This window comes from Mesorhizobium sp. M0152, assembly GCF_040322415.1.
Lineage (GTDB): Bacteria > Pseudomonadota > Alphaproteobacteria > Rhizobiales > Rhizobiaceae > Mesorhizobium.
Genome location: NZ_JAMYTH010000001.1, coordinates 1 through 57,671, shown reverse-complemented (window position 1 = coordinate 57,671; position 57,671 = coordinate 1). Strand labels below are relative to the sequence as shown.

General features: G+C 63.4%; 47 protein-coding genes (1 of these 47 running past the window's edge). 19 read left to right on the top strand and 28 right to left on the bottom strand.

Annotated features, from left to right (window positions below; all coding sequences use genetic code 11):
* Positions 1–4,100, top strand: the 3' portion of a protein-coding gene (locus NKJ26_RS00235) for an apolipoprotein A-IV repeat region-like domain-containing protein (RefSeq protein ID WP_352692849.1). The gene continues 2,014 nt to the left of window position 1, outside the view; only the last 4,100 of its 6,114 coding nucleotides appear in the window; its start codon lies beyond the left edge, outside the window; the stop codon is at positions 4,098–4,100.
* 394 nt (positions 4,101–4,494) lie between these two features.
* On the opposite strand, the gene NKJ26_RS00230 is transcribed toward NKJ26_RS00235, so the two are convergent.
* From NKJ26_RS00230 to NKJ26_RS00215, 4 genes are all read right to left on the bottom strand, one after another.
* Entirely contained in the window at positions 4,495–5,103 is a 609-nt protein-coding gene (locus NKJ26_RS00230; RefSeq protein ID WP_502899486.1) for an ABC-type transport auxiliary lipoprotein family protein, read from the bottom strand.
* A 79-nt stretch (positions 5,104–5,182) separates the two neighbouring features.
* The gene (locus tag NKJ26_RS00225) at positions 5,183–6,556 is read right to left on the bottom strand and encodes an MlaD family protein (RefSeq protein WP_352692847.1); all 1,374 of its coding nucleotides are present in this window, start codon (positions 6,554–6,556) and stop codon (positions 5,183–5,185) included.
* Between the two features lie 14 nt (positions 6,557–6,570).
* Positions 6,571–7,383: an ABC transporter ATP-binding protein gene (locus NKJ26_RS00220; protein ID WP_352692845.1), complete on the bottom strand. Its 813-nt coding sequence runs from the start codon at positions 7,381–7,383 to the stop codon at positions 6,571–6,573.
* Position 7,384: 1 nt separating this feature from the next.
* Positions 7,385–8,572: an ABC transporter permease gene (locus NKJ26_RS00215; RefSeq protein ID WP_352692842.1), complete on the bottom strand. Its 1,188-nt coding sequence runs from the start codon at positions 8,570–8,572 to the stop codon at positions 7,385–7,387.
* Between the two features lie 77 nt (positions 8,573–8,649).
* Between NKJ26_RS00215 and dgcA the strand changes: the two genes are divergently transcribed.
* Entirely contained in the window at positions 8,650–9,633 is a 984-nt protein-coding gene (dgcA, locus tag NKJ26_RS00210; protein ID WP_352692840.1) for an N-acetyl-D-Glu racemase DgcA, read from the top strand.
* Here the strand turns inward: dgcA and NKJ26_RS00205 are convergent.
* Complete coding sequence (locus tag NKJ26_RS00205; RefSeq protein ID WP_352692838.1) at positions 9,604–10,818, bottom strand: MFS transporter; 1,215 nt, start codon at positions 10,816–10,818, stop codon at positions 9,604–9,606. The two genes, dgcA and NKJ26_RS00205, sit on opposite strands and share 30 nt — an antisense overlap.
* Before the next feature lie 114 nt (positions 10,819–10,932).
* Entirely contained in the window at positions 10,933–11,715 is a 783-nt protein-coding gene (locus tag NKJ26_RS00200) for a UDP-2,3-diacylglucosamine diphosphatase (RefSeq protein ID WP_032919518.1), read from the bottom strand.
* 153 nt (positions 11,716–11,868) lie between these two features.
* Here NKJ26_RS00200 and NKJ26_RS00195 point away from each other — a divergent pair, with 153 nt between their 5' ends.
* The 3 genes from NKJ26_RS00195 (at position 11,869) to NKJ26_RS00185 (ending at position 16,433) form a co-directional block, all read left to right on the top strand.
* Complete coding sequence (locus NKJ26_RS00195; protein ID WP_027025214.1) at positions 11,869–12,648, top strand: SDR family oxidoreductase; 780 nt, start codon at positions 11,869–11,871, stop codon at positions 12,646–12,648.
* Between the two features lie 176 nt (positions 12,649–12,824).
* Complete coding sequence (locus NKJ26_RS00190) at positions 12,825–15,149, top strand: NADP-dependent malic enzyme (protein ID WP_352692835.1); 2,325 nt, start codon at positions 12,825–12,827, stop codon at positions 15,147–15,149.
* Between the two features lie 75 nt (positions 15,150–15,224).
* Positions 15,225–16,433, top strand: a complete 1,209-nt coding sequence (locus NKJ26_RS00185) for a DUF2865 domain-containing protein (protein WP_352692833.1) — start codon at positions 15,225–15,227, stop codon at positions 16,431–16,433.
* Here NKJ26_RS00185 and gltX read toward each other — a convergent pair.
* The 5 genes from gltX to NKJ26_RS00160 form a co-directional block, all read right to left on the bottom strand.
* Positions 16,351–17,724 (bottom strand): glutamate--tRNA ligase, encoded by a 1,374-nt coding sequence (gene gltX, locus NKJ26_RS00180; protein WP_352692831.1) that lies wholly within the window; start codon positions 17,722–17,724, stop codon positions 16,351–16,353. The two genes, NKJ26_RS00185 and gltX, sit on opposite strands and share 83 nt — an antisense overlap.
* Before the next feature lie 182 nt (positions 17,725–17,906).
* Positions 17,907–19,712 (bottom strand): ABC transporter ATP-binding protein, encoded by a 1,806-nt coding sequence (locus NKJ26_RS00175; RefSeq protein ID WP_352692829.1) that lies wholly within the window; start codon positions 19,710–19,712, stop codon positions 17,907–17,909.
* 385 nt (positions 19,713–20,097) lie between these two features.
* Positions 20,098–20,508, bottom strand: coding sequence for a GNAT family N-acetyltransferase (locus NKJ26_RS00170; protein WP_352692827.1), 411 nt, complete (start codon positions 20,506–20,508; stop codon positions 20,098–20,100).
* Between the two features lie 55 nt (positions 20,509–20,563).
* Positions 20,564–22,240, bottom strand: coding sequence for an NAD+ synthase (locus NKJ26_RS00165; protein WP_352692825.1), 1,677 nt, complete (start codon positions 22,238–22,240; stop codon positions 20,564–20,566).
* Positions 22,241–22,354: 114 nt separating this feature from the next.
* Positions 22,355–23,071, bottom strand: coding sequence for a DNA-3-methyladenine glycosylase I (locus tag NKJ26_RS00160; protein ID WP_352692823.1), 717 nt, complete (start codon positions 23,069–23,071; stop codon positions 22,355–22,357).
* A gap of 88 nt (positions 23,072–23,159) precedes the next feature.
* Here NKJ26_RS00160 and NKJ26_RS00155 point away from each other — a divergent pair, with 88 nt between their 5' ends.
* Together NKJ26_RS00155 and NKJ26_RS00150 are read left to right on the top strand one after the other, a co-directional pair.
* Complete coding sequence (locus NKJ26_RS00155) at positions 23,160–23,720, top strand: DUF1003 domain-containing protein (RefSeq protein WP_352692821.1); 561 nt, start codon at positions 23,160–23,162, stop codon at positions 23,718–23,720.
* Complete coding sequence (locus NKJ26_RS00150; RefSeq protein ID WP_352692819.1) at positions 23,720–24,304, top strand: DedA family protein; 585 nt, start codon at positions 23,720–23,722, stop codon at positions 24,302–24,304. The genes NKJ26_RS00155 and NKJ26_RS00150 overlap by 1 nt, the downstream gene beginning before the upstream one ends.
* 41 nt (positions 24,305–24,345) lie before the next feature.
* Here the strand turns inward: NKJ26_RS00150 and NKJ26_RS00145 are convergent, their stop codons facing one another.
* Together NKJ26_RS00145 and NKJ26_RS00140 are read right to left on the bottom strand one after the other, a co-directional pair.
* Positions 24,346–24,705 carry a diacylglycerol kinase gene (locus tag NKJ26_RS00145; protein ID WP_352599365.1) on the bottom strand — a complete coding sequence of 120 codons (360 nt, stop codon included), beginning with the start codon at positions 24,703–24,705 and terminating at the stop codon, positions 24,346–24,348.
* 78 nt (positions 24,706–24,783) lie between these two features.
* On the bottom strand, positions 24,784–25,203 hold the full coding sequence (locus tag NKJ26_RS00140) for a GFA family protein (protein WP_352692817.1): 420 nt from the start codon (positions 25,201–25,203) through the stop codon (positions 24,784–24,786).
* A gap of 388 nt (positions 25,204–25,591) precedes the next feature.
* Here NKJ26_RS00140 and NKJ26_RS00135 point away from each other — a divergent pair, with 388 nt between their 5' ends.
* The 3 genes from NKJ26_RS00135 to NKJ26_RS00125 all read left to right on the top strand — a co-directional run bounded on the left by NKJ26_RS00135 (position 25,592) and on the right by NKJ26_RS00125 (position 27,865).
* The gene (locus tag NKJ26_RS00135; protein WP_352599138.1) at positions 25,592–26,662 is read left to right on the top strand and encodes a GGDEF domain-containing protein; all 1,071 of its coding nucleotides are present in this window, start codon (positions 25,592–25,594) and stop codon (positions 26,660–26,662) included.
* Positions 26,663–26,763: 101 nt separating this feature from the next.
* A complete protein-coding gene (locus NKJ26_RS00130; RefSeq protein ID WP_352692815.1) occupies positions 26,764–27,138 on the top strand; it encodes an MbcA/ParS/Xre antitoxin family protein in 375 nt (124 codons plus the stop codon).
* Positions 27,098–27,865, top strand: a complete 768-nt coding sequence (locus tag NKJ26_RS00125; RefSeq protein ID WP_352692813.1) for an RES family NAD+ phosphorylase — start codon at positions 27,098–27,100, stop codon at positions 27,863–27,865. The genes NKJ26_RS00130 and NKJ26_RS00125 overlap by 41 nt, the downstream gene beginning before the upstream one ends.
* 71 nt (positions 27,866–27,936) lie before the next feature.
* Here NKJ26_RS00125 and NKJ26_RS00120 read toward each other — a convergent pair whose 3' ends face one another.
* From NKJ26_RS00120 to NKJ26_RS00110, 3 genes are all read right to left on the bottom strand, one after another.
* Positions 27,937–29,310: a class II 3-deoxy-7-phosphoheptulonate synthase gene (locus tag NKJ26_RS00120; RefSeq protein WP_352599131.1), complete on the bottom strand. Its 1,374-nt coding sequence runs from the start codon at positions 29,308–29,310 to the stop codon at positions 27,937–27,939.
* 236 nt (positions 29,311–29,546) lie between these two features.
* On the bottom strand, positions 29,547–33,038 hold the full coding sequence (mfd, locus tag NKJ26_RS00115) for a transcription-repair coupling factor (protein WP_352692811.1): 3,492 nt from the start codon (positions 33,036–33,038) through the stop codon (positions 29,547–29,549).
* Between the two features lie 74 nt (positions 33,039–33,112).
* On the bottom strand, positions 33,113–33,400 hold the full coding sequence (locus tag NKJ26_RS00110; RefSeq protein ID WP_352692809.1) for a succinate dehydrogenase assembly factor 2: 288 nt from the start codon (positions 33,398–33,400) through the stop codon (positions 33,113–33,115).
* 92 nt (positions 33,401–33,492) lie between these two features.
* On the opposite strand from NKJ26_RS00110, the gene recG reads away from it, so the two are divergent.
* Positions 33,493–35,601, top strand: coding sequence for an ATP-dependent DNA helicase RecG (gene recG / locus NKJ26_RS00105; protein ID WP_352692807.1), 2,109 nt, complete (start codon positions 33,493–33,495; stop codon positions 35,599–35,601).
* Here the strand turns inward: recG and NKJ26_RS00100 are convergent.
* The 6 genes from NKJ26_RS00100 to NKJ26_RS00075 all read right to left on the bottom strand — a co-directional run bounded on the left by NKJ26_RS00100 (position 35,553) and on the right by NKJ26_RS00075 (position 41,392).
* A complete protein-coding gene (locus tag NKJ26_RS00100; protein ID WP_352692806.1) occupies positions 35,553–36,305 on the bottom strand; it encodes a DUF502 domain-containing protein in 753 nt (250 codons plus the stop codon). The genes recG and NKJ26_RS00100 overlap by 49 nt on opposite strands.
* A 78-nt stretch (positions 36,306–36,383) precedes the next feature.
* Positions 36,384–36,683, bottom strand: a complete 300-nt coding sequence (locus tag NKJ26_RS00095; protein WP_352599121.1) for a HigA family addiction module antitoxin — start codon at positions 36,681–36,683, stop codon at positions 36,384–36,386.
* Between the two features lie 37 nt (positions 36,684–36,720).
* Positions 36,721–37,002 (bottom strand): type II toxin-antitoxin system RelE/ParE family toxin, encoded by a 282-nt coding sequence (locus NKJ26_RS00090; protein ID WP_352692804.1) that lies wholly within the window; start codon positions 37,000–37,002, stop codon positions 36,721–36,723.
* Positions 37,003–37,113: 111 nt separating this feature from the next.
* Entirely contained in the window at positions 37,114–38,937 is a 1,824-nt protein-coding gene (gene glmS / locus NKJ26_RS00085) for a glutamine--fructose-6-phosphate transaminase (isomerizing) (RefSeq protein ID WP_352692802.1), read from the bottom strand.
* A gap of 189 nt (positions 38,938–39,126) precedes the next feature.
* Positions 39,127–40,503 (bottom strand): bifunctional UDP-N-acetylglucosamine diphosphorylase/glucosamine-1-phosphate N-acetyltransferase GlmU, encoded by a 1,377-nt coding sequence (gene glmU, locus NKJ26_RS00080; RefSeq protein WP_352692800.1) that lies wholly within the window; start codon positions 40,501–40,503, stop codon positions 39,127–39,129.
* 142 nt (positions 40,504–40,645) lie between these two features.
* A complete protein-coding gene (locus tag NKJ26_RS00075) occupies positions 40,646–41,392 on the bottom strand; it encodes a cytochrome c biogenesis CcdA family protein (RefSeq protein WP_352692798.1) in 747 nt (248 codons plus the stop codon).
* Between the two features lie 169 nt (positions 41,393–41,561).
* On the opposite strand from NKJ26_RS00075, the gene NKJ26_RS00070 reads away from it, so the two are divergent.
* The 8 genes from NKJ26_RS00070 (at position 41,562) to rpmG (ending at position 50,836) form a co-directional block, all read left to right on the top strand.
* On the top strand, positions 41,562–41,939 hold the full coding sequence (locus tag NKJ26_RS00070) for a COG4315 family predicted lipoprotein (protein WP_352692796.1): 378 nt from the start codon (positions 41,562–41,564) through the stop codon (positions 41,937–41,939).
* Positions 41,940–42,293: 354 nt separating this feature from the next.
* The gene (gene topA, locus NKJ26_RS00065; RefSeq protein ID WP_352692794.1) at positions 42,294–44,915 is read left to right on the top strand and encodes a type I DNA topoisomerase; all 2,622 of its coding nucleotides are present in this window, start codon (positions 42,294–42,296) and stop codon (positions 44,913–44,915) included.
* A 5-nt stretch (positions 44,916–44,920) separates the two neighbouring features.
* Complete coding sequence (rnr, locus tag NKJ26_RS00060; protein ID WP_352692792.1) at positions 44,921–47,239, top strand: ribonuclease R; 2,319 nt, start codon at positions 44,921–44,923, stop codon at positions 47,237–47,239.
* The gene (locus tag NKJ26_RS00055) at positions 47,239–47,673 is read left to right on the top strand and encodes a DUF983 domain-containing protein (RefSeq protein WP_352599105.1); all 435 of its coding nucleotides are present in this window, start codon (positions 47,239–47,241) and stop codon (positions 47,671–47,673) included. The genes rnr and NKJ26_RS00055 overlap by 1 nt, the downstream gene beginning before the upstream one ends.
* Positions 47,674–47,746: 73 nt before the next feature.
* Positions 47,747–48,487, top strand: a complete 741-nt coding sequence (locus NKJ26_RS00050) for an NUDIX hydrolase (RefSeq protein WP_352692790.1) — start codon at positions 47,747–47,749, stop codon at positions 48,485–48,487.
* A gap of 23 nt (positions 48,488–48,510) precedes the next feature.
* Positions 48,511–49,689 (top strand): MFS transporter, encoded by a 1,179-nt coding sequence (locus NKJ26_RS00045; RefSeq protein WP_027025241.1) that lies wholly within the window; start codon positions 48,511–48,513, stop codon positions 49,687–49,689.
* An 89-nt stretch (positions 49,690–49,778) separates the two neighbouring features.
* Positions 49,779–50,231 (top strand): YqfO family protein, encoded by a 453-nt coding sequence (locus tag NKJ26_RS00040; RefSeq protein WP_352692788.1) that lies wholly within the window; start codon positions 49,779–49,781, stop codon positions 50,229–50,231.
* Positions 50,232–50,668: 437 nt separating this feature from the next.
* A complete protein-coding gene (rpmG, locus tag NKJ26_RS00035; RefSeq protein WP_006201775.1) occupies positions 50,669–50,836 on the top strand; it encodes a 50S ribosomal protein L33 in 168 nt (55 codons plus the stop codon).
* Between the two features lie 78 nt (positions 50,837–50,914).
* Here the strand turns inward: rpmG and NKJ26_RS00030 are convergent, their stop codons facing one another.
* The 6 genes from NKJ26_RS00030 to NKJ26_RS00005 all read right to left on the bottom strand — a co-directional run bounded on the left by NKJ26_RS00030 (position 50,915) and on the right by NKJ26_RS00005 (position 57,210).
* Positions 50,915–51,982 (bottom strand): ABC transporter ATP-binding protein, encoded by a 1,068-nt coding sequence (locus NKJ26_RS00030; protein WP_352692786.1) that lies wholly within the window; start codon positions 51,980–51,982, stop codon positions 50,915–50,917.
* A gap of 4 nt (positions 51,983–51,986) precedes the next feature.
* Positions 51,987–52,835 carry a carbohydrate ABC transporter permease gene (locus NKJ26_RS00025; protein WP_352692784.1) on the bottom strand — a complete coding sequence of 283 codons (849 nt, stop codon included), beginning with the start codon at positions 52,833–52,835 and terminating at the stop codon, positions 51,987–51,989.
* On the bottom strand, positions 52,835–53,758 hold the full coding sequence (locus NKJ26_RS00020; RefSeq protein ID WP_352692782.1) for a carbohydrate ABC transporter permease: 924 nt from the start codon (positions 53,756–53,758) through the stop codon (positions 52,835–52,837). The genes NKJ26_RS00025 and NKJ26_RS00020 overlap by 1 nt, the downstream gene beginning before the upstream one ends.
* Before the next feature lie 229 nt (positions 53,759–53,987).
* Positions 53,988–55,262, bottom strand: a complete 1,275-nt coding sequence (locus tag NKJ26_RS00015; RefSeq protein WP_352692780.1) for an ABC transporter substrate-binding protein — start codon at positions 55,260–55,262, stop codon at positions 53,988–53,990.
* Between the two features lie 29 nt (positions 55,263–55,291).
* Positions 55,292–56,479 (bottom strand): PLP-dependent transferase, encoded by a 1,188-nt coding sequence (locus NKJ26_RS00010; protein WP_352692778.1) that lies wholly within the window; start codon positions 56,477–56,479, stop codon positions 55,292–55,294.
* Positions 56,476–57,210 (bottom strand): FadR/GntR family transcriptional regulator, encoded by a 735-nt coding sequence (locus NKJ26_RS00005; protein ID WP_027025248.1) that lies wholly within the window; start codon positions 57,208–57,210, stop codon positions 56,476–56,478. The genes NKJ26_RS00010 and NKJ26_RS00005 overlap by 4 nt, the downstream gene beginning before the upstream one ends.
* Positions 57,211–57,671 lie beyond the last annotated feature (461 nt).

Below are 57,671 nucleotides of genomic sequence, written 5' to 3'. Positions count from 1 at the left end.
TTGCCGAGGGCCGCAACATCCTGTCGCGCGCGCTGGAAGCCGATCTCGGCAAGCTGTCCGACAGCCGTGCCAGCATCGACGGCCTCGTCGCCGACCAGGTCGAGAAGATCGCCGAGGGCCGCGCCGTGCTCGCCAAGGCGTTGGAAAACGACATTGTCGGCATCAAGAGCCTTATCGAGAGCCATTCCGCCACGCTGGCGAACGACCGGACGCAGCTGTCCAACTCGCTCGATCAAGACCTGTCCGGCATACGCGGCCTGATCGAGGGCCATGCAGGACGGCTGGCCGAGGACCGTAGCCTGCTGTCGCAGACGCTCGAGGCGGACCTTGCCAAGCTCGCCGAAAGCAGATCGAGCATCGACGGCCTGGTCGCCGGCCAGGTCGAGAAGCTGGCCGAGGGCCGCGATATCCTGAAGCGCGCGCTGGAATCCGACCTCAACACGATCAAGGGGGTCATATCGAGTCAGTCGGAAAAGCTGGCCGAGGATCGCGGACAGCTTTCGCGTGTGCTGGAAGCCGACCTGCAAAACGTGAATAGCGTGATCGCCGATCATATGAACAGGCTGGTTGAGGATCGTTCGACCCTGTCGAAGGCGCTGGAGGACGACCTCGCCAAACTGGCCGAGAGCCGTTCCAGCATCGACGGACTGGTCGCCGGCCAGGTCGAGAAGCTGGCCGAGGGCCGCGACATCCTGCGGCGTGCCCTGGAAGCCGATCTCAATGCGGTCAAGAGCACCGTTGCCGACCAGTCGCAGAAGCTGGTCGACGACCGGGCGGCGTTCGCCCGGTCTCTCGAAGCCGATCTCGAGAGCGTCAGGGGTCTCGTCAACAGCCATTCCGATCGCCTCGTCCAGGACCGCTCGACGCTGTCGCAAGCGCTCGAGGACGACCTTGCCAAGCTGGCCGAAAGCCGTTCCAGCATCGACGGGCTGGTCGCCGGCCAAGTCGAGAAACTGGCGGAAGGCCGCGATATCCTCAGGCGCGCGCTGGAAGCCGACCTGCAGAAGCTCTCCGCCAGCCGCGGCGATATGGACGAAATCATCGCCGGACATGTCGGCAAGCTGGCCGAAGGCCGCGATATGCTGAGCCGCGCGCTGGAAGACGATCTCGGCAAGCTTGTCGAGACCCGCAAGGACGTCGACCGCTCGCTGTCGGGTCATATCGACCAGATCGCGGCCAGGAGCACCGACATTTCCGCTGCGATCGCCGCCGATGTCGAGAAGATCGAGCAGGCGTTCAGCCGTCAGACCGGCATCATCGAGGAACGCGCCGGCACCATGGAGCGCGCGCTCTCGACTGGCGTCGACAACGTCCGCAACGTGCTCGAAAAGAGCGCCGTCTTCGTTGCCGGCGCCTTGCGCGAAAAGGTCCTGGAAGTCACCAGCGCGCTGCACGAACAGGCTGGTGCGGCGTTCAGCGACGCCGACCGCAAGATCGCCGAACGCGCCGAACAGACGTCGGCTGCCTTGCTGGCGAGGGCCGAAGACATCGCCCGTACCTTCGAGGAGGCCGATCGTCGCCTCCACGCCCGTGCGGAAGACACGTCGAGCGCCTTGCTTGCCCGCGCGGACGACACCTCCAACTCGCTTCTGGCCCGCGCCCATGAAACCGCCGACCAGCTGGCCGCTCGTGCGGGCCAGATCGCCGGCGCTTTCGATGCGGCGGATCAGAAGCTGGCCGCACGCGCCCAGGAGACGGCCGATCAATTGACCGCCCGCGCCCAGGATACCGCCGATCGCCTGGCCGCCCGAGCAAGCGAAATTGCCGGAACCTTCGACGCGGCCGACCAGAAGCTGGTTGCCCGGGCCGTGGAAACGGCACAGTCGCTGGCCGCCCGCGCCGGCGACATCCTGCGCAATTTCGAAAGCGCCGACCAGCGGCTCGGCGTGCGCATCGGCGAATCGGCCGAAGCGCTCGCCGCGCGCGCCTCGGACCTTGGCCGCATCTTCGATGCTGCCGATCAGCAGTTGGTCTCGCGCATCGCCGAGGGCTCGGAAGCACTCTCGTCGCGGGCTTCCGAAATCGGCCGCATCTTCGACGACGCCGATCAGCGTCTGGTCTCGCGCATCGCCAGCAGTTCCTCGGCCATCGGCGAGCACACGGAGACCATTGTCGGCGCCTTCGCCAGCACCGAGCAGAGGGTCGCCGACCGCGCGCGGCAGACCGGTCAGGAACTGGCCGTGCATGCCCGCGAGATCGAGCAGGCGCTTGCCGGCGCCGACGAGCGGCTTGCGTCGAGCGCGGCGGCCGCGGCCTCCCGTGTCGAGGAGCAGATCGCCGGCGTCGAGAACCGGCTCGCCTACACGGCCGAGACGATGGGCCAGAAGCTCAACGAGCAGGTGTCGAATGCCGAGGCACAGCTCGTCTCGCGCGCCAATGTGATCGCCGAAACCTTCACCGCGGTTGGCCAGCACATCGGCCAGAGCACCAACGACGCCGCCAAGACCATTGGCGCCAACACGCGCGAGCTCAACACCATGCTCGCGACGCGTTCGGCCGAACTGTCGAAGATACTGGACGAAACCGCCCGCCCCCTGGTCGAGCGCTTTGCCCAGGGCGGTTCGGACCTGCAAAAGAGCATGGAAGAGGTCACCGAACGCGCCACCGAGAAGCTGCGCAGCGAGAACGCGGCCCTTGTCGACGCGCTCGCCAGCCGTACGGCCGAGACCCTGTCGGCGGTCGAAGGCGCCCGCTCGTCTCTGTCCGACAGCGTCGCCGACCTTATCGGCCGCATGACCAAGTCCAGCGCGCAACTCGGTCAGTTGATCGAGCAGGCCGCCGTCAACCTCGGCGAGGTCGACGAACGCCTGACCGGCAGCACGCAGAGCTTCGCGGCCACCACCGAAAAGGCGGCGCAGACCTTTGCCAGCTCGGCGCGCCTGGTCGATTCGAACACGACAAGGCTGACCGACCTGTCGTCGTCGACATTGCGCGAAGTCGCTTCGATCGCCACCAAGTTCGACGAGCACAGCCGCCTGCTGGCCAGCGCCTCGGATCTCTTGAGCTCGGCCCAAAGCAACCTCGAGCACACGCTCGAAAGGCAGTCGTCGCTCGAGGACCTCGCCGTCGGCCTGGTCAAGAAGTCGGAAGATCTCGAACGGGTCATGCGCTCGTTCGAGAACCTCGTCGGCCAGACGCTGCAGAACGCCGAAGGCAAGACGATGGAATCGGCCGACAAGATCCGCAACGCCATCACCGATGTCGTCGATTCGGCAACCAAGCGCTTTGCCGACGCGACCGAGGAGATGCGGCGCACCGCGGGATCGATCAAGAGCGAACTCGACCTCACCCGCGCCGAGCTCAAGAAGGGCGTCATCGAGATGCCGGAAGAGGCAAAGGAATCGACCTCGGCCATCCGCCGCGCCGTTTCCGAGCAGATCAACGCCTTGAAAGAGCTCTCGGAAATCGTGGCCAAGTCTGGCCGCACCGGCGAAGGCTCCGAGCCCCGCAATCTGCGCCCGGCGCCGCAAGCGCCGGCCCCACGCGCAGCCGAGCCCCCACGCCGCGCTCCGGCGGCACCGCAGCCGGAGTTGCGCGCACCTCAGGCGCCGTTGGGCGGCACCGCGCTGCGCGGCGCGCTCGACATCGAGCGTCCGGCCGAATCGGCACCGCGCCCGCGTGCCGACACCAGCGCCCGCACGCCGCAGGGCGGCTGGGTACGCGATCTCCTGAGCGGGGCATCGCGTGAAGAGGACGCCAGGCCGGCAACGCCCGCGGAAGCCCCGCGCGCCGCACCTGCCCAGCGTTCGCCGCTGCATGTCGTGGAATCGCTGAACTCGCTCTCGGTCGATATAGCGCGCGCCATCGACCACGACGCCTCGATCGAGTTGTGGAACCGCTACCGGCGCGGCGAGCGTGACGTGTTCACGCGCCGGCTCTACACGCTGAAGGGCCAGCAGACGTTCGACGAGATCCGCCGCAAATATCAGGCCGAGGCCGAATTCCGCGCCGCCGTCGACCGCTACTGCGACGACTTCGAGAAACTGCTCAAGGATGTCTCGCGCAACGACCGCGACAACATCATGGCGCAGACCTACCTGACGTCGGACACCGGCAAGGTCTACACCATGCTCGCCCACGCCAGCGGCCGCCTGCAGTGATGAGGCGATAGGGCAAAGACAAAAAGGCGGGAAATTTTCCCGCCTTTTTCATTTGCCGGCCAGCAAGCTAGTGATGTGAGGCGCATCGGACATTATCAGTCGGCGCTGCCCCTCATCCGCCTGCCGGCACCTTCTCCCCGTACAGGACGGGGAGAAGACAGATGGCCGCGACGTCGGCGCCTGTTCCGCAGCGCCGGCAGTTGGCGAAACCATCTGCGACAGCCGTCTTTCTCCCCGTCACTATACGGGGAGAAATGCCCGGTCCACCCTCCGCAGCTGCTGCGTAGGACGGGCAGGGCAATGAGGGGCAGCGCCGGCGTCGACAGTTACTGCCGCCAGCCAAGATGACGACCCCATCCGCTTACCTTAACGCCGCAGCGTTAAGTGCTTCGGCTCAGATCGCCGAATCGGTCCAGCGCACGATCTGTTTGGCCGCATCGCCGAAGGCCGCGTCGAGCGCGCCGACATAGCCTTGATTGCCGCTGCCCGAGACGGGTGCGGTCGCCGTAAAGCTCTTGGAGGCCCGGACTTCGCCGTTGCGGTCGTTCAGGATCCGCACGAACAGGTCGACCTCGGCATGTTCGCCGCCCTCGACGCGCACCTCGAAGGAACGGATCTCGACGATTACCTGGTAGTCGATCGCCAAGCCCTCGCCCGGCTTGCCGACGCCGGCGAAGCTGCCCGAGCGCTGGAACGTCTCGGCCAGCCGCGCCTGCACGATCAGCGGCAGCCGGTCGGCCCATTGAGCGCCCTTGAGATACTGGATCGAGCGATCCGACGGCTTGATGACGATGTTCTGGCTGTCCAGCGCCTTGAGCGCGGAGGGCTGGGCGATCAGGATCTGACGGCGGCTGTGGCCATGCGCCTCGACCGAAGGCGCCGACAGTTCGAAGGTGTCGAGCGGAGCAGGCTTGCCGCCCAACACCGCGCAGCCGGCCAGCGTCAGGGCAAGCAGCGCCGCAGCCGATGTCAACCCGCCCGTTCTAACCCACACAGACTTCACGCGCGATCCCCGTTGTCCCCGGATCGTAAGATCAACCCGCTTTCGCGGCTCATGTTTCTGGGGCGCGCCGACGCCGAAGTCAACGCCGCGCCCTGCCGTCGAACTGCCGAACCTCGCCTTCGCCGCCCGAAAGGATGCGTTGCGGATTGCGGCTGAGATCGGTCACCGCCTCCTCGATGCGGCCGATCGAACGGCGGCTGTCCTGCACCAGTGCCTCGACATTCGAAAGACCTTGCCCGGAGAAGCGCGCGAAATTGTCGGTGATGGTGCCGAGGCGCGCGTTCAGCGTGTCGGCGACCTGCTTGAACGACTTCAGCGTCGCCCTGGCGTCGGCCATCACGCCGTCGGCCTGGCCTGACCCGAGCAACTTGTCGACCCTGGCCAGGATGCCGTCGACGCGCACGGAAGCGTCGTTGAGCCGCTGCGCGAGTTGCTTGGCATCCTTGATCGTCTGATCGATGTCGTCGGCCCGGTTGGCGAACTTCTTGGTCACCACCGCGATGTCGGCGGCGGCCTTGTCGGCGCTTTCGCTGGCCTTCTGGATGTTGGCGAGCGCCGAGCGCACCTGCGCCGGATCGATGCCGTCGAGCACGCCGTCGACCTTGGCCAGCGTGCCTTGCGTCTGCTTGGCGAAATCGTTGACCGATCCTACGGCCGTATCGACGTTCTTGATCACGCCGTCTAGCTGCTTCGAGGTCTCCTTGAGGTTCCCCGTCACCGTATTCACATTGGCGACGATGCTCTTGATCTGGTCCTTGTCGACCGCGTTGAGCAGACCTTCCGCCGCCTTCAGCGTACCGTCGAGCTTGCCGGAAACGCCCTGCAGCTCTTCGGCCAGCGCGCTGACGCTGGACAGGAACTTGTCGACCCCGTCGGAATTCTTGGCCAGTGCGTCGGAGAATGTCTGCACGTTCCGCACGGTCTGCGTCAGCGGACCGCGAACATCCTTGGTGAAGCCTTCGAGCTCGGTCAGCACCTTGTCGGCGCGGGTGAAGATGTTCTGCGCCGTCTGTAGAAGATTGGTCACGGCAGAAGGATTGGCCACGATCTCGGCGACCTTGCCTTCCTTTTCTGCCTGATCGAGCAGTTTTACTTCCTTGGGGTCGGCGCCCTTGAGTTCGATGTTGGCCTGCCCGGTCAGGCCGGCAAGGCCGATATCGGCCTGCGTCGACTTGGTGATCGGCGTCATCCGGTCGATCTCGGTGTCGGCGATGGCGACAGTCGGATTGTCGACGTCGATATAGACGCGCCTGACATCGCCGACCTTGACGCCATTGAACAGCACGAAGCTGCCGCGGCCAAGGCCGGAGGCCGAGCCTGGAATGCGCACGCGCAACAGCGTCGTCTCGCCCTTGTCGCCGATCGCCGCCGTCCAGTAGACGAAGCCGAACGCCGCCAGGATCGCAACCAGCGTGAAAATCCCGACAATGACGTAGTTGGCTCTGGTTTCCATTGCTTCACTTATGGCTATGCGCGCGCGGCAAGATCAAGTTGCCGGGCACGTTTTCCGCGGAAATAGGATTTTACCCACGGCTCCTCGCTCTTCAGCATGTCGTCGATAGTGCCCTCGACCAGCACTTTCTTGTTGCCGAGCACAGCCACCCGGTCGCAGGCCGTGAACAGGGTGTCGAGATCGTGCGTGACCATATAGACCGTCAAATCCATCGTATCGCGCAGCTTGACCACCAGTTCGTCGAATTCCGCCGCGCTGATCGGATCGAGGCCCGAGGTCGGCTCGTCGAGAAAGACGATATCGGGGTCGAGCGCCAGCGCACGGGCAAGTGCGGCGCGCTTGATCATGCCGCCCGAGAGCTCCGACGGGAATTTCTGCGCCGCATCCGGCGGCAGGCCGACCAGTTCGATCTTGAGCAAGGCCAACTCGTCCATCAGCTTCTTCGGCAGATCGAGATATTCGCGCATCGGCACCTGCACGTTTTCCTGCACCGTCAGGGCCGAAAACAGCGCGCCATGCTGGAACAGGACGCCAAGACGCATGTCGATGCGAAGGCGCTCGGCTTCGCTGGCCTTCTCGACATCGACGCCGAACAGTCTGATCGTTCCCGTCTGCTTGCGCAGCAGGCCAAGGATGGTGCGCAAAAGCACCGATTTACCGGCGCCGGAGGCTCCGACGAAGCCCAGGATCTCGCCGCGCGTGATGTCGAGCGACAACCTGTCGAGGATCACCTTGTCATCCAGGGCGACCGTGACGTCGCGCACGGACAGCACGGTCTCGCTCTCGTCCGTGTTGTCCTTGGCCCCGGTGTCGTTTCGCACGGCCATGTCAGAACTCGATCGCGGCGTAGAACATGGCAAAAAGTCCATCGAGGATGATGACGACGAAGATCGACTTCACCACCGAGGCGGTGACGTGCTGGCCCAGCGATTCGGCGCTGCCGCCAACCTTCATGCCTTCGACGGAGGCGATCGTGCCGATGATCATGGCCATGAACGGCGCCTTGATCAGCCCGGCAAAAATGGTGCTGAGGTCGATGGCGACGCGCAGCCGGTCGATGAAGGCGGCCGGTGCGATGTCGGAATAGAGCCAGGCCGCGGCGATGCCGCCGCCGAGTGCCGCAAAATTGGCGATGATCGTCAGGCACGGCAAGGCGATCACCAGCGCCACCAGGCGCGGGAAGACCAGCACGCCGATCGGATTGAGCCCGATGACCTTCAGCGCATCGACCTCCTCGCGCATCTTCATCGAACCGATCTCGGCGGTGATGGCGCTGCCGGAGCGGCCGGCGATCATGATCGCCGTCATCAACACGCCGAGTTCGCGCAGGATGAGTACGCCGACGAGGTCGACGACGAAGATATCGGCGCCGAAATAGCTGAGCTGATAGGCGCCTTGCTGGGCAACGATGGCGCCGACGATAGCCGACATCAGCACCACCACCGGAATGGCGCCGACGCCCATTCGATCGATCTGATTGAAGATCGCCGCCGGGTTGACGGCATGACCGCGGCCGAGCTTCATCTGCGCGCCGCGGATAGTTGCGCCCAGAATATTCATCGAGGCGAGAAAGTCGTCGCGCATCTCGTAGACGCGCCGGCCGACCGCCTCCAGGGCGCGAATGATGATATTGGGCGGCCGCGCCGGCCCTGATTCCGGTTCGCGCCGGACCGCCTCGCCGACCGCGTCGAGCAGTATCGAAGCGATCTCGCTTTGCCCCCGCAGCCTGACCTCGACCTGCTTCTTCTCGAAAGCGCTGACCAGCCGGTCGATCAGCCAGGCACCGGCGGTATCGATCTTCTCGATCTTGGAAAGATCGAGTGACAAGGTCTTGAAACCCTTTCGCTTCTCGATCTTGCGCATTTCGGCATCGACCAGCGCCACTGTCCGCGTCGTCCAGATTCCAGAGAAAACGCAGCCGAGAACGCCATCTTCCTCACCGACCGTCACGCGCGGTTGGTGGTCAGCCTCCGAGGCGGTGGTGCCGCTTGCGTCGCGCTTGCCGATGGTCAACATGGCGTCCTGTTTAGCCTGATGGGTCCGGCCTTGTCGATTTGCCGACAACCCTTCTCGCATAGCCGGAGCAGAAAAATATGGCGCGTGTCATTTCGGTCGAGGCGGAGCGTTTTCCGATCGCCGGCACCTTCACCATTTCGCGCGGCTCGAAGACCGAGGCCGAAGTGATCACATGCACGATCCGGCAGGGCAGCCACATCGGCCGTGGCGAGTGCGTTCCCTACAAGCGCTATGGCGAGAGCATGGACGGTGTGCGCGACGCGATAGAGGCGATGAGCGAGCGGATCGTCGGCGGCCTCGGCCGGACCGCCTTGCTCGACGCCATGCCGGCCGGAGCTGCCCGCAACGCCATCGACTGCGCCCTCTGGGATCTCGAGGCCAAGATCAGCGGAACACCGGTGGCCAAGGCGATTGGCGCTGTCCCGGCAAGGACACTCGAAACCGCCTACACGCTGTCGCTCGGCGAACCGGAGGCGATGGCGGCGCAAGCCCGGGCCAACGCCGCGCGTCCCCTGCTCAAGGTCAAGATCGGCGGAGACAACGACATCGCCCGAATCCAGGCGGTGAGACAGGCCGCGCCGCAAAGTCGCATCATCCTCGACGCCAATGAAGGCTGGACCGACGACAATATTGTCGCCAATCTCGCCTTCGCCGCCGAGCAAGGCATCGCCTTGATCGAACAGCCATTGCCGGCGGGCAGCGATGCAATCCTGCGCCATATCGCGCATCCGGTGCCGATCTGCGCCGACGAAAGCGTGCACGAGGCGAAGGACCTCGAAACGCTTGTCGGTCTCTATGATGCCGTCAACATCAAGCTCGACAAGTCGGGCGGGCTGACGGCGGCACTCACGCTACGCGATCGCGCCAGGGATCTGGGTTTCGGCGTGATGGTCGGCTGCATGGTCGGCACGTCGCTGGCGATGGCGCCGGCCGTCCTGCTCGCCCAGGACGCCGATTTCGTCGACCTCGATGGTCCGCTGCTGCTTGCCAGGGACCGCATTCCCGGCCTCGTCTACCAGGGGTCGCTGGTGTCACCGCCCGATACGGCGCTGTGGGGCTGAGCGCGCCGCAAGCCCGATCAATGCGAGGCCGATCAAGGCGATCGGGATCATGGCAAAGAAGCCGTCGACACCGAAACGGTCGTAGAGCGGACCCGACGCCAGTGTCGCCAGCGCCATGAAGAAGCCGTTGGAGAAATAGGCAATGCCTTGGGCGGCGCCGGTCCGCTCCTCGGAGACCGTTTCGCCGATCATCTTCTGCAAGCCGATCAGCACCAGCGCCACCGAGACCGAGTGCAGCGTCTGGACGCCGAAAAATCCGGCAACGCCGAGGCCGAGCGGCCAGACCAGCGGAAAGGCGATCCAGCGCACGATGGCGCCGATCCCCGCCATCACCATGATCGACACGACGGAAAACGAGCCGAAGAAGCGGGTGAACATCATGAACATGCAGACTTCCGACACCACGCCCCAAGCCCATAGCAGCCCCACCACCGAATCGCTGATGCCGATCGATTTCCAGTAGATGGAGACGAAGCCATAGAGGAATGCATGGCTGGCCGTGATGACGCCGACGCCGATGGAAAAATACAGGAAATAGGGGTTGAGGAGTTTTGGCGCCGAATGCTGGATGTCGGTGACCGACAGTGGCGAGGCGCGGCGCGGACGGCCAAGGCGCGGTGCCAGCAATCCCGCCGCGAGTGCCGCCGCCAGCGCCACGAAAATGATGACCGGAACCGCCCCGGGGCCGGTTGCCGAAAGGATGAAGCCGCCGGCGATATTGGCGAACAGGTATGAGATCGAACCCCATTTGCGCATGCTGGTGTAGTTGGAGCCGAAGCGGCGCACGCCCGAAAGCGCCAGCGAATCGGCGAGCGGCGAATGTGGTGTCCACACGATGGTCAGCAGCAGCGATACCGCAAGCACGACGAAATAGGTTGGAGTCAGGAAATAACCCGCCGACAACAGCAGTGACGCAGCCACCAGCGCGACATAGACATCGGCGCGATCCCTCGCCCTGTCGGCCAGCGCGGTCAGCAGCGGCGTCGTCACCACGCGCAGGAACATCGGCGCGGCCAGGATGACGGCGATCTGCTCGGCGCGAAACCCGTTGGCCTGCAGCCAGAGCGGGAAATAAGGCAGATGGGTGCCGAGCGACACGAACAGTGTCGCGAAGATCAGACCCATGCGCAGTTCGAAATGGCGCGGCTTGACGAGTTGTTCCGGCGAAAGCGGCGGCAGCGGCATGAATCGATCCAATTACGCCGCGCGCGACCATCCGGCGACGTAGATCGATGCCTTAACACGGCGGAAAAACCGGCGAAACCGGCTGGACTAACCGAAATCCGCGGCCGTTCGGAGTCAGGCCGCCTGGATCACCCTGTCCTCTATGAGCATCGGGATGAAGGGCTCGTCCGGCGCTTCGGGCAGGACATGGGCCCAGGTCAGGATTTCCATCCGCCCGTCGAAATGCTCGACCACGGCCGTGCAGCTTTCCACCCAGTCACCGGTATTGATGTACCGCACGTCCTCGAAATTCTCGATCGCGGCATGGTGGATGTGGCCGCAGATCACGCCGTCGACATGCGAACGGCGCGCTTCCTCGGTCAGCATGGTCTGGAACGAGCCGATGAAATTGACCGCCTTCTTGACGTTGACCTTGGCCCAGGACGAAAACGACCAGTATGGCAGGCCGAGCAGCTGGCGCAGCCGCGTCACCACGCGGTTGACCAGCATGGCGGCGTCATAGGCATGGTCGCCCAGATAAGCGAGCCAGCGCGCATTGTGGACGACGGTGTCGAACTGATCGCCATGGATGACGAGCAGGCGCTTGCCGTCGGCTGTCTCGTGGATGGCACGGTCGGCGACGACGATGCCGCCGAAATGCACGCCCTGAAACTGGCGGGCGAATTCGTCGTGATTGCCGGCGATATAGGTGATGCTGGCGCCCTTGCGTGCCTTGCGCAGCAATTTCTGGATGACGTCGTTGTGGCTTTGCGGCCAGTGCCAGCTGCGCCGCAACCGCCAGCCGTCGACGATGTCACCGACCAGATAGATGATATCGGCGTCGTGGTGACGCAGGAAATCGATCAGGAACTCGGCCTTCGCCGCTTTCGAGCCCAGATGGACGTCGGAAATGAACATACTGCGGAAAGTGCGGGGCTCTTGGCCTGACATCGCGATTTCACCATTGCCTTCGCCAGAGCCTATGCCCCGATTCATGCAACAACCGTATGACGGTTGCGATTGGGCCAGCCCAAGGGCTAGCTTGCCCGGCAAATCACAGGAGAAATCGTCATGGATCTCGGTATTCGCGGAAAGAAGGCGATCGTCTGCGCGTCGAGCAAGGGGCTTGGGCGCGGCTGCGCCATGGCGCTGGCCGAAGCCGGCTGCGACATCGTCGTCAACGGGCGCAACGCCGGACTGGTGGGCAAGACCGCCGCGGAGCTGCGCGAGCGCTATGGCGTGACGGTGACTGAAGTCGTCGGCGACGTGTCGAAGCCGGAAGTGCAGAAGGCGCTGCTCGCCGCCTGTCCCGAACCGGATATCCTCGTCAACAACAATGGCGGCCCGCCGCTTCGCGACTTCCGTGAACTCGATCGCACCAAGATCCTCGAAGGCGTCACCCAGAACATGGTAACGCCGATCGAACTGGTCCAGGCCGTCATCGACGGCATGGCGGCGCGCGGCTTCGGCCGCATCGTCAACATCACCTCGCTGTCGGTCTACGTCCCCATCCCCGGCCTCGACCTGTCGTCGGGCGCGCGCGCCGGCCTGACCTCGTTCCTTGCCGGCGTGGCGAGAACGGTGATCGACCGCAACGTGACCATCAACAGTCTCTTGCCGGGCAAACTCGACACCGACCGGCTGCGCGGCCCGCATGAGGCCGGCACACCGGAGGACCCCGCCGCTGCGGCGGCGCGCAAGACTCGCATCAGCGCCGACGTACCGGCCAAACGGCTCGGCACGCCGGAGGAATTCGGCCAGATATGCGCCTTCCTGTGCTCGGTCCATGCCGGCTATCTGACCGGCCAGAATATACCGGTCGACGGCGGGCTCTACGTCAGCGCCTTTTGATCGGCGCGCCGATGAAGCACCGGGATTTATTTGGCATCAGATAGCCGTAAGTATCTGACTGATAATGGTTTTCGATGCGCCGGCGCTTAAAGCTGCCGGCGCGTCATTTAGCGTCGCGAAAAATCTCGGCCGCATGCTAAAAGGACCGTCGTAGCAGGTTTCGAGGGAGCGGCCGCATGGAAGGCGAGAACAAAAAAACGGCGCGTTCGGACCTCGACGAGGCCGCCCTTTATTTCCACAAACACCCAAGGCCGGGAAAGCTCGAGATCCAGGCGACCAAGCCGCTCGGCAACCAGCGCGACCTGGCGCTCGCTTATTCACCTGGCGTCGCCGCCCCTTGCCTGGAGATCCGCGACAACCCGGCGACCGCCGCCGACTACACCGCACGCGCCAATCTGGTCGGTGTCGTCTCTAATGGCTCGGCGGTGCTCGGCCTCGGCAATATCGGGCCGCTGGCCTCCAAGCCGGTGATGGAAGGCAAGGCTGTCCTGTTCAAGAAGTTTGCCGGCATCGACGTTTTCGACATCGAGATCGACGCGCCGGAGATCGAGCGCATGGTCGAGACCGTCGCGGCGCTGGAGCCGACCTTTGGCGGCATCAACCTCGAGGACATCAAGGCGCCCGAGTGTTTTGAAGTCGAGGAACGGCTCAAGGCCCGCATGGGCATACCGGTGTTCCACGACGACCAGCATGGCACTGCCATCATCGTCGCCGCCGCCGTGCTCAACGGGCTGGAATTCGCCGGCAAGGCCATATCGGACATAAAGATCGTCACCTCGGGCGCCGGCGCCGCCGCGCTTGCCTGCCTCAATCTTTTGGTCTCGCTTGGCGCGCCGGTGGAAAACATCTGGGTCACCGACCGTTTCGGCGTCGCCTACAAGGGTCGTGTCGACGAGATGGACCGCTGGAAAGATCCTTATGTGAAGGACACCGAGGCGCGCACGCTGGCCGACGTCATATCAGGCGCCGACGTTTTCCTCGGCCTCTCGGCGGCAGGTGTGCTGAAACCTGAACTGCTCCAGCACATGGCGCCGAAACCGCTGATCCTGGCGCTGGCCAATCCCAATCCGGAGATCATGCCGGAAGTCGCGCGCGCGGCACGTCCCGATGCGATGATCTGCACGGGCCGCTCCGATTTTCCCAATCAGGTCAACAATGTCCTGTGCTTTCCCTACATCTTCCGCGGCGCGCTCGACTGCGGCGCCAGCGCCATCAACGAGGAGATGAAGATGGCCGCGGTGCGCGCCATCGCCGCCCTTGCCCGTGAAGAGCCTTCGGACGTCGCCGCACGCGCCTATTCCGGCGAGACGCCGGTCTTCGGGCCTGAGTTCCTGATCCCCTCGCCCTTCGATCCGCGCCTCATCCTGCGCATTGCGCCGGCCGTCGCCAAGGCTGCCTGCGAAACCGGTGTCGCGACAAGGCCGATCACCGACTTCGCCGCCTACATCGACAAGCTGAACCGCTTCGTCTTCCGCTCCGGCCTGGTGATGAAGCCGGTCTTCTCCTCCGCCAAGGCATCGAGTGCCAAGCGCGTCATCTATGCCGACGGCGAGGACGAACGCGTGTTGCGCGCCGCCCAGGTCGTGCTCGAGGAAGGCATTGCCGAGCCGATCCTGATCGGCCGTCCGCATGTCATCGAGGTCAGGCTCAAGCGCTACGGGCTGCGCATCAAGCCGGGCGTCGATTTCGGCCTCATAAATCCGGAGGACGATCCGCGCTACCGCCACTATGTCGACCTGCTGATCGAACTCGCCGGCCGGCGTGGCGTAACGACGGAAGCCGCGCGCACCATGGTGCGCACCGACAACACGGTGATCGCCGCGCTGGCGCTGAAGCGCGGCGATGCCGACGCCATGGTCTGCGGCCTCGAGGGACGCTTCGAGCGGCACCTGCGTAACGTGACGCTGATCATCGGGCCACGCGCCGGTATCAAGGACTACGATCTTTCGACGCTTTCCATGCTGATCTCGCAGCGCGGCATCATCTTTCTGACCGACACCCACGTCTCCGTCGATCCGACGGCCGAGGAGATCGCCGAGATGACGGTGCTGGCGGCCGAGGAGATCCAGCGCTTCGGCATCGAACCGAAAGCAGCGTTGCTGTCGCATTCGGATTTCGGCTCGCGCGATTCACCAAGCGCGCTGAAGATGCGGCATGCGGCGGCGATCCTGGCGCGGATCGCGCCGGACTTGCAGTGCGACGGGGAAATGCATGCCGATTCCGCCTTGTCGGAGCCTCTGCGCCAGCGCGTCTATCCGCATTCGCGACTGAAGGGCGAGGCCAATCTGCTGGTCTTCCCGAACCTCGACTCGGCCAACATCACGCTGACGGCTTTGCGCGCCATGATGGACGCGCTGCATGTCGGGCCGATCCTGCTCGGCACCGACAAGCCGGCGCACATCCTGACGCCTTCCGTGACCTCGCGAGGCGTCGTCAACATGACGGCCCTGGCGGTCGTGGAGGCCGCGCACAAGGCGCAGGCGGTCGTCAATCTGGGCTGAACGCGGATTGCGCGGTAAACTGCGGTTAACCGCGAACACGGTAGCCTCGCGGACGAACAGGCGGAGTTTGGGCGGATGGCAAGCGCGGGGTGGAAGCAGGCGTACGCTGCCGTACTGCTTGGGCTCCTGCTTTCCGGGACCGCGGTCAGCGAGCCACAGGCTGCCTCGCGGATCTGCCGCCAGTTGGAGGCCGATCTCGCCGCGGCCTCGCGCGGCGGCGGCGGTGGTCCGGCGATGGTCCGGAAATACGATGCGGCGATCGAAAGACAGCACGAACAGATTTCAAAGGCCCGAGGCCAGGCGAGCAGAGCCGGATGCGGTTTTTCGCTGTTTTCCCGCAACGTCAACGAATGCGCCGCGCTCAACGCCACCATCGACCGCATGAATGCCAATCTCGACGCCTTGCAAGCCAAACGCGAGCGACTGGCCGGGGGTGGCTCGCGCCGTGACCGCAAGCGCATCCTGGCGGCGCTCGACGCCAACGATTGCCGCGACGACACCATTGCGCCGCGACGCGAGCCTTTATTGGAGGCGAACCGCGAAGACGGCGACACCAATCTGTTCGACCAGCTTTTCGGCGGCAACAGCCGGCGGCCCGATACACTAGACGCGCTGGACCAACCTGACGATCCCGGCGAGGAGCGCAACGTCCGCCGGGTGCTCAACCGGCCCGGCGTGCCGGATTTTCCAAGCGTTGGCGGTGAATTCCACACGTCTTGCGTGCGCATCTGTGACGGTTATTTCTTCCCGATGTCGAACTCGGCTTCCATCGGCGATTTCGAACGCGACCAGAAGAATTGCGAATCGAGCTGCCCCGGCACCGAGATGCAGGTCTTCTATTCGCGCGGCATGGACGACGATTCGGCGTCGATGACCTCGTCGGTCACCGGCAGGCCCTACAGCGAATTGCCGACCGCCTATCTCTACAAGCAATCCGACATGTCGCGGCCGCCGGCTTGCGGCTGCAACGCCGCGCAGAATTTCCAGATCATCGCCGGCAACCCACCGAATCCGGAACAGCCGCAGCCTGAAACGAACGCGGCGCCGGTCATTCCGGTCCCGGTTTCCAAGCCCGATCCGGGCGCCGATCCGGAAACCCTGGCGAACGTCGAAGGTGGGCTCGACCGCGAAGCCATGAAGCGGCTTTCAGCCAAGCCGGTGACATCGCCCGTGTCGGCGGTGCCGCCGGACCAGCGCAAAGTCAGGGTCGTCGGGCCAACGTTCCTTCCCGACCCATCAGCGGCAATAGATCTGCAAGCTCCGGCCCCGAAGGCAACCCGGTAAGAGCAAGCCTGAGCGGCATGAACAGCGCCTTGCCCTTGCGCCCGGTCGCTTCCCTGATCTTGCCCGTCCAGTCCTTCCAGACCGTCCCGTTCCAGGGTTCCTCCGGCAGCTGATCGAACGCCTGGCCGAGGAAATCGCGGTCGTCATCGGAGAAATCCGGCGTCTCCTGCGGCCCCTCGCGCAGGATACGCCACCAGCCCACCGCATCGGCCAGCCTATCGAGATTGCCTCGCACCGCCAGCCAGAACGGCTCGGCCTGTTCGCCGGAGATGCCGAGCACGATCAGCCGGTCCCTCGCCTCGGCGAATGGCATGTGGTGCAGCAGCGTGCGGTTGAGCACGAACAGCTCGTCGGGATCGAATTTGGCCGCGGATTTCGAGGTCGCCGCCGGATCGAACCGCTCGGCAAGCTCGCTCATCGTCGCCACTGCCGCGACGTTTTCCGAAGTGCCGACCAGCACGGCGAGAGAAGCGACGGCCATCGGCTCGACGCCGTCCTCGCGAAGGCTTTCGATGGAAAGCGCACCGGTGCGCTTCGACAGCCCCTCGCCCGACGCGGTCGTCAAGAGATTATGGTGACCGAAGACTGGCGGTTCGGCACCCAGCGCTTTGAACAAGGCGATCTGCACGCCGGTATTGGTGACGTGGTCGTCGCCGCGGATGACATGGCTGACGCCCATCTCGATATCGTCGACTACCGAAGGCAGCGTATAGAGATAGGTGCCGTCCTCGCGCACCAGAACAGGGTCGGACAACGAGGCAAGGTCGACAGTCTCCCCGCCGCGTACCAGATCGTTCCAGTGGATCTCGGTGCGTTCCGGCTGCAGCGGATCGCCGGAGAAATTGGGCAAGAGGAAGCGCCAATGCGGCCGGCGGCCATCGGTCTGGTACTCGGCCACCTGCTCTTGCGTCAGCGCCAATGCCTCGCGGCCGTAGACCGGCGGCAAGCCGCGCGTACGGCGTACCTTTCGCCTGAGATCGAGCTCCTCCGGCGTTTCGTAGCAGGCATAGAGAACGCCCGCCGCCTTCAGCCGCTCGACCGCCGCGTCATAGATTTCGAAGCGCCGCGACTGGTATTCGGTGGCGTCCGGGAAAATGCCCAGCCAATGCAGATCGTAGAGGATGGCGTCGGAAAATTCCTGCTTCGAGCGGGCGATGTCGGTGTCGTCGAAGCGCTGGATGAAGCGTCCCCTGTTGTTCATGGCGAAGAGCCAGTTGAACAAAGCGGTGCGCGCATTGCCGATATGGATGCGGCCGGTCGGCGACGGGGCGAAACGAACGGTAACGGTCATGAGCGGGGCGTACCGGATGCTTTTGCGATTGACAAGACGCGCCCCCGCGCCGTGCGGAAGACATAGAACATGACGCGCGCGATGAAAAGACCGGGCAGCCCTGTGCCTGGGCAGCGCAACGAACCGTCTGTTCGGGAATGCAGGCCGCGCCCCGCCGGACGCGGCCCTGCAACACTCCCGGGTCAGGTCACCAAGCCCTTGGTCAGCTCCAACGCCTGGCGTTCGAACAGCCGGCGGTAGATGCCGCCCTTCAGCCGGATCAGCTCGTCATGCGAGCCTTCCTCGACGATCTTGCCGCGATCGAAGACCAGCAGCCTGTCGAGCGCCCGCACCGTCGAAAGCCGGTGCGCGATGACCAGCGTCGTGCGGCCGACCATCAGCCGCTCCATTGCCTGCTGGATCAGCACCTCCGATTCCGAATCGAGGCTCGAAGTCGCCTCGTCCAGGATCAGGATGCGCGCATCGGCCAGGAAAGCGCGTGCGATCGCCACGCGCTGCCGCTCGCCGCCCGACAGTTTCACGCCCCGCTCGCCGACCAGCGTGCCGTACCCTTTCGGCAGATTGGTGATGAAGTCGTGCGCGCTCGCCAGCCTTGCTGCATGCTCGATCTCATCCTGCGTCGCCGCCGGCCGGGCATAGGCGATGTTTTCGGCCAGCGACCGGTGGAACAGGATCGGCTCCTGCTGGACGATGGCAATCTGCCCGCGCAGCGACGCCTGCGCCACCTGCGAGATGTCCTGACCGTCGATCCGGATTTTTCCCGCATTCACGTCATAGAGCCGCTGGATGAGCTTGACGAAGGTTGTCTTGCCCGAACCCGAATGGCCGACGAGGCCGACACGTTCACCCGGCGCGATATCGACCGAAAAGTCACGATAGAGCGGCGATCGGTGACTGCCGTAGTGAAAGGTGACATGGTCGAAGCCGATGCGCCCTTGCGTGATCCGGATCGGCTTGGCGCCAGGCCGGTCCTCGATCCCGAGCGGTTCGGCCTGGAAATCGACCAGTTCCTCCATGTCGTTGATCGAGCGCTGCAAATTGCGGATATGCGTGCCGATATCCCTGAGATAACCCTGCAAAACGAAGAACGAGGTCAGAACGAAAGCGACATCGCCCGCGCTTGCCTGCCCCCACGACCACAGCATCAGCGCCAGGCCGATGACCGCCGCTCTCATGACCAGCAGCAGCGCCCCTTGCGTGGTGCCGTTGATGGTGCCGCGCACCCAGGTGCGCCGCGTTCGCGCACGCCATTTGGCGACGATCCTGGCGAGGTGTTGCTCCTCGCGCTCCTCGGCGCCAAACCCTTTGACAACGGCATTGCAACTCACCGCGTCGGCCAGCGAGCCGCCGAGGCGCGTGTCCCAGGTGTTGGCGAGCCGTGCCGCCGGCGCGACATAGCCAAGCGACAGCATCGTCGTCACCATGATGAACAGCAAGGAACCGGCTGCAACCACGGCACCCATTAGCGGCCAGAACCAGCCGAGCAGCAGCGTCGAACCGATGAGCATGACGACCGACGGCAGCAGAGCGATGAGGATGGTGTCGTTGAGCAGGTCGAGCGCCCACATGCCGCGCGTCACCTTGCGCACCGTCGAGCCGGCAAAGCTGTTGGCATGCCAGTCCGTGGAAAAGCGCTGGACGCGATGGAAGGAATCGGCGGCGATGTCGGCCATCATCTTCAGCGTCAGTTCGACGATCGCCATGAAGGCGAGGTTGCGCAGTGCGACGCCGGTCAGGGCGAGCGCCATCAGCATTGAAAACGCCGTCATCGCGGCATTCCAGGCAATCGCGTCCGCGCCGGCGCTGCTGGCCACGGCGTCGACCAGCCGGCCGGAATAGAGCGGCGTCAGAACGTCGGCCAGCGTCGACAGCAGGAAACCACCCATGATGAGCGAAAGTCGCCAGGGCTGGCGTTGCCAATGAGTGAGCGTAAAGCCAAGAACGCTGCGAAAGGCGCTCGCGCGCAAATCGATCTTAAAACGAGCCATGATGTCATTTCGGGCGCAAACGAGCCCGATCCCAGTAAGGTCGAAGATTGAAGACGCCCCTCAACGGGCTAATGATTGCCCAGAATGCGGAGTGGCATATTTGGCGACTCGCCCGTGGTCGGGCGGCGACCGGCATCGGCATGAGCCTGCGCTCGATCCGGTTTCGGCACGGAAAATAGATCCCCGTCCAGCGCCGGTAGAGACTTAGGCTTTGCGGCCTCGCATTTGAAATACTGCCATTCAGACCTCCCGCAAATGAATTGCGGAATGGTTCTTATAGAGACGCTCAGATGCAACGCCAAGACGAGCTCACGCCAAAAGTGTATCTGGTCCAAGCACTGAGGTTATTTTGCAACAACGTCGGTGCAAGTCACTGCCGCGTGCCTTATTGCGGAATGCGATCGAGGCGCATGTACCGGCCGTCGGTCGACGGCTTGAAGCCAAGCTTCTCGTAAACCCCGTGCGCATCGCTGGTCGAAAGGCTCCAGTGCGAGACGGTGCCGAGGTCGGGATGATCGAGAAGAGCCTGCACCAGTCGCGAGCCAATGCCTTGCCCGCGATATTCCGGCCAGATGATGATGTCGGCGAGATAGGCGAACACCGTTCGGTCGGAAATCGCCCTGCCGAAACCGACCTGCTTGCCGTCGACAAAAGCGGCGGCGCACAGCGAATTGGCAAAGGCACGGCGATGCATCTCATCGTTGCGTCCGGCGCCCCAGTAGCTCGCCATCAACAGGTCGGAGGTCGCGCGGAAATCGATCCGCGACAGGTCGAAAGTGATCTCACAATCGAGCATGGCTACTCCCTCGCCCGGGTCACATGGCGCAGGCTTCCAGCCGGGATCCGGCGGTCTAGCCGCGATCCCTGAAACGGTTGGTGATGGGATAGCGGCGGTCGCGGCCGAAGTTCTTTTTGGTGATCTTCACGCCGGGTGCGGCCTGCCGGCGTTTGTATTCGGCGATGTAGAGCAGATGCTCGATGCGTGTCACCGTCGCCCGGTCATGGCCGCGCGCGACGATGTCGTCGACGCCCATCTCGTTCTCGACCAGGCACTCGAGGATATCGTCCAGCACCGGATAGGGCGGCAGCGAGTCCTGGTCGGTCTGGTTCTCGCGTAGCTCCGCCGACGGCGCCTTGTCGATGATGTTGCTCGGAATCACCTCGCCCGAAGGCCCGAGCGCGCCCGGCGGCACATGCGAATTGCGCCAGCGCGACAATGCGTAGACCTGCATCTTGTAGAGGTCTTTTATCGGATTGAAACCGCCATTCATGTCGCCATAGAGCGTGGCGTAGCCGACCGACATCTCGCTCTTGTTGCCGGTCGTCACGACCATCGAGCCGAACTTGTTGGAGATCGCCATCAGGATCGTGCCGCGTGCGCGGCTTTGCAGGTTTTCCTCAGTGATGCCTTCCTCGGTGCCCTCGAAAAGCTGCGTCAAGGTGTGCAGAAAGCCCTCGACCGGCTCGAAGATCGGCACGATGTCGTAACGACAGCCGAGCGCACGGGCGCAGTCCTCGGCGTCCTTGAGCGAATCCTTCGAGGTATAGCGATACGGCATCATCACCGCGCGCAGCCGCTCCTCGCCGAGCGCATCGACGGCAAGCGCCGCGCAGATCGCCGAATCGATGCCACCGGAGAGGCCGAGAACGACGTTCTTGAAGCCGTTCTTGTTGACGTAGTCGCGCAAACCCAGCATGCAGGCGCGATAGTCGGCCTCTTCCCTCTCCGGGATTTTGGACATCGGCCCTTCCGAGCAGGCCCAGCCATCATCTTTTCGCTTCCAGGTGGTGACGTCGACAGCTTCCTCGAACTGGCTCATCTGGAAGGCGAGCGTCTTGTCGGAACCTATGGCAAACGACGCGCCGTCGAAGATCAACTCGTCCTGGCCGCCAAGCTGGTTGGCGTAGATGATCGGCAGCCCGCATTCGATGACCTGTCGTATGACCACCTGGTGGCGGACATCGATCTTGGCCCGGTAGTAAGGCGAGCCATTCGGCACCAGCAGAATTTCCGCCCCGCTCTCGGCCAGCGTCTCGCAGATGCCGATATCGCCCCAGATGTCCTCGCAGATCGGGATTCCGATCCGCACGCCACGGAAATTGACCGGCCCCTGGATCTCGGGCCCGGCCTGGAAGACGCGCTTCTCGTCGAATTCGCCATAGTTCGGCAGGTCGAGCTTGTAGCGTTCGGCGATGATCTTGCCGCCATCGGCGAAGATGATCGAATTGTGCGTGCCGCTGTTGCGCTTCAGCGGCGTGCCGATGATGACGCCCGGACCGCCATCGGCGGTATCGGCGGCAAAGTCCTGTGCCGCCTTTTCGCAGGCCTTCAGGAACGCCGGCTTCAGCACCAGATCCTCCGGCGGATAGCCGGCGAGGAAAAGCTCGGTATAGAGCACGAGGTCGGCGCCCTGCCGGGCAGCATCCGCCCTCGCCTCACGGGCTTTGGCGAGGTTGCCGGCGACATCACCGACCGTGGGATTGAGCTGGGCGACGGCGATGCGCAGGAGGTCGGGCTTCTGGGTCATGCCTGCTGACTTAGCGCGGCAAAATTCGCCCCGCAATGGCGTTCGTTTGGACCACCCCCGACCGATCGATAGATCGTGTCGGACCGGATGTTGATCGTGCCTCGGAGCCTGGAATCAGTCCTCGCCCATATATTCTCGCAACGCTTGCGGAGAATGGTTGTCGCCGATCGACATCGCCAGGATGCGCGAGACATGCCGGCGCGGCAGACCTGTCTCGGCCGCCCATTGGTTGATCTGGACCTGGATCTTGCCGAGGTCCTTCTTCGATGTCGGGTTTTCCGCGATATCGAGCCCCGCGTCGCGAAGCGCGGCCGCCATGTCGGCCGAAATGACGAAGGCATCCCAGCCCAGCCAGCGCAGGAAATACTGGCCAGTGTTGCCGCCGAGCCGGCTGCCATGCTTGCCGAGATACGCCATCAGCCCGACCTGGTCGTCATCAGGCCATTCCGCGAGGAAATTGCCAAAACCGCCATGTTCCCTGGATACGCGCACGACAAAAGCAGCGTTTTCACGAACCGATTTGATCTTCTGCGGATTGCGCACGATGCGTTGGTCCGCCGTCAGGTCGTGCCAGAAATCGTCAGGCTGGAACAAGAGCCGCTTCGGCTCGAAATGGAGGAACGCCTCCTCGAAGCCGGGCCATTTCTGTTCGATGACGCGCCAGACGAAACCGGCGGCGAACACACGCTCGGCCATCGTCGAGAGAATGCGGTTATCCGCGATGTCGGCAACGGCCGCATTGTCGGGCACCGGCCCCAGCAGCGACGCAAGTTCCGCTTCGCCGCCCTTGCGTTTTGCCGCGCGCAGGCGAATTTTCTGGAAGTCGGCCATCAGTCCTCGCTCTTCGCCACAATGTAGCACTTCCCGCGCGACCCGGCAGCCTCTACCTCTATCGCCAGCCAAGACCCTGGAGACGGCCATGAACAAGACGATCGACGACCTGGCGAACCGCTGGCTCAAGCGACGGCCGGACGGCCTCAGTCAGCTCGAAAACCGGGTGCTGCAATCGACACTCGAGCGCACCACGATCTCCAGGGACACCAACAAGGCCGTCGCCTTCCACCAGACCTTTGGCGACCGGCTTGCCGATACGATCGCCCGCGTCGGCGGCTCCTGGTCCTTCATCCTCACCTTCATCGCCTTTCTAGTCCTGTGGACATCAGGCAATGTCTGGCTCCTGTCGCGCGATGCCTTCGACCCCTACCCGTTCATCTTCCTGAACCTCGTACTGTCGATGGTCGCCGCCTTGCAGGCGCCGGTGATCATGATGGCGCAGAACCGCCAGACCGAGCGCGACCGCATCGACGCCGCCCACGATTACGAGGTCAATTTGAAGGCCGAGATCGAGATCATGGCGCTGCATGAAAAGCTCGACGAACTGCGCCATGGCCAGATCATCGGCATGCGCGACGAGATCGTGCGACTGGCGGCGCTGGTCGAGAAGCTCGACCGGCGGCTGCCGGAACAGCAGTCGTCTTGATGACTGGGCTTGTCCACGATTTCGTCGACCAATATGGGTTGATCGCCGTCTTTCTAGGCTGTGTCGCCGAAGGTGAAAGTGCCGCCATTCTCGGCGGCTTCTTCGCCCACCAGCATGTTTTCGTCCTCTGGCATGCCTATGTCGCCGCCGCCCTCGGCGCCTTCATCGGCGACACATCCTTCTTCATCCTCGGCAGAAGATTCGCCGACCATCGCTACGTCGTCAGGTTGCGCAAACGGCCGGGTTTCCGCCGCGCCTACCGCTTGCTCAACACCCACCCCAACATCTTCGTGCTGTCGAACCGTTATGTCTACGGCATGCGCCTGGTCGGCGGTGTCGCGGCAGGACTTTCAACCATAGCAGTACCGCGCTTCATCCTCCTCAACGCCATTTCATCGGCGGTCTGGGCGGTGCTGTTCAGCACTATCGGCTATGTTTTCGGGCTAGGCGCCGAGCATCTCGTCGGCCAGGCGCTGGTCCGCCATGAACGGCTGCTGATCGGGCTGGGTATCGGTCTTGCGGTAGCCGTGCTTGCCTGGCTTTTCGCCCACCACATCGCCAAAAAGGAGCGCGGCAAGGAATAGTGACGATCCTGCTCATCACGCCGTGGACAAGCCGCCAAGACTTAGATCGGCACCCCTGCGATCCGCTCGATGATGGCGATGCCCCAGACCCCGGCAACGATGACGACCGAAATCAGCACCGCCAGCGAACCGCAATCCTTGGCCAACTGGATGTCGACGTTGAACTCCCGGCTGAAGGCATCGCACGCCGCCTCGATCCCGGTGTTCAGCACTTCGACCATGATCAGCAGCAGCACCGCGCCGATCAGCAAGGCATAACCGCGCCACGAGATCGAAACGAACCAGCCGAGCGGCAGGGCGAGCACAAGCAGCATGAGCTCCTGCTGGAAGGCCCTTTCGCTGACGGCCAGCTTGCGAAACGCCCGCAGCGAGTTGAAATACGCGTGGATCAGCCGCTGCATGCCCAAACCCCTTTCCGAATCACCGGCACGGGATAAAGCAATGACCCGATCAATGGAATAAGGCTGCTCGCCCAAAATTCATTCGTCCGGCAGGACCTTGATCGACGGTGTCGACTTTTCGAATTGCGGCAGTCCGTCATCGATGGCGTAATAGTCGCCCTTGTCGCCGACGAAAATATGGCATTCGCCCCGAAGGTCCGTCGGCTCATCGAACGATCCCGCCAGAACCGAAATGTATGCGTCGCGAGGTTTCCAGAACAGCAGCGACCCGCAGTTCTTGCAGAAACCGCGCCTTGCGAAGGAAGACGCCTCGTACCAGGTGATGCTTTCGGTGCCTTCGACCACGATGTCGGCATCGGCGACATTGGTCGCGGCATAGAAGTGTCCGCTCTGCTTCCTGCACTGCGAGCAATGGCAATAGACGACACCGCGCAGCGGCCCGTGCGCTCTGAAGCGGACCGCTCCGCACAAGCAAGACCCCTCGTGACTGTCACGCATTTCAACTCCTCCTTGGACGAAACTCCGCCAGAATTCCAGCTTTGAGGCAACCACAAGCAAGCAAATGCGACATCCATTTGCGTGGCGAATTCGAAATTCGGCATTTTTGGAACATCGTAACGCGCGGGTTTCGAACGCGGGCCGGCGGACCGGCATTGTCTTGGATTTATTGGTGCACAGGTTAAGCCTCCACCGAGGCAGGCTGAGAAAACCGGTGGGACTACGCGAATTAAGGAAACTTTAGCGCTACCGCATTTATGTTATGCCACGCGAAGGTCACGGGTGGGGACACGCCTGCGCGAGGTATTGCAATGAAATAGCGTCCCCCGGGTCGGCGACAATGGATGTCCGCCAGTCCACGGCGATGTCCAGGGGGAAGTAGCAGAACATGCAGCCGATGATAGCCCAGACTGAAAGAAGCACGGATATCGCCACCACCGTCCTCGCGACGATGCGCCAGTTGGGCGTACTCGGCCTGCCGCGCAATTACGAGATCTTCTACGAGGCCTTGAACGGCTCCAATCGCGAACTCAGTCTGGCCGTCGTGTCGCTGAGCAGCCGGCCGACGCAGGACGAGCTGGACCAGATCGGCCGTACCTTCTTTGCCCAGAACCATGGCCCCGGCATCGTCGAGCATGCCAGGGAGGTCATCGCCAAGGAACTCGAGGACATCGCTTCGCTGTTGAGGAGCGAACGCAGCCACATTGAGAAATACGGCAGGCTTCTCGATGAGACGTCGAGCGGCCTCAGCAGCCGCAGCCTTCTTTCCCAGGACCTTCTCCAGAAGATCGCGAATGCCATGGCAACTGCCACCAATTCGACGATCGATCATGGCCGGCAGGTCGCCTTGACGCTCAGCGACAAGACGGCCGAACTCGAGAGCGTCAAGTCGAAGCTCGAGGAATACAAGCGGCTGGCCGACACCGACCCGTTGACCCATATCTGGAACCGGCGCGCCTTCGACAAGGAAATCACCAGGATCTACACCAGCAACAAGGGCATCCTGTTCAACGCCCTCATCCTTGCCGATATCGATCGTTTCAAGGACATAAATGACAGGTACGGCCATCCGGTCGGCGACAAGATCCTCCAGATCATCGCCGACATTTTCCAGACCAGCATTCGCGGCGACATGTTCGTCGCGCGCACTGGCGGCGAGGAGTTCGCGCTGATCATCGAGGGCGCCAGCGAGGATGCCACCTATGACGTCGCGGACCGAATTCGCGCCCTGATCGAACAGACGCCATTCACCAGCAGCCAGACCGGCACGAATTACGGCACCGTTACCGTCTCGATGGGCATCTGCATGGCATCCGAGGCCGAGGGGCCGGAAGACCTCTACAGCAAAGCCGACCGGGCGCTCTACCGTTCGAAACTCAGCGGGCGCAACCGCGTGACCAAGCATTCGACGATGGCCGGACGCGCCGGCAAGAGCTGGCTGCTCTACAAGAAGGATTAGTCCTACTCCTGGCCGCCATCACATCCAGATTTTTGCGGCCGACCCTTTCTATATGAAATTCTTGAGCTTATATTTTCTGTGGAAACGGGAAGACATCCGCTATGCGACCCCAAACCGCTGCCAGTTCAGCCGAAAATGTGGTTCTGACCAAGGCAATGCTGCGCGCCGCCGATCTGCTGGACGTTACCGCAAGGGTGCTGGCTTCCGTGATCGGCGTCTCGGAAGCCACGGTTTCGCGCATGCGCAGGGAAGAATTTCTGCTTGAGCGCGGCACCAAGCCATTCGAACTCGCGGTGCTGTTCGTCAGGTTGTTCCGCTCGCTCGACGCCATTGTCGGCGGCGACGCGGCTGTCGCGCGGTCATGGCTGAAGAACGCCAACACGGCGTTCGATGCCGCCCCGCTCGAAAAAATCCTCACCATTACCGGGCTTGTCGATGTCATTGCCTACCTGGACTCCCGACGCGCTCTCATCTGAAGCCTGCCATATCGACGGCAAATACTGGCGCATGGTCGAGGCGCAGCACCAGGTCTCGACCCTGAAACTCGTCGACACGCTCGACGAGCAGGCTCTCCTCGAAGAGTTGATCGAGGAAACCAAGCCGCAGATTCCGCAGGAATGCCGCCATCTCCATTATCTCCTGGCCACGCCTTTCCGCTACGGCTCGATCTATCCGCATGGTTCGCGCTTCCGCCGCGCCGGCAGGACCTTGGGTGTCTACTATGCGGCCGAAACCATATTCACCGCCGTGGCGGAAATGGCCTTCTACCGTTTGCTGTTCTTTGCCGAGTCGCCGCAAACGCCCTGGCCGCGCGACGCCGCCGACTACACGGCCTTTGCCGCGGCGATCAAATGCGCCAGGGTGATTGACCTGACCCGCCCGCCGCTCGATCGCGACGCGGCGGCATGGACACATCCGACCGACTATGCGGCCTGCCAGGCGATTGCCGACACCGCCCGCGAGGCCAGGCTGGAAGCGATCCGCTACCCATCGGCGCGCGATCTGAAGGGCGCCAACGTCGCGCTTTTGACGTGCAAGGGCTTTGCCAAGGCGAGGCCGATGGAGCCGCAGACCTGGCGCATCCGCCTCGGCGCCTTCGGCGTTCAGGCGATCTGCGAATTCCCGCAAAAGCGCTTCGAGTTTTCGAGAACGGCTTTTTCAGATCCTCGTCTCGCCAGCCTGCGGTGGGAACGCGGGCACTGATCCAGTCCAAAAAGAAAAGCGCCGGATTTCTCCAGCGCTTTTTCCATCAACAGTTCAGACCGAAATCAAGCTTAACCGTTCACGACCTGCTTGTGCTGCACCGGGTGGCTCTTCTTCAGCAGATCCGACACCAGGAAAGCCAGTTCGATCGCCTGGTCGGCATTGAGGCGCGGGTCGCAATGGGTGTGGTAGCGGTCCTGCAACTCCTCGGCCGTGATGGCGCGCGCGCCACCGGTGCATTCGGTGACGTTCTTGCCGGTCATCTCGACATGGATGCCGCCCGGATGCGTGCCTTCGGCGCGATGCACCTCGAAGAAGGTCTGCACCTCCTTCAGGATGCGGTCGAACGGCCGCGTCTTGTAGCCGGCGGCCTCGATCGTGTTGCCGTGCATCGGGTCCGACGACCAGACGACGCTGCGACCTTCCTTTTGCACCGCGCGCACCAGCTTCGGCAGATAGTCGGCGACCTTGTCGGAGCCGAAACGCGCGATCAGCGTCAGCCGGCCCGGCTCGTTCTCCGGGTTGAGCAGGTCGATCAATTCCAGCAGCCCGTCCGGCGTCAGCGACGGACCGCATTTCAGGCCGAGCGGATTCTTGATGCCGCGACAATATTCGACATGGGCGTGGTCCGGCTGGCGCGTGCGGTCGCCGATCCAGATCATGTGGCCCGAAGTCGCATACCAATCGCCGGAGGTTGAATCGACGCGGGTCAGCGCCTCCTCATAGCCGAGCAGCAATGCCTCGTGGCTGGTGTAGAAATCGGTCTCGCGCAGTGCATAGTTGGTTTCCGAGGTGATGCCGACGGCCTTCATGAAGTCCATCGTCTCGGTGATGCGGTTGGCAAGCGACTCGTATTTCTCGCCCTGCGGGCTGTCGGACACGAAGCCGAGCATCCAGCTATGTACGTTCTCCAGGCTGGCATAGCCGCCCTGCGCGAAGGCGCGCAACAGGTTGAGCGTCGCCGCCGACTGGCGGTACGCCATTTCCTGGCGGGCGGGATCGGGGATTCGCGATTTGGCATCGAACTCGATGCCGTTGATGATGTCGCCGCGGTAGCTGGGCAGCGTCACCTCGCCCTTGGTCTCGTTGTCGGACGAACGCGGCTTGGCGAACTGGCCGGCGACGCGGCCGACCTTCACCACAGGCTGCGAGCCGGCGAAAGTCAGTACCACCGACATCTGCAGGAAGACGCGGAAGAAGTCGCGGATATTATCCGCGCCATGCTCGGCAAAACTCTCGGCGCAATCGCCGCCTTGGAGCAGGAATGCGTCGCCGGCGGCAACGCTTGCCAGCTGCTTTTTCAGCTTGCGCGCCTCGCCTGCAAAAACCAGCGGCGGAAACGTTGCAAGCTGGGCTTCCGTATTCTTGAGCGCGGCAAGGTCCGGATAGGCAGGAACCTGCTTGATCGGCTTTGCTCTCCACGAATTCGGCGACCACTTCGTCATCGCTGCACCCAACGCTCTTTCCGAGCAATCCCAGGAAATAGTGTGAAACGGTTTCCGTCCGGAATTGCGTCAAACAAACAGGCGGGCGCCATCGCCCGCCAACCGGCCCCATATGGGGATCGCGGCTCCATACACGAAGCCGATTTCCTATTCTAGACCGGATTTGGCCGCGTGGCGAATGGCGGCTGCTCGATCTGGCGGCTGCTCGGTCACGAAGCAGCTGGATGATGCCTTTTCTAGGCCGCCACCAGCCGCGCCAGCTGCGTCATCACGACCGCGGACCCGGCCAGCCGCTTTTCGGCAGTCGGCCAGTCGCGGGCGAAAACGACGCTCTGGTCCGGCCTGATCTTGGCCAGCGAACCCTGCTCGCCGATGAACTTTACCAGTCCGACCGGGTTGGAGAACTCGCGCTTGCGGAAGTGGATGACGACCCCTTTCGGCCCAGCGTCGAGCTTCTCGACATTGGCCTTGCGGCACAGCGCCTTGATGAAAACGATCTTCAGGAGATATTTCACTTCATCCGGCAGCGGACCGAAACGGTCGATCAATTCGGCGCCGAAGGCGTCGATCTCCTCGGTGGTTTCAAGGTCGCCAAGCCGGCGATAGAGCGCCAGCCTGAGCTGCAGATCCGGCACATAGCTTTCCGGGATCATAACCGCCGTGCCGACGGCGATCTGCGGCGACCAGCCGCCATCCTGGACATCGCGGGAATCCTTCACCTCGGCCACGGCTTCTTCCAGCATCTGCTGATAGAGCTCGAAGCCGACCTCCTTGATATGGCCGGACTGTTCTTCGCCCAGAAGATTGCCGGCGCCACGTATATCGAGATCGTGGCTGGCAAGCTGGAAGCCTGCACCCAGCGTGTCGAGCGATTGCAGCACCTTCAGCCGGCGCTCGGCGGTGTCGGTCAGCTTGCGGTTGGCCGGCAGCGTGAACAGCGCATAGGCGCGCACCTTCGAGCGTCCGACGCGGCCGCGCAGCTGGTAGAGCTGCGACAGGCCGAACATATCGGCACGATGGATGATCAGCGTGTTGGCGGTCGGGATATCGAGACCGGATTCGACGATGGTCGTCGACAAAAGCACGTCATACTGGCCGTCGTAAAAGGCGTTCATGATGTCGTCGAGTTCGCCCGGCGGCATCTGACCATGGGCCACCGCCACCTTCAGCTCGGGCACGGATTCTCTCAGGAAATCTTGTATTTCGGCGAGATCGCTGATGCGCGGCACGACGTAGAAGGAGTGGCCGCCGCGATAGCGCTCCCGAAGCAGCGTTTCGCGGATCACCAGCGGATCGAAAGGCGAAATGAAGGTGCGCACCGCCATGCGGTCGACCGGCGGCGTGGCGATCAGCGACAGTTCGCGCACCCCCGTCAGCGCCAGTTGCAGCGTGCGCGGGATCGGCGTCGCCGACAGCGTCAGCACATGCACATCGGATTTCAGGTCCTTCAGCCGTTCCTTGTGCTTGACGCCAAAGTGCTGCTCCTCATCGATGATCAGCAAGCCAAGGCTCTTGAACGAGATCGAGGATCCGAGCAGCGCATGCGTGCCGATGACGATGTCGACCTGCCCCTCGGCGATGCCCTTCTTGGTTTCCGCCAGCTCCTTGGCGCCGACCAGCCGCGACGCCTGGGCAATACGGATCGGCAGGCCGGAAAAGCGCTGCGAAAACGTTTTGAAATGCTGGCGCGACAACAGCGTTGTGGGCACCACCACCGCGACCTGAAAACCTTCCATCGCCGCGATGAAGGCGGCGCGCAGCGCCACTTCGGTCTTGCCGAAGCCGACGTCGCCGCAGATCAGCCGGTCCATCGGCTTGCCGGCGCCAAGGTCGTCTCGAACCGAATCGATCGCCGTCTGCTGGTCGTCGGTTTCCTCATAGGGAAAACGAGCGGCGAACTCGCCATAGAGGCCTTCCGCCGGCACCAGCGCGGGTGCGGCGCGCATCTGCCGTTCGGCGGCGATGCGGATCAACTGCCCGGCCATGTCGAGCAGGCGTTTCTTCAGCCGCGCCTTGCGCGATTGCCAGGCCCCGCCGCCGAGTTTGTCGAGCGTCGCTTCGGCCGATTCCGAGCCATAGCGCGACAGTAGCTCGATGTTTTCGACCGGCAGGAACAGCCGGTCGTCTCCGGCGTAATGGATTTCGAGGCAATCATGCGGCGCGCCGACCGCTTCGATGGTGCGCAGGCCGATGAAGCGGCCGATGCCATGGTCGGCGTGGACGACGATGTCGCCGGCCGACAGCGCCGAGGCTTCGGCGATGAAGTCGGAAGGCCGCTTCTTGCGCTTCGAGCGCCGGATCAGCCGATCGCCCAAAATGTCCTGTTCGGCGACGACGGCCAGTTTTTCGGTCTCGAAGCCGGATTCGAGCGGCAGCACCGCAAGAGCCGCCTGCCCCGGCTCGAGCTTTTCCGCCTCAGCCAGCGTGTCGACCTGCTTGAGATTGCCGAGATGATGCTCGGCCAGGATCTGCCCAAGCCGGTCGAGCGAGCCTTCGGTCCAGCCGGCAATGATGACGCGCCGGCCCGCGGCGCGCTCGTCAGCGATGTGCTTGACGACGGCATCGAAGACATTGACGTTCGGGTCGGCGCGCTCCTCGACGAAGCTGCGGCCATGACGCGAGCCGGCATGGTAGACTTTCTTCGCGCCGGCATCAGGGGCGTCGAAGGCCGAGAAATCGATCGCTTCGCGCGGCCCGAGCGAAGCGATGAGGTTTTCCGGCGAGAGGTAAAGCAGGTCCGGCGGCACCGGCTTGTAGGGCACCGCATCCTTCAAAGCGCTGTCGGCCTGCTTCTTGCGGGCCTCGTAGTGATCGAGGATCAGCGTATGGCGTTCGGCCAGCGCCTCATGCGCCAGATGATCGAACACGACAGGCGTGTCCGGCAGATAATCGAACACCGTTTCCAGCCGCTCGTAGAAGAACGGCAGCCAGTGTTCCATGCCGGCGAAGCGCCGCCCTTCGCTGACCGCCGCGTAGAGCCCGTCGTCGCGCGAGGGCGCACCGAACGCCTCGATATAGGCGCGGCGGAAGCGGCTGATGGTCTCGGGCGTCAGGGCCACCTCGCTCATCGCCTGCAGCGCCATCGACTTGCGCTGGCCGGTGGTGCGCTGGGTGGCGGCATCGAAGACGCGAATCGATTCCAGCGTGTCGCCGAAGAAATCGAGCCTCAGCGCCTCGGTCCAGCCGGGGGCGAACAGGTCGAGGATGCCCCCGCGCACCGCAAACTCGCCGATGCCGCGCACCGTCGGCACCCGTTCGAAGCCGGACGTCTCCAGCCGTGACACGAGCGCGTTCATGTCGATCTGGTTGCCCGGGCTGGCATGAAAGGTCTGCGCTTCGACAAGGTCCGCCGGCGGAATGCGCTGCAGCAGCGCATTGGCGGTGGTGAGGATGACGGCACGGTGCGGCTTCCTCGCCAGCGCGATCATGGCGGACAATGCATCGAGGCGTTTGGCGGCGGCGTCCGAACCAGGAGAGACGCGATCGTAGGGCAGACAGTCCCAGGCCGGCAGTTCCAGCACCGGCAGGCCGGGTGCAGCGAAGGACAGTGCCTCGATGATCGCCGGCAGGCGCTGGCCATCCCGCGCCACGAACAGCACCGGCTTGCCGGGCGCGATCTCATGCGCCGCCTGCACCAGGGCGAATGCTTCATAGCCGTCGGCGACACCGTCGACGATGAACTGGCCGGCACGGCCTTTCGGCAGGCCAATGGTGGGAATGAGACTCATCAAATCACTGTCTTGTTTGTCGCAATTCCGGACGGGAAAACCGCTTCGCACTTTTCCTGGAATTGCTTGTGTGTTCAGAAAGTCATGGTCCGGCGGGATGCCAGGATTTTTTGCAGGACGGCACAATCGATATCCGCCGGAACTGGACGTTCGCCGGTAATCAGCGGCAGGAATTCGGTGTCGGGAACGTCGAGGAGCCTCTCATATTGGTCGATTTCGTCGTCGGTCAAGGCGCCGATCTCGGCATCGGCGAAGCTGCCGAGGATCAGATCCATCTCGCGCATGCCGCGATGCCAGGACCGGAACAAAAGCTTGCGGCGGTGGGCGTCGAGCCCCTCGCTTGATCGTTTCGTTCCCGTCATCGTGCCGCATCCTCGCTTGCTGCGGCGCATATAGCGTGGATAGAAGGGGCTGTCAGCCTTGCGCTGCGGCCGTCGCAACATAAGCTGACATCATGCGCCCTTCCATCCTCGATCCATTGTTTGTCCCGATTACCTCGCTTGCCGGCGTGGGGCCAAAGGTCGGCGCGCTGATCGAGAAGGTCGTAGCGGCCGATCTCGGCGATCGCGCCGCGCGCGCCGGCGATCTTTTGTTCGTGCTTCCGCACACCGTCATCGACCGCCGCAGCCGTCCGGGTATTGCCGGTTCGGCCGAAGGCCAGATCGTCACGCTCGATGTGCGCATCGACCGCCATCAGCCGCCGCCGCGCGGCAACAGGTCGGTGCCTTACCGGGTCTACGCCCATGACGACACAGGCGAGATCGCGCTGACCTTCTTCCATGCCCATGCCGCCTATCTTGAAAAGGCGATGCCTGTGGGCGAGCATGTCGTGGTCTCGGGCCGCATGGAATGGTTCAACGGCCGCCCGACCATGGTCCACCCCGACCATATCGCGCTCGCCAGCGAAGCCGAGAACCTGCCGCTGGTCGAACCGGTCTACCCGCTCACCGCCGGGCTGTCGGGCAAGGTGCTGCGCCGGGCAATCGGTCAGGCGCTCGCGCGCTTGCCCATATTGCCGGAATGGCAGGATGGCGCCTTCATGCGGCGGCAGAGCTTTCCGGCCTTTGGCGACGCGCTCGCCCGCATCCACAACCCGGCCGACCCGCTCGATGTCGCCGTCGACGGTGCTGCCTGGCGACGCCTCGCCTATGACGAATTGCTCGCTGGCCAGGTCTCGCTGGCGCTGGTCAGGGCAAAGATCCGCCGCCTGTCCGGCCGTCCCCTGGTCGGCGACGGCAGCGTCGTCGAGAAATTGAGCGCCGCACTCCCCTATTCGCTGACCGCAAGCCAGGAATTCGCGCTCTCCGAGATCAACGCCGACCTTGCCGATCCCGAACGTATGCTGCGGCTGCTCCAGGGTGATGTCGGCTCCGGCAAGACGGTCGTCGCCCTGCTCGCCATGGCGCGCGCGGTCGAGGCCGGCGGCCAGGCAGCCTTGATGGCGCCGACCGAAATCCTGGCGCGCCAGCATCTGGCGACGATCGCGCCGTTGGCCGCCAAGGCCGGGCTGCGCATCGCCATCCTGACCGGCCGCGAAAAAGGCCGCGAACGCGCCGACACGCTGGCCGGCCTGGCGAGCGGCGGGATCGACATCGTCGTCGGCACCCACGCGCTGTTCCAGGAGACGGTGACCTTCCACGACCTCGTCCTGGCCGTCATCGACGAGCAGCATCGCTTCGGCGTCCATCAGCGGCTTGCCATCACCGCCAAGGGCGACGCGCCCGACATGCTGGTGATGACGGCAACCCCCATCCCGCGCACGCTGGTGCTGACCGCGTTCGGCGACATGGATGTTTCCAAGCTGACGGAAAAGCCGGCCGGCCGCCAGCCGATCCGCACCGTCACGCTGCCGCTCGAACGGCTGGACGAACTCGTCGGCCGCATGGTCGAAGCCGTCGCCGGCGGCCAGAAGATCTACTGGATCTGTCCGCTTGTCGAGGAATCCGAAGAGATCAAGCTTATGTCGGCCGAGGACCGTTACGCCTCGCTGAAGCCGTTGTTCGGCGACCGCATCGGTCTCGTCCACGGCCGCATGAAGGGTGCCGAGAAAGACGAGGCAATGCGCGCCTTCAAGCAAGGCGACACGCGCATCCTGATCGCCACCACCGTGATCGAGGTCGGCGTCGACGTGCCCGATGCCACCGTCATGGTCATCGAACATGCCGAGCGGTTCGGCCTGGCCCAACTGCACCAGTTGCGCGGCCGTGTCGGACGCGGCGACAAGCCATCATCTTGCGTATTGCTCTATAAAGACCCGCTCGGCGAGACCGCAAAACGCCGGCTTTCGGTGATGCGCGAGACCGAGGACGGTTTCTTGATCGCCGAGGAAGACCTGAAGCTGCGCGGCGAAGGCGAGTTGCTGGGCACCCGCCAGTCCGGCACGCCGGGTTTCCAGGTGGCGCGCATCGAGGCGCATGCCGATCTCCTGGAGGCGGCCCGCGACGATGCGAGGCTGATCCTGTCCGGCGACCCCGAACTCCAATCCGATCGGGGCGAGGCGTTGCGCCTGCTGCTCTATTTGTTCGGCCGCGACGAAGCGGTGCGGCTCCTGCGTGCCGGATGAGGCCCTAGCGGCGGATTGGCCACGGTTCCGTTGATCGGTTCGCCGTTCAGCATCACCAATTTCGCCTTCACCTCGGGCGCAACCAGTCCGGCCGAGACGATCAGCTTGGCGCCGTCCTCGATCGTCATGTCGAGCAGCACGATGTCGGACCTCGGCACATACATCAGGAATCCGGTGGTCGGGTTCGGCGTGCAAGGCATGAACACGGCGATCAGCGGATCGCCTTCCTGATCGAGCTTCTGATTGATCTCGGTCTCCTTCTCGCTGGCGACGAAGACCAGCGACCAGACGCCCTTGCGCGGATATTCGACCAGCCCGACCTGCCGGAACATGTCGCCCTTGTTCGACAGCACGGTCTCGAAAATCTGCTTCAGCGAACCATAGATGCCGCGCACCAACGGCATGCGGCCAAGCAGCCGTTCGCCGAAATTGACGATGGCGCGGCCAACGATGTTGGCGGTCAGGAAGCCGATCAGCGTGGTCAGGATCAGGGCGACGATCAGCCCGAAGCCGGGCACCGGGAACGACAGGTAGGTGTCGGGGCTGTAGCGTGCCGGAATATAGGGTTTTACCCAGGAATCGACCCAGCCGATGAACGACCAGGCGATATAGGCGGTGATCGCCAGCGGCGCGCAGACGACGAAACCTGTGAGGAAATAGTTCCTCAGCCGGGTCATGCCTGAGGTCTTCGGAGCATCGGACATGGTTCACCGGAGCGCGGGTTGCAGCGCAGATTAGTGAACAGCGAGACCGTTTGGAACTGCGAAGTTTTTAAAACCCAACTATGCCGCCGCTTCTAGTGGTTCGATCTTTTCGAGTTCCGATGCCAATTTCCTCGCCTCGGTCTCAAGCTCGTAAGCTTGCTGAAAATTCATCCAAAACTCGGGCGTAGTATTGAAAAACCTGGCAAGGCGAAGGGCGGTATCAGGGGTCAAACCGATCTCCTCCTTGGCAATGCGTTCAATACGGGTGCGCGGCAGATTGAGTTTTTTCGCCAGCGCACCGGCACTCATGCCAAGCGGAACGAGATACTCTTCCCGTAGGAATTCTCCAGGATGAACTGGACGTGCGAACTTGAGCATAGTTCAGGGTCCTCAACGATTCAGGGCAAGTGCCCACTCAATGATAATCGACGATCTCCACATCTTCAGCGCCAGCAGCGGTCCATCTGAAGCAGATACGCCACTGGTCGTTGATGCGAATTGAATGCTGCCCGACGCGGCCTCCTTTCAGAGCTTCTAAATGATTTCCGGGCGGCGATCGAAGATCATTCAGTTGCATGGCATTTTCGATTGCACGGAGGCGGCGCTCGCCGCGGACGACGAGATCGGGCGGAAAGCCTTTCGGCGCCCTGCCCTCGGCGACCGCTTGCACCGCCTTGCCTTTGAACGAAACGATCAACGCCCACCCCTCGCCTGTATCATACATTGATACAGGACGGACGCAAGCAAGATGTATCACTGAGCGATGCTTTTTTGCCGCGGCTGGCCCCGAAACGAGATTTGTCGGCGCCTATTCCACCGTCACCGATTTCGCCAGATTACGCGGCTGGTCGACGTCGGTGCCCATGAACACCGCGGCGAAATAGGCGAGCATCTGGATCGGCAGCGCGTAGACGATCGGCGAGATGATTTCCGGCACGTCCGGCAGCACGATCGTCTCCATCGTCTTCACGCTTACCTGTGCCGCGCCCTTGCTGTCGGTGATCAGGATGATCTTGCCGCCGCGCGCCGCCACTTCCTGCATGTTGGACACGGTCTTTTCGAAGATGCGGTCGTGCGGCGCGATAACGATGACGGGCATGTTCTCGTCGATCAGCGCGATCGGCCCATGCTTCAACTCGCCCGCGGCATAGCCCTCGGCGTGGATATAGGAGATTTCCTTGAGCTTCAGCGCGCCTTCCATGGCCAGCGGAAAATTGGTGTCGCGGCCGAGATAAAGCACATCGGAGTAGCGCGACACTTCCCGCGCGATCCGTTCGATCTGCTCTTCGAGCTTGAGCACCTGGTTGGCATAGCGCGGCGCTTCGGAAAGCTCGCGGACCAATATTCTCTCTTGCTCCTTCGAGATCGTGCCGCGCGCCACCCCGGCGCGCACGGCGAGCGACGCCAGCACCGAAAGCTGGCACGTGAAGGCCTTGGTCGACGCGACGCCGATCTCCGGACCGGCGAGCGTCGGCAGCACGACGTCGGATTCGCGCGCCATGGTCGATTCCCGAACATTGACGACGGCGCCGATCTTCATGCCAGCCTTGCGGCAATAGCGCAGCGAGGCCAGCGTATCGGCGGTCTCGCCCGATTGCGAGATGAAGAAGGCGGCATCGTTCGCCGACAGCGGCATCTCGCGATAGCGGAATTCCGAGGCGACATCGATGTCGACCGGCAGCCGCGCGTAGCGCTCGAACCAGTATTTGCCGATCAGTCCGGCGAGATAGGCGGTGCCGCAGGCCGAGATCGCCAGCCGGTTGATCTTCGCGAAATCGAACGGCAGATCGAGAGGCTTCGAGACGCCGCCGACGAAATCCACGTAGTGCGCCAGCGTGTGCGAGATCACCTCGGGCTGTTCATGGATTTCCTTTTCCATGAAATGGCGCCGGTTGCCCTTGTCGACCATGAAGCTGGTCGACAGCGACTGCTGGCGCTTGCGCTCGACCTGTCGGCCGTCGATATCGAAAATGGCGACGCTGTCGCGGCGCACCACGGCCCAATCGCCGTCTTCGAGATAGGTGATCGAATTGGTGAACGGGGCGAGCGCGATCGCATCCGATCCGAGGAACATCTCACCATCACCATGGCCGACGGCCAAAGGCGGGCCATTGCGCGCGCCGACGATAAGGTTGTCGTCGCCCTTGAACATGATGGCCAGCGCGAAGGCGCCTTCCAGCCGCTTCAGGGCCTGGTGCGCGGCCTCGACCGGCTTCAGACCTTTGGCGAGTTCCCGCGCCACCAGATGGGCGACGACCTCGGTGTCGGTCTGCGACGAGAAAGAATAGCCGTCGCCGATCAACTCGTCGCGCAGTTCGGCGAAATTCTCGATGATGCCGTTGTGGACGATGGCGACGCCATCGGAAAAATGCGGATGCGCATTGGTCTCGTTGGGCACGCCATGCGTGGCCCAGCGCGTGTGGCCGATGCCGATCGTGCCGTCCAACGGCTCGTCCTTGAGCCGGCGCTCGAGGTTGATCAGCTTGCCCTCGGCGCGCCGGCGGGCAAGCTGGCCGTGCTCGATGGTGGCGACACCGGCCGAGTCATAGCCGCGATATTCGAGCCGCTTCAGCGCATCGACGATGAGCGGCGCAACCTGCGAGTGGCCGATGATTCCAACGATACCGCACATGCAGACAGTCCCCGATTCCCCATGGAAAACCAGCGCTTACTTAGGGATGGCCGGCCTGCCGCGAAAGTCACTTTGCATTTCGTTGCGTATAACGAACGCTTCTGCACCATGACAGAGCGCTCTTGCAATCCGGTTACTGCAATCGTTCGGGTTTTCGATCGGCAAAGACGCGAACCCGCCGGCTGAGCGCTAGTGGTCCGCGCCGGCCGCCTTCTTCTTCGCGGCCGCGGCCGAAGCAAAGCGCTCGCGCACCTCCTTGCCCTTGCCGGGGATGGTCTTCTGACGGGCGCGGCCGAAGGCGAGCGCATCGTCGGGCACGCTTTCGGTGATCACACTGCCCGAGGCGACGTAGCCGCCCTTGCCGATCGTGACCGGCGCCACAAGCGAGGAGTTCGACCCGATGAAAGCGCCCTCGCCGATATCGGTGAAGAACTTCGAATAACCATCATAGTTGCAGGTGATGGTGCCGGCGCCGATATTGGCGCCCGCACCGATGCGGGCATCGCCGATATAGGTCAAGTGGTTGACCTTGGCGCCCTCCTCGATGACGGCCTGCTTGACCTCGCAGAAATTGCCGACTTTTGCCTTGGTCCTGAGATCCGCACCCGGCCGCAGCCGCGCGAACGGCCCGACATCGCAATTCGCGGCGATAGTGGCGCCTTCGATATGGCTGAAGCCATGGATCCTGGCGCCGGTGGCGATTTTCACGCCCGGACCGAACCAGACATTGGGCTCGACGATCGTGTCGGCGCCAATTTGGGTGTCGTGCGAGAAATACACGGTCTCCGGCGCGATCAGCGTCACGCCCGACAGCATCGCCTCGCGCCGTCGCCGCGCCTGCCAGATGCTTTCGGCCTGGGCCAGTTCGGCGCGGTTGTTGATGCCGAGCGCACTTTCGAAGCTGGCTTCGGTGGCGACGACGTCGAGTCCCCTGGCGCTGGCGATCTCGACGATGTCGGTCAGGTAATACTCGTCCTTGGCATTGTTGTTGCCGACCGCATCGAGCAGCTTCAATGCTTGGCTGCCGGCCACGGCCATCATGCCGGCATTGCAGAAGCCGATTTTTTTCTCCTCCGCGGAGCAGTCTTTTTCCTCACGGATGGCGGTGAGCTTGCCGCCTGTTTCGATGAGCCTGCCATAACCGGTCGGACTGGGCGGGCGGAAGCCTATCACCACGACGGCGGCGCCTTCCGCCAGTTTCAGCCGCGCCACGGTGAGCGCGTCCGCGTCGATCAGCGGCGTATCGCCGAACATCACCAGGATATCGTCGTAACCTTTTGATATCGCTTCGCGCGCGGCCAATACCGCATGCGCGGTGCCGAGGCGCTTTTCCTGCACGAAGCTCTCCGCCTTCGGCGCGAACTTTGCAGCCGCCTTGCGCATTTCCTCCGCCCCATGGCCGATCACCAGCGCCTGGCTACCGGCGCCGGCGGCTTCCGCCGCCTTCACCACATGAGCGACCATCGGCAGGCCTGCGATCTGGTGCAGAACCTTCGGCAGCGCACTCTTCATACGCGTGCCTTCGCCGGCGGCGAGGATGACGGACAGGCAGGATCTCTGGCTCATGAATGGACAACCATATGAAAAGGGTTGGGAATCAGAACATGCTAGCAGTGGCGCCATGCTGCACCAATGCGGTTAAATTCCGGTGAGATCGTGGAGCAGCTCGTTCATTGCCGGGCGCAAGCGGCGCTCATCCGCCCAACATCTATCCCAGCCGCCCCAGCAGCGGGAAATTCTCCAGCAGCCAGTACGACACGGTCTGCACGCCGCCGGTGAGAAAGAACACGCCGGCGACCACCAGTAATGCGCCGATGGCCTTTTCGACGCGGCCGAGATGGACGCGGAATTTGCCTAGGAAGCGCATGAAGGCGCCGGAGAACAGCGCGGCGATCAGGAATGGTATGCCGAGCCCAAGCGAATAGGCGGCGAGCAGCAGCGCGCCCTCGCCCACGGTTTCCCGGCCACCTGCCAGCGTCAGGATCGGCCCCAGCACCGGGCCGATGCACGGCGTCCAGCCGAAGGCGAAGGCCAGCCCCATGACGTAGGCAGCAAGCAGGCTTGCCGGCTTGCCCTGCGACTGGAAGCGCGCCTCGCGCGACAGCAGCGGGATACGCAAAATGCCGAGGAAATTCAGGCCCATCAGGATGATGAGCACGCCTGCACCCATCGCCAGCGGTTCCTGCCAGACGCGCAGCAGCCGGCCGATGGTCGAGGCGCCGGCGCCCAGCGCGACGAACACGGTCGAGAAGCCGAGCACGAAGGCGATCGAGGAATAGATGAGCGCGCCCCGCGTGCCTTGCCTTGCCGTCACGCCGGCATTGCCGCGGAAATCGTCGACCGAGATGCCGGCCATGTAGCAGAGATAGGGCGGCACCAGCGGCAGCACGCAAGGCGACAGGAACGAGATCGCCCCCGCTCCGACCGCGCTGACATAGCCGATGTCCAATGCCATTCCCAAAAACTCCAATGCCGTGGCTGATATAGCGACGCGCAGCCTTGTCCACCAATCACCATTGTGTTGGCAAGATCCTGCTTGTCAGGAAGAAACGACGGGCCGCAGGCGTTGATGCTGTGAGGCCGCGATTTCCCGCGCCTCTTCCACATCATCCAAGGAGATCTCTATGAAAACCATGACCGCAGGGCTGGCCGCGCTCTTGCTCAGCACCGCCGCATCCTTCGCCGCCGAGGCATGGAAGGAAGCCGAGGTCGGTGGCACCAAGATCTACACCGACGCCAACGGCATGACGCTTTATACCTATGACAAGGATGAGAAGGGCAAGACCAACTGCTACGACAAATGCGCCACCAACTGGCCGCCGCTGAAGGCCGAGGCCGGCGCCAAGGCGGACGACGAATGGAACGTCGTCGACCGCACCGACGGCACCAGGATGTGGGCCTATGACGGCAAGCCGGTCTACACTTTCATCAAGGACAAGAAGGCTGGGGACGTGAGCGGTGACGGCGTCGGCGGTGTCTGGCATATCGTCAAGGCCGATTAGTCCTCGATGCCGTTTCCCGCCTGCTGGCTGGACAAGGCTGGTCGCCGGACATCCCGGCGGCCGGCTTTTGTCCGACGCGCTATGGCAAACCGCTGTATGTCGGCCCTGATTTTCCGCGACTCGATTGAAATGAAGCAGGTCGTTTCCGGCGACACCGCCGCACAGAGTCCCTCGACCGGAATTCTGTGATGTTCTCCATACACTCTTAGAGTGTATTGCTGCGGACCGTCCGGCAATTTGGGCGCTTCCCCTTGACCGGATGCAAAAGCGCGGCCATGTGAGCGACGAACAGAACCGAGATTTCGTCGCGCGCAGCGGAATTCTTCTGCCGCATCACAGCTGATATGAGACCTCATGGACGTCGTCGTCGTCGAATCGCCGGCCAAAGCGAAGACCATCAACAAATACCTAGGCAAGAACTACAAGGTTCTGGCCTCGTTCGGCCACGTCCGTGATTTGCCGGCCAAGGATGGCTCGGTGCGCCCGGACGAGGATTTCGCAATGTCCTGGGCGGTCGATACCGCCTCGGGCAAGCGGCTCGCCGACATCGCCAAGGCGGTCAAGGATGCCGACGGTCTGATCCTCGCCACCGACCCGGATCGCGAAGGCGAAGCCATCTCCTGGCATGTGCTGGAGGTGCTCAAGCAGAAGCGCGCGCTGAAGGACAAGCCGGTCAGCCGCGTCGTCTTCAACGCCATAACCAAGTCTTCCGTGCTGGAGGCGATGGCCAATCCGCGCCAGATCGATGCGCCGCTGGTCGATGCCTATCTAGCCCGCCGCGCGCTCGACTATCTCGTCGGCTTCACGCTGTCGCCGGTCCTGTGGCGCAAGCTGCCTGGCGCCCGTTCGGCCGGCCGCGTCCAGTCGGTGGCGCTGCGTCTGGTCTGCGACCGCGAATCCGAGATCGAGCGCTTCATCCGCGAGGAATATTGGCAGGTCGCCGCCATCCTCGGCACGCCGCGCAACGAGAATTTCGAGGCGCGGCTGACGGCGTTCGAGCGCAAGAAGCTGCAAAAGCTCGACATTTCCAACAAGGCGCAGGCCGACGACATCAAGGCGATGCTCGAAGGTGCGACCTTCAAGGCGCAGTCCGTCGAAGCCAAGCCAACCAAGCGCAATCCGGGCCCGCCCTTCACCACCTCGACGCTGCAGCAGGCCGCCTCTTCAGGCCTCGGCTTTTCGGCCAGCCGCACCATGCAGGTGGCCCAGCGCCTCTATGAAGGCATGGAGATCGGCGGCGAGACCACCGGCCTGATCACCTATATGCGAACCGACGGCGTGCAGATGGCGCCCGAGGCGATCGACGCCGCCCGCGACGCGATCGGCAAGGAATTCGGCCCAAAATATCTGCCGGAAAAGCCGCGCCTCTACACGACCAAGGCCAAGAACGCCCAGGAAGCGCACGAAGCGATCCGCCCGACGGATTTCATGCGCACCCCCGCATCGGTCAGGCAATATCTCGATGCCGACCAGGCGCGGCTCTATGAACTGATCTGGAAGCGCGCCATCGCCAGCCAGATGCAGCCGGCAGAGATCGAACGCACCACCGTCGAGATCGAAGCGATCAACGGCGCCCGCACCGCCGAACTTCGCGCTGTCGGTTCCGTCATCCGCTTCGACGGTTTCATCGCCGCCTACACCGACCAGAAGGATGACGACGCGGACGACGAGGAAAACCGCCGCCTGCCCGAAATCCGCGCCGGCGAACAGCTTGCCCGCCAAGCGATCAACGCCACCCAGCACACGACCGAGCCGCCGCCGCGCTATTCCGAGGCTTCGCTGATCAAGAAGCTGGAGGAGCTCGGCATCGGCCGCCCCTCGACCTACACGGCGATCCTGAAGACGCTCGAGGACCGCGACTACGTCACCATCGACAAACGCCGGCTGGTGCCGCAGGCCAAGGGCCGCCTTTTGTCGGCATTCCTTGAAAGCTTCTTCGAGCGTTACGTCGAATATGACTTCACCGCATCGCTTGAGGAAAAGCTCGACGAGATTTCCGACGGCAAGCTCGCCTGGAAAGACGTGCTGCGCGACTTCTGGAAGGATTTCTCGGGCGCCGTCGCCGACATCAAGGAACTCCGCGTCACCGACGTGCTCGATGCGCTGAACGAGGAACTGGCGCCGCTGGTTTTCCCGGCCCGCGAGGACGGCTCCAATCCACGCATCTGCCCGAAATGCGGCACCGGCAATCTTTCCCTCAAGCTCGGCAAGTTCGGCGCCTTCGTCGGTTGCTCGAATTACCCCGAATGCTCCTTCACCCGCCAGCTTGGCGACGCCGCCAACCCGAATGGCGAGAATGGCGGCGGCGAGGACGGCACCAAGGTGCTCGGCAAGGATCCCTACACCGCCGAGGAGATCACGCTGCGCAGTGGCCGCTTCGGCCCCTACATCCAGCGTGGCGATGGCAAGGAAGCCAAGCGTTCCAGCCTGCCCAAGGGCTGGACGCCCGATTCGATCGACCATGAAAAGGCGCTTGCCCTGCTTTCCCTGCCGCGCGATGTCGGCAAGCACCCGGAAACCGGCAAGATGATCTCGGCCGGGCTCGGCCGCTACGGTCCGTTCGTGCTGCATGATGGCACCTACGCCAATGTCGACAGCATCGAGGACGTGTTCTCCATCGGTCTCAATCGCGCGGTCACGGTGATCGCCGAGAAGCAGTCCAAGGGCAAGGGCGGCCGTAATGGCGGCACGCCGGCGGCCTTGAAGGAACTTGGCGACCATCCGGATGGCGGCGGCAAGATCGTCGTGCGCGACGGCAAGTACGGACCTTACGTGAATTTCGGCAAGGTCAATGCCACATTGCCCAAGGGCAAGGATCCGCAGTCGGTGACCATGGACGATGCGCTGGCGCTGATTGCCGAGAAGGAAGCCAAGGGCGGTGGCGGCAAGAAGCCGTTCCGCAAGGCGGCCGCGGCCAAAGCGCCTGCAACCAAGAAGGCGGCCGCCAAGAAGCCGGCCGCAAAGAAAAAAGGATAGCCGTCGTGGCGCGCAAGATCACCGGACGAGGCCACGGCGATCCGCGCACCGCCGACACGAGGGCCAAGGTCAAGGACGACTACCGGCCGTCGCGTGACGAGATACTGCGCTACATCGCCGAAAATCCCGATCGCGCGGGAAAGCGTGATATCGCCAAGGCGTTCGCCTTGCGTGGCGACGATCGCATCTGGCTGAAGGATCTCCTGCGCGACCTGCAGGATGAAGGCGTCCTGACCAAAGAGCGCAAGCGGCTGGCCCGCGTCGGCGCCCTGCCCCATGTCACGGTACTCGACATTTTTGACCGAGACGCCGACGGCGTGCTGCTGGCGCGTCCCACCGAACACACCGCCAATGGACCGCCACCCATTGTTTCCATCCGTCTGTCGCGCAGTGGCGGCGGACCGGCGCCGGGCATCGGCGACCGCGTGCTGGCCAAGACTTTTCCCGCCGACGACACGAATGTCGCCCTGGGCGGCCCGGCCTACACCGGACGGGTGGTGAAGATATTCGAGAAGCGCAGCGATGCCGTTCTCGGTGTTTTTCGCGTGCTTCAGGACGGCAGCTTGCGCATCGAGCCGGTGGAGCGGCGTCAACCGGAACTGATCGTCGACAAGGAATTCCAGAACGGCGCCAAAAACGGCGACCTGGTCGAGGTCGAGCCCGCGCGAGCCTCCCGCTATGGATTGCCGAGAGCAAAAGTACTCAACGTGCTGGGCTCGCTGACCAGCGAAAAAGCGGTCTCGATGATCGCCATCCACGCACATGACATTCCGCACATCTTCCCGGCCGACGTCATCGCTGAGTCCGAAGCCGTCAAGCCCGCGACAATGGATCATCGCGAGGACTGGCGTGACTTGCCGCTGGTCACCATCGATCCGGCCGACGCAAAGGATCATGACGACGCGGTGTTCGCCACACCCGATGCCGATGAGAAGAACCCTGGCGGCGTGGTCATCACGGTCGCCATCGCCGATGTCGCTGCTTACGTCCGCCACGGCACGGCACTCGACCGCGAGGCGCTGAAGCGCGGCAACTCGGTTTATTTCCCGGATCGCGTCGTTCCGATGCTGCCCGAGCGCATCTCCAACGATCTCTGCTCGCTGCGCGAAGGCCAGGATCGTCCGGCGCTGGCGGTCCGCATGGTTTTTTCGGCGGACGGGCGGAAGATCCGGCATTCCTTCCATCGCGTCATGATGAAATCGGCGGCCAAGCTCGCCTACCCGCAGGCGCAGGCGGCGATCGACGGCGTGCCTGACGACAAGACCGGACCGATTCTCGACGCGGTGCTGAGGCCGCTATGGGATGCCTATGCGATCCTCAAGCGCGGACGCGATGGCCGCCAGCCGCTCGAACTCGACCTTCCGGAGCGCAAGATACTGCTGAAGCCCGACGGCACGGTCGATCGCGTCGTCGTGCCGGAACGGCTCGACGCCCACAAACTCATCGAAGAATTCATGATCCAGGCCAATGTCGCCGCCGCGGAGACGCTGGAGGCCAAGAAGCAGGCGCTGGTCTTCCGCATCCATGACGAGCCTTCGATGGCCAAGCAGGAATCGCTGCGCGAATTTCTGCAGACGCTAGGCCTGTCGCTGGCGCGCGGCGCGCAGATGCGGCCTGCCCAGTTCAACGGCATTCTCGAGCGCGTGCGCGGGGCCGACAATGAAGGCCTGGTCAATGAGGTGGTGCTGCGCTCGCAGAGCCAGGCCGAATATTCGCCGAAGAACATCGGCCATTTCGGCCTCAACCTCAGGCGCTATGCGCATTTCACCTCACCCATCCGCCGCTACGCCGATCTCATCGTGCATCGCGGACTTATCGCCGCACTCGGCCTCGGCCCGGGCGGGCTGACGCAGGACGAGGAAGCGCGGCTCGAGGATGTTTCGGTGCTGATTTCCGGCACGGAACGCCGTGCAATGGCGGCCGAGCGCGATACGGTCGACCGGCTAATCGCCGCCTATCTGGCCGAGCGCATCGATGACCGTTTCGATGCCCGAATTTCAGGCGTCACCAAATCGGGACTATTTGTCCAATTGCCGCAGTATGGCGCGGATGGTTTCATCCCGGTGTCAACGCTGGGCGGTGATTACTATATATATGATGAAACGGCTCGCTCCTTGTACGGAGAACGCTCGGGCAAGGGTTACCAGCTCGCGGATCGGGTCGAGGTCCGGCTCGTCGAGGTGGCACCCATGGCAGGTGCCATGCGCTTCGAGATGTTGACCGACCCGAAGCCCCTGCCGGGCTCCAAAAGGTCGTTTCACAAGGCCAAGGGCCGCGCCCGCGCGTCGCAATCGCGATCGGGTCCGCGCGGCAGGAGACGATGATGGAACAACAGGTTTTTGGCGGCGAGCATCACTCGGGCCGGGTTGCCCGCCCGCTGTGGACGGCCATGAAGCGCGGCATGCTCGGCCGCTGCCCGAACTGCGGCGAAGGCAAGCTGTTTCGCGGCTTCACCAAGGCCGTCGAGACCTGCAATGTCTGCGGCGAGGAAATTCACCACCATCGCGCCGACGACCTGCCCGCCTATCTAGTCATCGTCATCGTCGGCCATATCGTTCTCGGTGCCTTCATGGGCGTGGAGGCGACATCGACGCTTTCCACCTGGCAGCACATCGCCATCTGGGTACCACTGACCATCCTGCTGTCGGTTGCCCTGCTGCAACCGGTGAAAGGTGCCGTCATCGGATTGCAATGGGCCTTCTATATGCACGGTTTTGGTGGCGAACACGACGTGGCTGAGCCCCACCCCGGTGCCTGAGGTGCTGCCTGGCGCAACATGCCAATCGTCAAGGCTACTTTCGCATGCAAGACGTTTCCGCTAGGTCCTGCGCATGGATGGTATGACCAACGCGGAGGTCGACAAGATCGACAAGGGTCTGGCCACGCATGGCGGCCGGGCGATTCGTCCACGAGACGCCGCGACCCTGATCCTGCTCGACCGCGAGGGCGACGAGGTGCGTGTATTGATGGGTCGCCGTAGTGCCGGCCACGCCTTCATGCCAGGCAAGTTCGTGTTTCCCGGTGGCCGTACCGACCCGGCGGACAGCCGCATTCCCGCGGCGACCGCGCTGCATCCCGACCAGGAATCAAAGCTCATCGCCGGTCCTGGGCGCACAAGCGCGGCGCGAGCCCGCGCTATCGCCCTGTCCGCCATCCGCGAGACCTACGAGGAAGCCGGATTGCTGATCGGCCGCAAAGGCGCGTTCGCCACCGCAAGGGCCGATTGGCAAGGCTTTGCCGAACACGGCGTCCAACCCTGCCTGGACATGCTGCGCTTGATCGCGCGCGCCGTCACCCCACCCAACCGGGTACGCCGCTTCGACACTCGTTTCTTCAGCGCATGGCGCTCCGACGTCGCCGTCGAACTGCCGGGTGGCGGCCCTACGAACGAACTCGAGGAACTGGTCTGGCTGCCGCTTGCCAAGGCCAGGGAAGCCGACATCCCCGACATCACCCGAATGATCCTGGACGAGTTGGAAAGCCGCCTCGTCCACGACCCGCTGTTGCGTCCGGGCGGTCCCGTGCCCTTCTACCGGCTTGTCCGCAACCGCTTCACCCGCGAAATTCTGTAAAACATCGAGTATTCAGACATAACATGACGGTCGATACCCAACAAAAGGGCGACGAACGCGTACACTGGCTGCCGATGGTGGCGGCGATATCGTCGATCAGCGTCGTCGGCATCGCCATCGGCCTCGGCATGCCGCTGCTCAGCGTCATCCTGGAAACGCGCGGCCATTCGGCCTCGATGATCGGCCTCAACACGGCGGTCGCCGGCCTGGCCTCGATCGCCGGTGCGCCGCTGGCCACGCCGCTCGCCATGCGGTTCGGCGTCGCCTGGACGATGATCGCCATGATCGCCACAGGTGCGCTGGCCTTCGTCGGCTTCCACTTCGCACCCGATTTCTGGATGTGGTTTCCACTGCGCGTCGTGCTGCATATCGCGCTGACGGTGCTGTTCATCCTGTCGGAGTTCTGGATCAGCACCTCGGCGCCGCCACACCGGCGTGGCCTTGTCCTCGGTATCTACGCGACCGTTCTGTCGCTCGGCTTTGCCGCGGGGCCGTGGCTGTTCGCCCATCTCGGCAGCTCCGGTTTCAGGCCTTTTGGCGTCATCATCGCGTTGGTGACGCTGGCCGCGATACCGGTGCTGGCGGCCCGCAACGAAAGCCCCACCATTGTGGCCGACGGCGAGACCAGCAACTTCCTGCGCTACATCTGGCTGGTGCCGACCGCGACTTTCGCGGTGCTGGTGTTCGGCGCCGTCGAAACCGGTGGCTTCGCGCTATTTCCGGTCTACGGCAACCGCATCGGCTACTCCGAGGCCGACGCGGCACTTCTCCTGACCATGATCGGTCTGGGCAATGTGCTGTTGCAGATCCCGATCGGCATGATCAGCGACCGCGTCAGCGACCGCCGCTATCTGCTGCTCGCCTGCGCGATCGTCGGCCTCGCCGGCACGATCTTCATGCCCTTCTTCGCCCAGAATTGGCACCTGATGGCGGCCCTCCTGTTCGTCTGGGGCGGCGTGGTCGCGGCCATGTACACGATCGGCCTTGCCCATCTCGGCTCGCAGCTTTCCGGCCACGAGCTGGCATCGGCCAATGCCGCCTTCGTGCTGTGCTACGGCGTGGGCATGGTGCTCGGCCCGCAGGCCATCGGCATCGGCATGGATGCGTTCGGTCCGTCTGGCTTCGGCTGGTCGCTCGGCCTGTTCTTCGCCGCCTACATCGCCCTGGTCAGCATCAGGCTGGTCCGCAAGATCCTGCTGTAGCGCGACGGCACGATACGGCTACTGACACAACCGTGTCAGGAGCATCCGGTTAAAAGAGTGTCCCAATATCCGAAGTTGAGGACACTTCCATGATCGACAGCGGCTTTGAAACCACATCCCTACGAATGACGCTTCTGCTGCTTGTAACCTTCCAGGCGCCGGCAGCGGATGTCGACCGCATCATGGACGCGGTGGTGGCGATAGCCCCGCTGGCCATGGGCAAATACGACCGCAACGCCTACCAGTCGGCACATGGCATCGAGCGCTACAGGCCACTCGACGGGGCCGGCGCCGAAACCGAATTGCGCCGGCGTCCCGGAACGGTCGAAGTTTCATTCGAACTGCCCGACGACCAGCCGCTGGCCGCCCGCGTCGTCGAAGCGATTTTCCAGGCGCACTCCTATCAGGAGCCGGTGATCCGCATCCAGCCGATCCTCGCCAGCCGCTCCAAGGGGCTCGACGATCAGGCCAACCCGAATCGCTGGTGGAACACCACCGGAGACTGGAAGAAAATCGCCTTGCCAGCCACAGCGGACGCGTGAGCATTGGTGATTGGCGAAATCCGAGATGAAGGTCGATCTCCCCCCAAGTGGGGGAGATGTCCGGCAGGACAGAGGGGGGCGCTGTCCCGCCAGCCTTGCTGTAATCTTCGGCCTACACGCAGCGCAGGTTCGGTGAAGATCTAGGATGGGCCGAGCCAGATCGGCCTGGCGAATTGGGAGATCGGCGCTCTACGGCGCCCCCTCTGTCCTGCCGGACATCTCCCCCACGAGGGGGGAGATTGGCAGCTCGGCGGACTGCGCTGACTTCGGCAAATAGACTGTCGCTGTTCGACCGTTCCGCTTCACAAGCTCCGCCGGGCTGTCGCCGGGCTTGACTTTCCGGGCACGTTGTTTATGTGTCGCGGCAAGTTTCCCGCGTCCGGGTGTTTTCCCGTGCTTCAGCGGCCAAAACCCCACGAACACAACGGACTGATATCATGGCCAAAGCCGCAAACATCAAGATCAAGCTTCTGTCGACCGCCGACACCGGTTTCTTCTACGTGACCAGCAAGAACAGCCGTACCAAGACCGACAAGCTGTCGTTCCGCAAGTACGATCCGGTCGCCAAGAAGCACGTCGAATTCAAGGAAACCAAGATCAAGTAATCTGGTTTTCCGGAAATGTCGAAACGCCGCCCATTGGGCGGCGTTTTTGTTTTCACTGGGGGCTGAAGCTGAAGTGCCTCACCCGATGCGATCGCCGCTTGCCGGATCGAAAATGTGCAGCGATGCCGGATCGGCCGCCAGACGCACGACGTCGCCGGGCTTCACGCCGGCCCGGCCCATGGCAAAGACGCAGAGCTGCTGGTTGGCCGCCTTGACGTAGAACTGCGTCGAGAGGCCGAGCGGCTCCACGACCCCCACCTCGCCTTGCAGAGCACCGTCACCGGCCAGCCTGATATGCTCGGGCCGCAAGCCGACGGTGACGGCATCGCCATCCTCCAGAGGCAGCCCGTCCGGCAGCCGCAGCATCTGGGCGTCGGCCAGCACGGCGTCGAGCGTCCTGCCCTTGCGAACCGTCGCCGGCAGGAAATTCATGCCCGGCGAGCCGATGAAGCCGGCAACGAACATGTTGGCCGGCCGGTCATAGAGATCTAGCGGCGCGCCGACCTGCTGGATCAGCCCGTCATGCATGACGACGATCCGGTCGGCCATGGTCATCGCCTCGATCTGGTCGTGGGTGACATAGACCGAAGTGGTCTTCAGTTGCTGGTGCAGCGCCTTGATCTCGGCGCGCATGTGGACGCGCAGCTTGGCATCGAGGTTCGACAGCGGCTCGTCGAACAGAAAGACCTTGGGATCGCGCACGATGGCGCGGCCCATGGCGACACGCTGGCGCTGGCCGCCGGACAGTTGCCGCGGCAGGCGTTGCAGGAACGTGTCGAGGCCGAGCCGCTTGGCGGCACCGTCGACCCGCTCGTCGATCGCCGGCTTCTCCGCCTTCCGCAGCATCAGGCTGAAGCCCATGTTCTTCGACACGTCCATGTGCGGATAAAGCGCGTAGGACTGGAACACCATGGCGATGTCGCGATCCTTCGGCGCGACGTCGTTGACCAGCCGCTCGCCGATGCGGATCTCGCCGCCGGAAGCTTCCTCCAGTCCGGCGATCATGCGCAAAAGCGTGGACTTGCCGCAACCGGACGGGCCGACCAGGACGACGAACTCGCCATCGGCGATTTCGAGGTCGACTGCGTGCAGCACCCGGACGGCGCCATAATCCTTGCGGACCTTTTCGAGCGTGACTGAAGCCATCGATCTATCCTTTGACGGCGCCGGCGGTCAGGCCGGTGACGAGATAGCGTTGCAGGAAGGCGAAGAAGATGCAGACCGGGATTAACGCCAGGATGGACGCCGCCATCATCTGCCCCCAGTCGACGGCGAACTTGCCGATGAAGGTGAGCAGGCCGACGGCAAAGGTCTTCTGGTCGTCGCTGGAAATCAGCATCAGCGCGAACAGAAGCTCGCTCCAGGCGGCGGTGAAGACGAAGCCGAGCGTAGCGCCCATGCCGGGCAGCGTCAGCGGCACGATCACGCGGCGCATCGCCTGCGCACGCGTGCAGCCGTCGATCATCGCCGCCTCTTCCAGGTCCTTCGGAATGCCGTCGAAGAAGGACTGCATCAGGAAGGTGGCGAAGGCTGTGTTGAAGGCGGTATAGATGATGATCAGCCCGGTCAGGCTGTTGATCAGGCCGATCTGACCCATCACGCGGTAGATCGGCGGGATGACCATCACCAGCGGAAAAGTCTGGGTCAAAAGCAGCATCAGCGCCAGCGCTGCCTTGCCGCGGAACATGAAGCGGGACATGGCGTAGCCGGCGAGCGTGGCGATGATCGTCACCAGCGCCGCCGTCGATACCGAGACGATGACGCTGTTGAGGAAATAGCGTGGAAAATCGGTGGCCTCGAGCACGGTAACGAAGTTCTGCAACGTCATCCGCGACGGCCAGAAGGTGATGCCTTCCGAATAGAGGAGCCGCTCCGGCGTCACCGAGATCTTCAGCGTCCAGTAGATCGGAAACAGGGCGAAGACCACATAGGCGGCGATCGCGGCGTAGAGGCCTATGCCGCCGAAAAAGCGCTGCGAGGCCGAGCGTCCCGCGATCATCAGACGTGCCTCACTAGCGTGCGACGGATAGCGATCAGCGCGATCGCATAGGCGATGAGCAGAACCAGTAACAGCACGGCCACCGCGGAGGCATAGCCCTTGTCCAGCGATTTGAAGGCGCTGACATAGATGTATACCGGCACCGTATTGGTCGACCCGGCCGGCCCGCCCTCGGTCATGACGAAGATCAGGTCGGCGAAAGTGGCGATCCAGATGGTTCGCAGCATCACGGTGATGGCGATGGTCGGCGCCAGGAACGGCAACGTCACCTTGGTGAAGCGCTGCCAGGGCGAGGCGCCGTCGATGGCCGCCGCTTCATGCAGTTCCGACGGAATGGATTTCAGCGCCGCCAGCAGCGTGATGGCGAAGAATGGAATGCCGAACCAGATGTTGGCGACGATCGGCCCCCACATGGCGGTCGAGGGATCGGAGAGCACGTTGGTCGGCTCGGCCTTCAGCCCCAATGCAAACAGCCAGTGCGGCAGCGGACCGGTGATCGGATTGAACAACCAGGCCCAGGTGAGGCCGGACAGGAAGGACGGCACCGCCCAGGGCAGGAACACCAGCGCCTGCACCAGTTTACGGCCCCAGAACGGCTTGTCGAGCAGCTGCGCCAGGCCAAGGCCGAGGAAGAACTGGAAGAACAGGCTGGCGACCGTCCACCACAGCGTGTTGACCAGCGCCTGCCCCAGCACCTGGTCCGACAGCATGGCCTGGTACTGGCCGAGCCCGACATATTCCGACTTGAAGGCCGAGAATTTGCGGAACGAATAGCTGATGCCGATAACCAGCGGCACCAGAAGCACGATGACCAGCAGGATGATCGCCGGGCTGAGATAGAGCCACGGCTCGATGGTGGCGTGCGATAGCCGCTTGCGACGCGGCTTGCCGACGGATCTTATTTCGGACACGGCATAGGTCATTAAGCTCGCTCTGCGGTGAAAGGTAGGGCCGGCGTTGGCACAGCGTCCTGCTCCCCGTTCCACGGGAAGAAGATGCCGGATCACTCTCCGCAGCTGCAGCGCAGCTACTGCGGAGGACGGACAGCCAGATGAGGGGCAGCGCCAGCTTTTCAGAACTTAGCGCCGCCCCTCATCCGTCACTTCGTGACACCTTCTCCCCGTGAAACGGGGAGAAGGAAAAAGGCGCGCGCTACTTCTTGTTTTTCGCCAGCCAGTCCTGCTGCTCCTTGGTCAGGAAGGCCGCCCATTGGTCGGCGACCTCCTTGGCCGGCTTTTGGCCAAGCAGCACTTCCTGAAAATTCTTGATCGCTACCTGGTCGACGAAATTGCCCAGGTTCTCCAGATGCGTCGGCGGCGTCACCATTTCGTATTTGTCGCTGTTCAGCTCGGTGAACCAGCCCTTGAACTGCTCGGTCTTGAAGTGGGCGTCCTGGTCGGCGCCGTTGTGGATCGGAATGACGCCGACTTCCTTGGCCCATTCGAGATTGTCCTTGGGCGACAAAAGCGTCGCCATCAGCTTCCAGGCGTCGTCCTTGTGCTGCGAGTTGGCGAACATCGCCCAGCCGGCATAGCCGAGCGTCGGATAGGACTTGCCGCTCGGTCCGACAGGCATTGGCGCCACGGCGAAGTCGTCGGCGCTCATCTTGTCTGCGATGCCGAGCAGCGCGTCGGGATCCTGGTTGAGCATGGCGCAGGTGCCGGAATAGAAACCGGTGACGGTTTCGTTGAAGCCCCAGCTCACCGCATCCTTCGGCGCCAGTCCGTCCTTGTACATGTCGGCCAGCATTTGCAGGCCCTTGACCGAACCTTCCTCGTTGATGGTCGAGGTGCCGTCCTCGTTGAAGTAGCCGCCCTTGCCGGCGGCGATGTTCATGAACATGTGCATGCCGTTGAACGCGCCCGGTCCGCCGCGCAGGCAGTAGCCGTATTTGCCCGGCAGTGCCGAGATCTTCTTGGCATCGGCGACGAACTCGTCGAGCGTCGCCGGCGGGCCGTCGAGGCCGGCCTCCTTGAACAGCTTCTTGTTCCAGAACAGCGCGTTGAGATAATAGCCGTAGGGGATCATGTACTGGGTGTTGTTGACCGTCGAGCCGAACTGCTTGGCGCGCTCCCCGAGCGTCTTGGCGTCGTCCCATTTGGCCATATAGGGACCGAGGTCCTCGAGCTGGGCATTGTTGGCATAAAGGCCCATCCAGCGCTCCGGCATCTCGACCACGTCGGGCGTGTCGCCGGCCTGCACCATGGTCAGGAATTTTTCGAAGGCCTGGCCCCACGGCAGCGAGATCAGCTCGACCTTGACGCCGGGATTGGCCGCCTCGAACTCGGCGATCTGCTTTTTCAGGAACTCGGTGCGCGGCGGGCTGGTGATGACTTCGACCATTTTGAGGGTCGAATCGGCCAGCGCGCTTCCGGCGGAAATCGCCAGCCCCGCAACCGTGGCAAGCATGACGGTCAGTTTCTTCATGTTCAAGACTCCCATTTTGAACCCGCTTGTTATTTTCTGGCTTTTTCGAAGGCCTGGGCAACGTCGGCCCATAAGTCTTCGACATTCTCCAATCCGACATTGAAGCGGATGGTTCGGGGGCTAACGCCGAAGCGCGCCATCGAATTCAGTCCCGGCGTCTGCTCCAGCGACGCCTTGGCCGGCACGACCAGGCTTTCATGCCCGCCCCAGCTGACGCCGATGCGGAAATATTTCAGCGCGTCGACGAAGGCGGGGATGTCGATATCGTCCGTCACCTCGAAGGAGAACAGTCCGCCATAGCCGGCCAGCGTCGCCTTGCCCGGATGGTTCGAATAGACGGGATGGTTGACGCGCTCGACATTGGCATGTGCCTTCAGCCGTTCGGCGATGATAAGCCCGCTCTTCATATGGTGCGGCAGGCGCAGTGGCAGCGTGCGCATCCCGCGCAGCAGCAGCCACGCCTCGAAGGGCGACAGCTTGCCACCGAGATAGGAATAGGTCTGCTCGTTGATGTGCTTGATGTGGGCGGCCGAGCCCGCCACCACGCCGGCGACCGTATCGCTGTGGCCGCCGAGATATTTCGATGCCGAATGCAGCACCAGATCGACGCCATGCGCGATCGGTTTTTGGAACACCGGCGTCGCCCAGGAATTGTCGATCGTGGTGACGATGCCCTGCTCCCTGGCCAACCGGGTCAGATGCGGCAGATCCTGGAGCTCGAACATCATCGAGGTCGGGCTTTCCAGATAAAGCAGCCTGGCGCCCGGAAGTGCCGCCGCCACCGCGTCCGGGTCGGAGCCGTCGACATAGTCGACCCTGATGTTGAGCCGCGGCAACAGCCGCTCGAACAGCCTGTAGGCGTCGCCGTAGCAATTGCGCACCGCAACGACGCGCTCGCCGGCGCCGACGAAGGCAAGCACGGTGGCGCTGATCGCCGCCATGCCGCTGGAAAAGCCGCGCGCGGCTTCAGCGCCCTCGAGTGCCGCCACCCGCGCCTCGAACTCCATCACCGTCGGATTGTCGCCGCGCGAATAGATCGGCTGCTTGCGCTTGCCGGCAAAGGTGTCGGCCATTTCGGCATAATTGGCGAAGGTGAACAGCGAAGTCTGGTAGATCGGCGGCACCACCGCGCCGCCCGGGAAAGGCTCGTCATGGGCCAGCAGTGTCGCCGCCTCGGCGAGATAGTCGTAGTCGAAAGCGGCTGGATGCTCGTTCATGTCTGGCTCGAAAGTTTGAGTTTGGCCGCGCCGCGCTTCAGATCGTCCTCGACGGTGGCGATCAGCTTGAGTGCCTCGTCGCGGGCGCCTTGCGGATCGCGCGCAGCGATGCGCTCGTAGATCGTCCGGTGGTAGGGAAAGCTGGCGTGGCCGAAGTCGCGAACGCCCAGCGGATGCTCCCAGAAGCGATGGAACAACTCGTGCATGGCGGCGATGATCTGCTCGAACAGCGGATTGCCCGAGACCCGGTAGATTGCCTGGTGGAACTCCCAGTCCTCCTCCGACGACATGCCGTCGCGGGTGCGAAAAGCCTGCTCCATGATGTCGAGCTTGCGTTCGATCTCGGCGATGTCGGATTGGCTTGCGCGCTCGGCGCAAAGGGCGGCCGCCTCCGCCTCCAGCGCACGGCGTATTTCCAGCGTCTGCATCAGGCTGGTGAAGTCATTGCCGCCTGCCAGCGTCAGCGGCAAATGCAGCATGTCGGGCGACACGGCCGCCTTGAGATAGGTGCCGCTGCCTTGCCGCCGCTCGACGAGGCCGAGCCCTTCCCACCGCGTCAGCGCCTCACGCACCGTGTTGCGGCTGACCTTCAGCCGCTCGGCCAGAATACGCTCGGTCGGAAGTCTCTCGCCCGGCTGCAAGGCCTCGGCGCGAACAAAGCCCACCAACGCCTTCAGCACGGCGTCGTCGCGCGCCGTGGTCTGGATGGGTGGCAGGCTGTTCTGGTCCACGCTCTCTCCAAGTGGTCCAATGGTCCAACCAATTTCTGCACAGATGAGAGGTGCTGTCAATCGGCTGCCGGGAGGCTCGCTAGACGTGGGGCTGTAGCATCTGTCGATTCAGCGGAAGAGAAGCCCGCACCGTAGTATCGCTCAGAAGTCACGGCATGGATCCTAGGGTCTGCGCCGCGTCGCTTCGCTCCTTGCTTCGCCCTAGGATGACGACGGCGTGGAGGCCAGGCTAATCGCAGGCGTTGGAGTTCGACATCAATGGCAATCCGTAACCTTCGAGATTGGCCGAAAACATCTTTCCCGTCGTCATCCTAGGGCGAAGCAAGGAGCGAAGCGACGCGGCGCAGACCCTAGGATCCATGCCGTGACATTCGCAACGATCACGGCGATCCAGAACCTACCACCCAGTCCCGCGAAAGAGTTCGAACCATTCCGGGTTGGTTTTCTCGATCAGTTCGATC

Bases quoted from the DNA above. Each gene is read 5' to 3' on its own strand.
- NKJ26_RS00225 (WP_352692847.1), bottom strand. From the start codon at position 6,556: ATGGAAACCAGAGCCAACTACGTCATTGTCGGGATTTTCACGCTGGTT.
- NKJ26_RS00220 (WP_352692845.1), bottom strand. From the start codon at position 7,383: ATGGCCGTGCGAAACGACACCGGGGCCAAGGACAACACGGACGAGAGC.
- NKJ26_RS00215 (WP_352692842.1), bottom strand. From the start codon at position 8,572: ATGTTGACCATCGGCAAGCGCGACGCAAGCGGCACCACCGCCTCGGAG.
- dgcA (WP_352692840.1), top strand. From the start codon at position 8,650: ATGGCGCGTGTCATTTCGGTCGAGGCGGAGCGTTTTCCGATCGCCGGC.
- NKJ26_RS00205 (WP_352692838.1), bottom strand. From the start codon at position 10,818: ATGCCGCTGCCGCCGCTTTCGCCGGAACAACTCGTCAAGCCGCGCCAT.
- NKJ26_RS00200 (WP_032919518.1), bottom strand. From the start codon at position 11,715: ATGTTCATTTCCGACGTCCATCTGGGCTCGAAAGCGGCGAAGGCCGAG.
- NKJ26_RS00195 (WP_027025214.1), top strand. From the start codon at position 11,869: ATGGATCTCGGTATTCGCGGAAAGAAGGCGATCGTCTGCGCGTCGAGC.
- NKJ26_RS00190 (WP_352692835.1), top strand. From the start codon at position 12,825: ATGGAAGGCGAGAACAAAAAAACGGCGCGTTCGGACCTCGACGAGGCC.
- NKJ26_RS00185 (WP_352692833.1), top strand. From the start codon at position 15,225: ATGGCAAGCGCGGGGTGGAAGCAGGCGTACGCTGCCGTACTGCTTGGG.
- gltX (WP_352692831.1), bottom strand. From the start codon at position 17,724: ATGACCGTTACCGTTCGTTTCGCCCCGTCGCCGACCGGCCGCATCCAT.
- NKJ26_RS00175 (WP_352692829.1), bottom strand. From the start codon at position 19,712: ATGGCTCGTTTTAAGATCGATTTGCGCGCGAGCGCCTTTCGCAGCGTT.
- NKJ26_RS00170 (WP_352692827.1), bottom strand. From the start codon at position 20,508: ATGCTCGATTGTGAGATCACTTTCGACCTGTCGCGGATCGATTTCCGC.
- NKJ26_RS00165 (WP_352692825.1), bottom strand. From the start codon at position 22,240: ATGACCCAGAAGCCCGACCTCCTGCGCATCGCCGTCGCCCAGCTCAAT.
- NKJ26_RS00160 (WP_352692823.1), bottom strand. From the start codon at position 23,071: ATGGCCGACTTCCAGAAAATTCGCCTGCGCGCGGCAAAACGCAAGGGC.
- NKJ26_RS00155 (WP_352692821.1), top strand. From the start codon at position 23,160: ATGAACAAGACGATCGACGACCTGGCGAACCGCTGGCTCAAGCGACGG.
- NKJ26_RS00150 (WP_352692819.1), top strand. From the start codon at position 23,720: ATGACTGGGCTTGTCCACGATTTCGTCGACCAATATGGGTTGATCGCC.
- NKJ26_RS00145 (WP_352599365.1), bottom strand. From the start codon at position 24,705: ATGCAGCGGCTGATCCACGCGTATTTCAACTCGCTGCGGGCGTTTCGC.
- NKJ26_RS00140 (WP_352692817.1), bottom strand. From the start codon at position 25,203: ATGCGTGACAGTCACGAGGGGTCTTGCTTGTGCGGAGCGGTCCGCTTC.
- NKJ26_RS00135 (WP_352599138.1), top strand. From the start codon at position 25,592: ATGCAGCCGATGATAGCCCAGACTGAAAGAAGCACGGATATCGCCACC.
- NKJ26_RS00130 (WP_352692815.1), top strand. From the start codon at position 26,764: ATGCGACCCCAAACCGCTGCCAGTTCAGCCGAAAATGTGGTTCTGACC.
- NKJ26_RS00125 (WP_352692813.1), top strand. From the start codon at position 27,098: ATGTCATTGCCTACCTGGACTCCCGACGCGCTCTCATCTGAAGCCTGC.
- NKJ26_RS00120 (WP_352599131.1), bottom strand. From the start codon at position 29,310: ATGACGAAGTGGTCGCCGAATTCGTGGAGAGCAAAGCCGATCAAGCAG.
- mfd (WP_352692811.1), bottom strand. From the start codon at position 33,038: ATGAGTCTCATTCCCACCATTGGCCTGCCGAAAGGCCGTGCCGGCCAG.
- NKJ26_RS00110 (WP_352692809.1), bottom strand. From the start codon at position 33,400: ATGACGGGAACGAAACGATCAAGCGAGGGGCTCGACGCCCACCGCCGC.
- recG (WP_352692807.1), top strand. From the start codon at position 33,493: ATGCGCCCTTCCATCCTCGATCCATTGTTTGTCCCGATTACCTCGCTT.
- NKJ26_RS00100 (WP_352692806.1), bottom strand. From the start codon at position 36,305: ATGTCCGATGCTCCGAAGACCTCAGGCATGACCCGGCTGAGGAACTAT.
- NKJ26_RS00095 (WP_352599121.1), bottom strand. From the start codon at position 36,683: ATGCTCAAGTTCGCACGTCCAGTTCATCCTGGAGAATTCCTACGGGAA.
- glmS (WP_352692802.1), bottom strand. From the start codon at position 38,937: ATGTGCGGTATCGTTGGAATCATCGGCCACTCGCAGGTTGCGCCGCTC.
- glmU (WP_352692800.1), bottom strand. From the start codon at position 40,503: ATGAGCCAGAGATCCTGCCTGTCCGTCATCCTCGCCGCCGGCGAAGGC.
- NKJ26_RS00075 (WP_352692798.1), bottom strand. From the start codon at position 41,392: ATGGCATTGGACATCGGCTATGTCAGCGCGGTCGGAGCGGGGGCGATC.
- NKJ26_RS00070 (WP_352692796.1), top strand. From the start codon at position 41,562: ATGAAAACCATGACCGCAGGGCTGGCCGCGCTCTTGCTCAGCACCGCC.
- topA (WP_352692794.1), top strand. From the start codon at position 42,294: ATGGACGTCGTCGTCGTCGAATCGCCGGCCAAAGCGAAGACCATCAAC.
- NKJ26_RS00055 (WP_352599105.1), top strand. From the start codon at position 47,239: ATGGAACAACAGGTTTTTGGCGGCGAGCATCACTCGGGCCGGGTTGCC.
- NKJ26_RS00050 (WP_352692790.1), top strand. From the start codon at position 47,747: ATGGATGGTATGACCAACGCGGAGGTCGACAAGATCGACAAGGGTCTG.
- NKJ26_RS00045 (WP_027025241.1), top strand. From the start codon at position 48,511: ATGACGGTCGATACCCAACAAAAGGGCGACGAACGCGTACACTGGCTG.
- NKJ26_RS00040 (WP_352692788.1), top strand. From the start codon at position 49,779: ATGATCGACAGCGGCTTTGAAACCACATCCCTACGAATGACGCTTCTG.
- rpmG (WP_006201775.1), top strand. From the start codon at position 50,669: ATGGCCAAAGCCGCAAACATCAAGATCAAGCTTCTGTCGACCGCCGAC.
- NKJ26_RS00030 (WP_352692786.1), bottom strand. From the start codon at position 51,982: ATGGCTTCAGTCACGCTCGAAAAGGTCCGCAAGGATTATGGCGCCGTC.
- NKJ26_RS00025 (WP_352692784.1), bottom strand. From the start codon at position 52,835: ATGATCGCGGGACGCTCGGCCTCGCAGCGCTTTTTCGGCGGCATAGGC.
- NKJ26_RS00020 (WP_352692782.1), bottom strand. From the start codon at position 53,758: ATGACCTATGCCGTGTCCGAAATAAGATCCGTCGGCAAGCCGCGTCGC.
- NKJ26_RS00015 (WP_352692780.1), bottom strand. From the start codon at position 55,262: ATGAAGAAACTGACCGTCATGCTTGCCACGGTTGCGGGGCTGGCGATT.
- NKJ26_RS00010 (WP_352692778.1), bottom strand. From the start codon at position 56,479: ATGAACGAGCATCCAGCCGCTTTCGACTACGACTATCTCGCCGAGGCG.